The 57671-nt window shown below is 37.2% G+C and carries 54 protein-coding genes, 5 tRNA genes and 1 pseudogene (1 of these 60 running past the window's edge); 22 read left to right on the forward strand and 38 right to left on the reverse strand.

What is annotated here, in order from left to right; translation table 11 throughout:
- Nucleotides 1-6100 (reverse strand): beta strand repeat-containing protein (locus ABN763_RS17240; RefSeq protein ID WP_410486748.1); only part of this gene is annotated, 6100 nt, incomplete at its 3' end.
- A gap of 475 nt (nt 6101-6575) precedes the next feature.
- Here ABN763_RS17240 and ABN763_RS17245 point away from each other — a divergent pair.
- Complete coding sequence (locus ABN763_RS17245) at nt 6576-8177, forward strand: peptide chain release factor 3 (protein ID WP_410486749.1); 1602 nt, start codon at nt 6576-6578, stop codon at nt 8175-8177.
- A 140-nt stretch (nt 8178-8317) separates the two neighbouring features.
- Here ABN763_RS17245 and ABN763_RS17250 read toward each other — a convergent pair whose 3' ends face one another.
- The 25 genes and pseudogenes from ABN763_RS17250 to ABN763_RS17370 all read right to left on the reverse strand — a co-directional run bounded on the left by ABN763_RS17250 (nt 8318) and on the right by ABN763_RS17370 (nt 31174).
- Nucleotides 8318-8935, reverse strand: coding sequence for a hypothetical protein (locus tag ABN763_RS17250; RefSeq protein WP_410486750.1), 618 nt, complete (start codon nt 8933-8935; stop codon nt 8318-8320).
- A gap of 16 nt (nt 8936-8951) precedes the next feature.
- Nucleotides 8952-9263, reverse strand: a complete 312-nt coding sequence (locus ABN763_RS17255; protein WP_410486751.1) for a DUF3467 domain-containing protein — start codon at nt 9261-9263, stop codon at nt 8952-8954.
- A 188-nt stretch (nt 9264-9451) separates the two neighbouring features.
- A complete protein-coding gene (gene rpoC / locus ABN763_RS17260) occupies nt 9452-13750 on the reverse strand; it encodes a DNA-directed RNA polymerase subunit beta' (protein WP_410486752.1) in 4299 nt (1432 codons plus the stop codon).
- A 77-nt stretch (nt 13751-13827) separates the two neighbouring features.
- The gene (gene rpoB / locus ABN763_RS17265) at nt 13828-17637 is read right to left on the reverse strand and encodes a DNA-directed RNA polymerase subunit beta (protein ID WP_410486753.1); all 3810 of its coding nucleotides are present in this window, start codon (nt 17635-17637) and stop codon (nt 13828-13830) included.
- Between the two features lie 133 nt (nt 17638-17770).
- Nucleotides 17771-18148 (reverse strand): 50S ribosomal protein L7/L12, encoded by a 378-nt coding sequence (gene rplL, locus ABN763_RS17270; RefSeq protein WP_410486754.1) that lies wholly within the window; start codon nt 18146-18148, stop codon nt 17771-17773.
- A 56-nt stretch (nt 18149-18204) separates the two neighbouring features.
- Nucleotides 18205-18726 (reverse strand): 50S ribosomal protein L10, encoded by a 522-nt coding sequence (rplJ, locus tag ABN763_RS17275; RefSeq protein WP_410486755.1) that lies wholly within the window; start codon nt 18724-18726, stop codon nt 18205-18207.
- 24 nt (nt 18727-18750) lie between these two features.
- Nucleotides 18751-19440: a 50S ribosomal protein L1 gene (gene rplA / locus ABN763_RS17280; protein WP_410486756.1), complete on the reverse strand. Its 690-nt coding sequence runs from the start codon at nt 19438-19440 to the stop codon at nt 18751-18753.
- A gap of 18 nt (nt 19441-19458) precedes the next feature.
- The gene (rplK, locus tag ABN763_RS17285) at nt 19459-19896 is read right to left on the reverse strand and encodes a 50S ribosomal protein L11 (protein ID WP_410486757.1); all 438 of its coding nucleotides are present in this window, start codon (nt 19894-19896) and stop codon (nt 19459-19461) included.
- A 73-nt stretch (nt 19897-19969) separates the two neighbouring features.
- Complete coding sequence (gene nusG / locus ABN763_RS17290) at nt 19970-20521, reverse strand: transcription termination/antitermination protein NusG (RefSeq protein WP_410486758.1); 552 nt, start codon at nt 20519-20521, stop codon at nt 19970-19972.
- A 130-nt stretch (nt 20522-20651) separates the two neighbouring features.
- Nucleotides 20652-20816: pseudogene (gene secE, locus ABN763_RS17295) on the reverse strand (preprotein translocase subunit SecE); the annotation flags it as partial.
- A gap of 46 nt (nt 20817-20862) precedes the next feature.
- A tRNA-Trp gene (locus ABN763_RS17300) sits at nt 20863-20935 on the reverse strand.
- A 111-nt stretch (nt 20936-21046) separates the two neighbouring features.
- Complete coding sequence (gene tuf / locus ABN763_RS17305) at nt 21047-22234, reverse strand: elongation factor Tu (RefSeq protein ID WP_410486759.1); 1188 nt, start codon at nt 22232-22234, stop codon at nt 21047-21049.
- A 147-nt stretch (nt 22235-22381) separates the two neighbouring features.
- Nucleotides 22382-22453, reverse strand: a tRNA-Thr gene (locus ABN763_RS17310).
- A gap of 63 nt (nt 22454-22516) precedes the next feature.
- Nucleotides 22517-22589: transfer RNA gene (locus ABN763_RS17315), tRNA-Gly, on the reverse strand.
- Nucleotides 22590-22624: 35 nt separating this feature from the next.
- Nucleotides 22625-22710: transfer RNA gene (locus tag ABN763_RS17320), tRNA-Tyr, on the reverse strand.
- 71 nt (nt 22711-22781) lie between these two features.
- Nucleotides 22782-22855: transfer RNA gene (locus ABN763_RS17325), tRNA-Thr, on the reverse strand.
- A gap of 95 nt (nt 22856-22950) precedes the next feature.
- On the reverse strand, nt 22951-23259 hold the full coding sequence (hpf, locus tag ABN763_RS17330; protein ID WP_410486760.1) for a ribosome hibernation-promoting factor, HPF/YfiA family: 309 nt from the start codon (nt 23257-23259) through the stop codon (nt 22951-22953).
- Nucleotides 23260-23298: 39 nt separating this feature from the next.
- The gene (locus tag ABN763_RS17335) at nt 23299-24231 is read right to left on the reverse strand and encodes a tyrosine-type recombinase/integrase (RefSeq protein WP_410486761.1); all 933 of its coding nucleotides are present in this window, start codon (nt 24229-24231) and stop codon (nt 23299-23301) included.
- A gap of 161 nt (nt 24232-24392) precedes the next feature.
- A complete protein-coding gene (rpsU, locus tag ABN763_RS17340; RefSeq protein WP_410486762.1) occupies nt 24393-24587 on the reverse strand; it encodes a 30S ribosomal protein S21 in 195 nt (64 codons plus the stop codon).
- Nucleotides 24588-24704: 117 nt separating this feature from the next.
- Nucleotides 24705-25889, reverse strand: a complete 1185-nt coding sequence (locus ABN763_RS17345) for an acyl-CoA dehydrogenase family protein (RefSeq protein ID WP_410486763.1) — start codon at nt 25887-25889, stop codon at nt 24705-24707.
- 22 nt (nt 25890-25911) lie between these two features.
- Nucleotides 25912-26757: a ComEA family DNA-binding protein gene (locus ABN763_RS17350; protein ID WP_410486764.1), complete on the reverse strand. Its 846-nt coding sequence runs from the start codon at nt 26755-26757 to the stop codon at nt 25912-25914.
- 28 nt (nt 26758-26785) lie between these two features.
- Complete coding sequence (locus tag ABN763_RS17355) at nt 26786-28396, reverse strand: alanine/glycine:cation symporter family protein (protein WP_410486765.1); 1611 nt, start codon at nt 28394-28396, stop codon at nt 26786-26788.
- A 104-nt stretch (nt 28397-28500) separates the two neighbouring features.
- Nucleotides 28501-29514 carry a potassium channel family protein gene (locus ABN763_RS17360; RefSeq protein WP_410486766.1) on the reverse strand — a complete coding sequence of 338 codons (1014 nt, stop codon included), beginning with the start codon at nt 29512-29514 and terminating at the stop codon, nt 28501-28503.
- A gap of 3 nt (nt 29515-29517) precedes the next feature.
- Nucleotides 29518-29745 (reverse strand): PspC domain-containing protein, encoded by a 228-nt coding sequence (locus tag ABN763_RS17365; RefSeq protein ID WP_410486767.1) that lies wholly within the window; start codon nt 29743-29745, stop codon nt 29518-29520.
- A 160-nt stretch (nt 29746-29905) separates the two neighbouring features.
- Complete coding sequence (locus ABN763_RS17370) at nt 29906-31174, reverse strand: DUF2851 family protein (RefSeq protein WP_410486768.1); 1269 nt, start codon at nt 31172-31174, stop codon at nt 29906-29908.
- Between the two features lie 78 nt (nt 31175-31252).
- Here ABN763_RS17370 and ABN763_RS17375 point away from each other — a divergent pair, with 78 nt between their 5' ends.
- Nucleotides 31253-32101 (forward strand): peroxiredoxin family protein, encoded by an 849-nt coding sequence (locus tag ABN763_RS17375; protein WP_410486769.1) that lies wholly within the window; start codon nt 31253-31255, stop codon nt 32099-32101.
- 51 nt (nt 32102-32152) lie between these two features.
- Here ABN763_RS17375 and ABN763_RS17380 read toward each other — a convergent pair whose 3' ends face one another.
- From ABN763_RS17380 to ABN763_RS17405, 6 genes are all read right to left on the reverse strand, one after another.
- Nucleotides 32153-32464 carry a rhodanese-like domain-containing protein gene (locus ABN763_RS17380; RefSeq protein WP_410486770.1) on the reverse strand — a complete coding sequence of 104 codons (312 nt, stop codon included), beginning with the start codon at nt 32462-32464 and terminating at the stop codon, nt 32153-32155.
- A 45-nt stretch (nt 32465-32509) separates the two neighbouring features.
- Complete coding sequence (locus ABN763_RS17385) at nt 32510-32842, reverse strand: hypothetical protein (RefSeq protein WP_410486771.1); 333 nt, start codon at nt 32840-32842, stop codon at nt 32510-32512.
- 5 nt (nt 32843-32847) lie between these two features.
- The gene (locus ABN763_RS17390; protein ID WP_410486772.1) at nt 32848-33465 is read right to left on the reverse strand and encodes a thioredoxin family protein; all 618 of its coding nucleotides are present in this window, start codon (nt 33463-33465) and stop codon (nt 32848-32850) included.
- A gap of 6 nt (nt 33466-33471) precedes the next feature.
- Nucleotides 33472-34017, reverse strand: coding sequence for a TlpA disulfide reductase family protein (locus ABN763_RS17395; protein ID WP_410486773.1), 546 nt, complete (start codon nt 34015-34017; stop codon nt 33472-33474).
- 116 nt (nt 34018-34133) lie between these two features.
- Complete coding sequence (locus ABN763_RS17400; protein ID WP_410486774.1) at nt 34134-35324, reverse strand: DUF1501 domain-containing protein; 1191 nt, start codon at nt 35322-35324, stop codon at nt 34134-34136.
- 11 nt (nt 35325-35335) lie between these two features.
- Nucleotides 35336-36712 carry a DUF1800 family protein gene (locus ABN763_RS17405; RefSeq protein ID WP_410486775.1) on the reverse strand — a complete coding sequence of 459 codons (1377 nt, stop codon included), beginning with the start codon at nt 36710-36712 and terminating at the stop codon, nt 35336-35338.
- Between the two features lie 165 nt (nt 36713-36877).
- On the opposite strand from ABN763_RS17405, the gene ABN763_RS17410 reads away from it, so the two are divergent.
- The 12 genes from ABN763_RS17410 (at nt 36878) to ABN763_RS17465 (ending at nt 46934) form a co-directional block, all read left to right on the forward strand.
- Nucleotides 36878-37330 carry a MarR family winged helix-turn-helix transcriptional regulator gene (locus ABN763_RS17410; protein WP_410486776.1) on the forward strand — a complete coding sequence of 151 codons (453 nt, stop codon included), beginning with the start codon at nt 36878-36880 and terminating at the stop codon, nt 37328-37330.
- 34 nt (nt 37331-37364) lie between these two features.
- On the forward strand, nt 37365-37934 hold the full coding sequence (locus ABN763_RS17415; protein WP_410486777.1) for a YceI family protein: 570 nt from the start codon (nt 37365-37367) through the stop codon (nt 37932-37934).
- A 385-nt stretch (nt 37935-38319) separates the two neighbouring features.
- The gene (locus ABN763_RS17420; protein WP_410486778.1) at nt 38320-39723 is read left to right on the forward strand and encodes an anthranilate synthase component I family protein; all 1404 of its coding nucleotides are present in this window, start codon (nt 38320-38322) and stop codon (nt 39721-39723) included.
- Nucleotides 39724-40290 carry an anthranilate synthase component II gene (locus ABN763_RS17425; protein WP_410486779.1) on the forward strand — a complete coding sequence of 189 codons (567 nt, stop codon included), beginning with the start codon at nt 39724-39726 and terminating at the stop codon, nt 40288-40290. It begins immediately after the preceding gene.
- Between the two features lie 52 nt (nt 40291-40342).
- Nucleotides 40343-41335: an anthranilate phosphoribosyltransferase gene (trpD, locus tag ABN763_RS17430; protein ID WP_410486780.1), complete on the forward strand. Its 993-nt coding sequence runs from the start codon at nt 40343-40345 to the stop codon at nt 41333-41335.
- Nucleotides 41336-41383: 48 nt separating this feature from the next.
- Nucleotides 41384-42163, forward strand: a complete 780-nt coding sequence (gene trpC, locus ABN763_RS17435; RefSeq protein WP_410486781.1) for an indole-3-glycerol phosphate synthase TrpC — start codon at nt 41384-41386, stop codon at nt 42161-42163.
- On the forward strand, nt 42160-42849 hold the full coding sequence (locus ABN763_RS17440) for a phosphoribosylanthranilate isomerase (protein ID WP_410486782.1): 690 nt from the start codon (nt 42160-42162) through the stop codon (nt 42847-42849). The genes trpC and ABN763_RS17440 overlap by 4 nt, the downstream gene beginning before the upstream one ends.
- Before the next feature lie 111 nt (nt 42850-42960).
- Entirely contained in the window at nt 42961-44139 is a 1179-nt protein-coding gene (gene trpB, locus ABN763_RS17445) for a tryptophan synthase subunit beta (protein WP_410486783.1), read from the forward strand.
- Between the two features lies 1 nt (nt 44140).
- On the forward strand, nt 44141-44323 hold the full coding sequence (locus ABN763_RS17450; protein WP_410486784.1) for a hypothetical protein: 183 nt from the start codon (nt 44141-44143) through the stop codon (nt 44321-44323).
- A 4-nt stretch (nt 44324-44327) separates the two neighbouring features.
- Nucleotides 44328-45089: a tryptophan synthase subunit alpha gene (trpA, locus tag ABN763_RS17455; protein WP_410486785.1), complete on the forward strand. Its 762-nt coding sequence runs from the start codon at nt 44328-44330 to the stop codon at nt 45087-45089.
- Nucleotides 45090-45113: 24 nt separating this feature from the next.
- Complete coding sequence (locus ABN763_RS17460; protein ID WP_410486786.1) at nt 45114-46592, forward strand: M20/M25/M40 family metallo-hydrolase; 1479 nt, start codon at nt 45114-45116, stop codon at nt 46590-46592.
- A gap of 39 nt (nt 46593-46631) precedes the next feature.
- Nucleotides 46632-46934 (forward strand): GIY-YIG nuclease family protein, encoded by a 303-nt coding sequence (locus ABN763_RS17465; RefSeq protein ID WP_410486787.1) that lies wholly within the window; start codon nt 46632-46634, stop codon nt 46932-46934.
- Between the two features lie 77 nt (nt 46935-47011).
- Here the strand turns inward: ABN763_RS17465 and ABN763_RS17470 are convergent, their stop codons facing one another.
- Complete coding sequence (locus ABN763_RS17470) at nt 47012-47671, reverse strand: uracil-DNA glycosylase family protein (protein ID WP_410486788.1); 660 nt, start codon at nt 47669-47671, stop codon at nt 47012-47014.
- A 121-nt stretch (nt 47672-47792) separates the two neighbouring features.
- Between ABN763_RS17470 and ABN763_RS17475 the strand changes: the two genes are divergently transcribed.
- Nucleotides 47793-47966 (forward strand): 30S ribosomal protein THX, encoded by a 174-nt coding sequence (locus ABN763_RS17475; RefSeq protein ID WP_410486789.1) that lies wholly within the window; start codon nt 47793-47795, stop codon nt 47964-47966.
- A 13-nt stretch (nt 47967-47979) separates the two neighbouring features.
- Here ABN763_RS17475 and ABN763_RS17480 read toward each other — a convergent pair whose 3' ends face one another.
- Together ABN763_RS17480 and yaaA are read right to left on the reverse strand one after the other, a co-directional pair.
- Nucleotides 47980-48369: a VOC family protein gene (locus ABN763_RS17480; RefSeq protein WP_410486790.1), complete on the reverse strand. Its 390-nt coding sequence runs from the start codon at nt 48367-48369 to the stop codon at nt 47980-47982.
- A gap of 7 nt (nt 48370-48376) precedes the next feature.
- Nucleotides 48377-49138, reverse strand: a complete 762-nt coding sequence (yaaA, locus tag ABN763_RS17485; RefSeq protein WP_410486791.1) for a peroxide stress protein YaaA — start codon at nt 49136-49138, stop codon at nt 48377-48379.
- Nucleotides 49139-49266: 128 nt separating this feature from the next.
- Here yaaA and ABN763_RS17490 point away from each other — a divergent pair, with 128 nt between their 5' ends.
- A complete protein-coding gene (locus tag ABN763_RS17490) occupies nt 49267-49755 on the forward strand; it encodes a hypothetical protein (RefSeq protein WP_410486792.1) in 489 nt (162 codons plus the stop codon).
- Here the strand turns inward: ABN763_RS17490 and ABN763_RS17495 are convergent.
- Entirely contained in the window at nt 49752-50783 is a 1032-nt protein-coding gene (locus tag ABN763_RS17495; RefSeq protein ID WP_410486793.1) for an RluA family pseudouridine synthase, read from the reverse strand. The genes ABN763_RS17490 and ABN763_RS17495 overlap by 4 nt on opposite strands.
- On the reverse strand, nt 50770-51378 hold the full coding sequence (locus tag ABN763_RS17500) for a PASTA domain-containing protein (RefSeq protein WP_410486794.1): 609 nt from the start codon (nt 51376-51378) through the stop codon (nt 50770-50772). Before ABN763_RS17500 ends, ABN763_RS17495 begins: the two co-directional genes overlap by 14 nt.
- Before the next feature lie 137 nt (nt 51379-51515).
- On the opposite strand from ABN763_RS17500, the gene ABN763_RS17505 reads away from it, so the two are divergent.
- Genes ABN763_RS17505 through ABN763_RS17525 form a run of 5 tightly spaced genes read left to right on the forward strand, consistent with a single transcriptional unit; the run spans nt 51516 to nt 54858 of the window.
- Nucleotides 51516-52508: a D-alanine--D-alanine ligase gene (locus tag ABN763_RS17505; RefSeq protein ID WP_410486795.1), complete on the forward strand. Its 993-nt coding sequence runs from the start codon at nt 51516-51518 to the stop codon at nt 52506-52508.
- Nucleotides 52505-52963, forward strand: coding sequence for a pantetheine-phosphate adenylyltransferase (gene coaD, locus ABN763_RS17510; RefSeq protein ID WP_410486796.1), 459 nt, complete (start codon nt 52505-52507; stop codon nt 52961-52963). The genes ABN763_RS17505 and coaD overlap by 4 nt, the downstream gene beginning before the upstream one ends.
- Before the next feature lie 27 nt (nt 52964-52990).
- Complete coding sequence (locus tag ABN763_RS17515) at nt 52991-53380, forward strand: VOC family protein (protein ID WP_410486797.1); 390 nt, start codon at nt 52991-52993, stop codon at nt 53378-53380.
- A gap of 39 nt (nt 53381-53419) precedes the next feature.
- Nucleotides 53420-54112 carry a hypothetical protein gene (locus ABN763_RS17520; RefSeq protein WP_410486798.1) on the forward strand — a complete coding sequence of 231 codons (693 nt, stop codon included), beginning with the start codon at nt 53420-53422 and terminating at the stop codon, nt 54110-54112.
- Complete coding sequence (locus tag ABN763_RS17525) at nt 54109-54858, forward strand: hypothetical protein (RefSeq protein WP_410486799.1); 750 nt, start codon at nt 54109-54111, stop codon at nt 54856-54858. Before ABN763_RS17520 ends, ABN763_RS17525 begins: the two co-directional genes overlap by 4 nt.
- 22 nt (nt 54859-54880) lie before the next feature.
- On the opposite strand, the gene ABN763_RS17530 is transcribed toward ABN763_RS17525, so the two are convergent.
- Complete coding sequence (locus ABN763_RS17530; protein WP_410486800.1) at nt 54881-56566, reverse strand: SulP family inorganic anion transporter; 1686 nt, start codon at nt 56564-56566, stop codon at nt 54881-54883.
- Between the two features lie 113 nt (nt 56567-56679).
- Between ABN763_RS17530 and ABN763_RS17535 the strand changes: the two genes are divergently transcribed.
- Nucleotides 56680-57671, forward strand: the 5' portion of a protein-coding gene (locus ABN763_RS17535) for a M14 family metallopeptidase (protein ID WP_410486801.1). Its footprint extends 760 nt past the window's final position; 992 of the gene's 1752 nt are visible here — the first part of the coding sequence; it begins with the start codon at nt 56680-56682; its stop codon lies off the right edge, out of view.

The following is a 57671-nucleotide window of genomic DNA, read 5'->3' on the forward strand; positions in this document are numbered from 1 at the left end:
GCTGTACTGCCGTGCCATCCGACGTGGCATAGTCGATCGTAAAACCACCCTGGACCGCTGCATTTGATAACGTAACCGTGAAACTCGCAGTGCCCGCTGCCTCATTCACCGTCACATCATCAATCGATACATTCGCTGTATCATTATCCGTGATCGTAATAATTCCTTGATTATCTGAAACAGTGACCAGTGCATTACTTATTCCGCTAAGGTTAACAAAAAGATTTTCACTGGGCTCAAGAACAACATTATCTACAATAGAAACTACGATACTTTCTGTTTCTCCCGTAGTACCAGCAAACGTCAGGGTACCGCTCGTTGTAGTATAGTCTCCTGGCTGAATCGCGGTATTATCTGCAGTATCGTAATCAATAGTAAAGCCACCCTGTACATCGCCCGTTAAAGAAACGGTTAAGGTGGCGGTACCTGCATCTTCAGCAACAGTGATATCATTAATTACTATAGTTGCATTATCATTATCCTCAATAGTACCTATTCCTCTTGTATCAGATATGGTAACCAGCCCACCTGTTACACCAGATAAATCAACAAAATACGTTTCATCAGGTTCAACGAGATTATCATTATTTATAGTAATCGTAATAATTTCTGTTTCGCCATTTGTACCTGTAAAATTTAGTGTTCCCGAATTAGCGATGTAATCCCCAGGAGCAATTGCTGCATTATTTAGTGATCCATAATTAACACTGAAGGCACTATCCACTGCTCCTGTAAGCGTAACGGTAAAAGTTGCCGTACCATCAGCTTCATTAACGGTTATGTCATTAATAGCTATTGAAGAGCTATCATCATCGTTTATAGTAATTGAACCTTGAGCGTCACTTATCGTTACATTAGTATTTGTTATTCCACTTAAATCAACAACAAAATTCTCCGTCGACTCAGTTACACTATCGTCGATAATTGGCACCACAATTTGTTGCGTTTCTGTATCCGTTCCAGCAAAAGTTAATGTTCCAGATGTAGTTGTATAGTCACCTGGCTGTAAGGCAGATGCATTTGCAGTATCAAAATCCACATCAAAACCTCCTTGAACAGAACCACTAAGCGTTACGGTTAGCGTTGCGTTACCCGCAGTTTCATTTACAGTAACATCATCGATTATTATTGAGGCTGTATCATTATCGGTTATAGTTCCTGTTCCTTGAGCGACACTTATGCCAACCAAAGCATTACTTATCGAGCTTAAGTCCACGTTAAATGTTTCATCAGACTCCAATAAACTATCGTCAATTATTGAAACTGTAATCGTTTCTGTTTCGCCATCGGTTCCAGCAAAATTTAACGTCCCAGAATTCGCTGTATAATCTCCGGGAGCATCTGCGGTATTATTAGCCGTATCAAAATCTACGGTAAACGCTCCCTGCACATCGCCGGTTAATGTAACGGTAAATGTAGCAATACCACTACCAATATTTTCGTCTACAGTTACATTATTGATAGCAATACTTGCTGTATCATTATCGGTAATCGTATATGTTGTGGTAGACTGTGTAGTGGTGTCAGTATTAGCGTCACCAATTACAAGACCTGAGGAAGGATTTGCGAGCGAAAAATTAATCGTCTCCGTAGGTTCTACTAAATTGTCATCAACAACATTAAAAACTGAAGTCGGAATTGTATAGGTCGTTACACCAGCTGGTATGGTAACGGTTGTTGTATTTGTATAATCAGCACCAGATGCACTACCTCCAGAAACTGTTAAATCAATTGTACCCGGAACAGCCAAAGCTGTACTCAATTGAAGGACCGGACTATCAGTAGTACTTTCAACACCTGCATAGGTTGACGAAGCAAACTCAATTACTGATGCTACCAGTTCTATTCTATAATCTTCAACCTCCCCTGCTAGTGTGAATCCATCAGGACCGGTAAGTGTTTCTCCACTATAACGTGCTCTTAAAAAGGTTGTTCCAGTGGTGGCTGAAAGTGGAACTGTATAATTTATAGTGTTTGTTCCTATGGATGCGGCCTGATTTGTTACTATTCGCTCGCCAGCATCAATAAAATCGCCGTCAGCATTTAAGTCAATCCAAATATTCAAAAACCCGGTTGTACCATTTCCTGAAGAGGCAAGTACATCAATGACCAGCGCTTCACCCAATTGAAGAGATTGATCTTGAATTGAAGATCCCCCAATAGTAACCCCATCATCTTCAGCGCCATCTCCATTAGCATCAGCAGACTGTAAGCCATCCGATTCTGAATCCGGAGCTATCGCTCCAAGATATAAATCATCGGTCAATCCATGACGTGCACCATCAGAAGCGAACAATGTTGGATAATCTGGATCTGGAGCGTCACCATAATCCACCGGCCGAACCCCAATTGCTGAAGAAAACTCTGAAGTACTATTACCAATGGTAGCGGTAGCTGTAATTAAAGTCCCAGAGGTAACACCGGATGGCAAGGGTATTGAAAATTCAAATTCGTTTGTATTATCCCCATTACCGTCAGCATCAGCATACACTGATGTTCCGGTTGCGAGATCATCACCACTACCTTCAGTCAAGGTCGCTAAGTATGTTTGTCCTTCACCATAATCCTGTGTAAGTCCAAGTTGATTATCTCCAGCACTTGCTGCTCCTGTTGAAATATCCGAGATGAAAAATTCAATTATTGAACCTGGTCGTGCCCAACCTTTTATCTCTAGCGTAGTAGCATCTACCACAACACGCTCAAATACGGGAAAGTTTAATAAATTGTTTGTTCCTGCATCTCCGTCACCTGTATCATTAATTGTGACACCGTCGACATTATCTGTGTCCGCTCCAGGAAATAGGTCAATTCCAAGAGAAGGGGTTAATGTTCCATTTCCGTAAATTGAATTTTGTGTTATCCAATTACCAGTTGTACCAGAAACTTGTACTCCAGCTCCCGCGTTGTCATAAATTACATTACCGCTAACTGTATTATTTGCTCCATTTAATGAAATACCAAAAATTTCTGATGTAGGTGTGCAACTTGCACTTTGACCAGAGTTCTTAACTGTATTCTGATTAATGGTCACCCCTCCAGGAGCGCCTAAGCCAAGATCGATACCGGTGGCGCCAGTATTTTGAATCAGGTTATTTTCAATTGTAATATTAGATCCATTAAAAACTGTAATACCATCAGCAAAACAATTCACACTCGGATTGACAGTATCTAAAAAATTCCTTGCAATATTTGTATTGGCCGAATTATTTATTCGAATACCTCTATCAACAGCAGATATATAGTTATCGCTAATTACTACGGCATTACTTCCATCAAGCAAAATACCATTAGAGGCACCAACAGCATTACCATTCCCATCAAAACCTATTAAGTTTTCGGCAATTGTTACCGGGTTACCGGTACCAATGGTCGCATTCACTTCTATAGCAACTTGACCATTATTAGATGCTACTGCAATGTTCCGTACTACTACGTCATCAGCACTAGGTCTGATAACAGCACCTGTAGCAGTATCTCCTACAACCGCTACTTCAGGCTGCTCATAGGCTGGTAAGGTTGTTCCAGAAACTCCAACGGTCTCACCCGCAGTAATTGTTCCTGTATTTAAATTGGTAGAATAAGCGGTTTGTGTGCGCCCATCAATATGAGTGTCTGTACCCGTTATCGCCGGCAACTGAGTTACTTGATCAATTATGAAAATTCCACTAGTAAAACCAGCATCAGGAGTTCTTCCCTGAGGATCGGAAGTTGGCGGCATCATGAAAATGGAAACGTCCTCTCCCGCAGCTGGATCGAAAATACTATTTGAAACAATGTCTAATCCTGCATTACCTAATGCATTTGCATTTGTAATAAACTGAGATAATGAACCTTGTCCTGCATCATTAGTATTTACAATGGTATTAAAATTAAATCCGAAATTAACATCTACAAGCCCTTCATTGGTAATGGAAACCTGTGTCACTGATTGCGCTCCAGAAATAATACCTGCAGCGGGATCTGCAGCACCCGGATTAGCTCCACCTACTTCCTGATCTACATCCAATAATGTAGTGTTTCCAACATTATACTCACTGCGATATGTTTGTACCGGTATACATGTTAAACAGGTGTCACCTCCCGTTCTATTGGATCGAACTGTACCATTTACAACCCTAACAGAGTAATTACCATTATCCATCCCAGCAAATACATACTCCCCATTAGTATCGGTTGTAGTAGACTCTCTTAGCAAATTACTACTATCATACAATTCAACAATCGCACCTACAACTGGCGTTGATCCCGAAGCAACATAGTCACGCCCGTTTCCTCCACCATAATTAATATCTTCAAACACCCGACCCGTAATCAGATTCCCTGGCACCTTTACAATTACCACATTCGGCATAATAAAGTCTCCACCAGACTCAACATTCACAGTAACTTCCGAATCCCCGGTACTTATAAAAGAAGATATGTTATAGGTATCTAAATCAAGGCCATAGCTAGTAGTAATATTTACAGTAGAACCGCCCGTGTTATCATAAATAGTTGAATTGTAAGCATTATTTCCTGTTTGCCCTCCATCTCCAGTCAAAGTAGTTGTAGTCAAGTCCTCATTTGTAACAGAAAGTCTTTCGGCTGTGCTACTAATATTTGGATCTCCTTCCCATGAAAGAAAAGTTGCTTTAGCCCCCGAAGTTGCATTGGCAAAAAAGCCGTCTAAAGTATAGCTAGACGAAGAGTTTTGTTCTCCTGCAAAACCCTCGTATAGATTGATAGAAGAAGCGGGTAAAGAAGGATCAGAATAAAATACAATAAGAGCCCAACCTCCTAACACTACCGTACTTGAACAATAAGGATCATTATTGTCGATGGTTAAATCAGAAAAATCCCAAACATTGGTACCTGGATTCACGGTAGCTTGAACAATTGCTGTAACATCTGCTCTTAAACTGAAAAAAGGCAGCGAACCAAAACTAGTCGTATATGCCTGATCAGCATTAACAGTGACCCCCTCAAAAGTAACACTTGTATCTGCAGAAGCTCCCGAATGTGCCCAATATAAAAACGCATTGGTAATAGTTCCGCCCGCGGTAATTAAAGAAGTCAATGTATTACTGGATGAAGCAACAATCGTACAATTATTAACCGTATTTGGATCAGCTCTTAAGGTATTTCCGGTCGACACATAATCAGTATACCCATTAAATGTTCCTTCAAGTTGTAATGGTTGATCAGTAATTAAATCATCGTCTACAATGGTTCCAACCCCGGTTGCATCACCAATGGTTACCGTTGCCCCAACAATATTCGATAAAGTGACATTAAACTGTTCATTTGCACCTTCTAAAAGGGCATCGTCTATAATGGGAACATCAAATGTTACGGTTTGATTTGCAGCACCAGAAAAGCTTAAGGTACCTGAACTGGTTGTATAATCACCTGGAGCAACTGCGCTATTATTCGTTGTAGCATAGTCAACTGTAAAAGGTCCGGTTGCAGCCGTCATACCCATATTGACACTAAAAGTTGCGACACCAGCATCTTCATCAACCGTTACATCATCAATTCTTATATTGGGAGGATTAATAGCACTTATTACAAGATTGTCAATATATCCAAAATCATCACCTTCCCAGTTATTGTTATTATTAAGAATTCTAATGGTGGTATTTGCCGAAATGAAGCTACTAATATCAAAATTACTAACGCTACCACTGTTGGTGTCACTAAATGTAAAAATTGTAGTAAAATTTACCCCATCTGATGACATTTGTACGCTCATTTGCTCACCAGAACCTGAATCAACCGAAATAGTTTCCCAATCAAATGAGAGTGTTGCAGAAGTAGCAGCAGATAAGTTTAAACTCCTACTAGCTCCTTCTCCAAAATAAACAAATCTAAGGGTAAAACGATTTCCGGTAATTCCAACAAAATCACCATTAGGACCAGCGTTCCCGAAGGGGTCTACTTCAATCCAATCTGTACTCCAATTAGCAGTACCATCTTGATTCGAATACGAAACGACATCAAAATTATCCTGAAATGTATCTTGACCAAAACTAGAATAGGTTACACCAAAAAACAGCAGCACCATTAAAATCCGTTTAATGGTAATATCATTCATATTATATGTGAATAAACGCCAGATCATTTGACGTCGATGTTTTTTAAAGTCTCCTTATAAAAACCACTCTCACAATAACAGTCAATGAGGTAAATAGCAATGTAACGTAAGGGTATTACAATTCTATGCCAATAAGTAGAAAACAAAGTAGTTTTACTCATAGTTAGGGGTCAAAGCAGGTTTTAGTCTTGGGGACTTGAAACCTGATACTTTAACATAATCTGTTAAAAATATCAGAATTTAAACCTTGTTGTTAACAAATGTAACGTTTTAGTTAACAATTTAATTAACAGTTTGTAGTATTAACAGCGTTTAATCGATAAAATACACTTTGTTTCGACTAACTAATTGTTAATAACTACATACGTATATATAACAATTTAGGTATTAAAACTCCTACCTGTGAACCAAAATAACTGTGCTTATCTTTAAATATCAGCAATAACCTATCTCCTGAAACATCATATTTATGTACTTTTGCATGCCTTAACAAACATGACCCATGGGCTTTATTGAAGAAATAAACAGAAGAAGGACATTTGGAATTGTATCGCATCCTGACGCGGGAAAGACTACCTTAACTGAAAAGTTATTACTTTTCGGAGGCGCTATTCAAGAAGCGGGAGCGGTTAAATCGAATAAAATTAAGAAGGGGGCGACCAGTGACTTCATGGAAATTGAAAGGCAACGAGGAATTTCTGTTGCTACTTCCGTTTTAGCCTTTGAATATCAAGGAACCAAGATCAATATTTTAGATACTCCCGGTCACAAAGATTTTGCTGAAGATACCTTTAGAACGCTTACCGCTGTAGATAGCGTTATTGTTGTTATTGATGTTGCAAAAGGCGTTGAGGAACAAACTGAGAAATTGGTTCAGGTATGCCGAATGCGCAACATCCCGATGCTTGTTTTCATCAATAAATTAGACCGAGAAGGAAAAGATGCGTTTGAACTATTAGATGAAGTTGAACAAAAATTAGGCTTAAAAGTTACCCCATTAAGCTTTCCTATTGGCATGGGATATGATTTTAAAGGCATTTACAATATATGGGAAAACAATATTAATTTATTTAGTGGCGATAGCCGCAAAAATATTGAGGAGACAGTACAAATATCTAATCTTTCCAGCAAAGAATTAGACGAATTAATTGGAGAAACAAGCGCCGAAACACTTAGAGAAGAGCTAGAATTAGTGGAAGGTATTTATCCAAAATTTGAAAAAGAAGCGTATCAAAACGGCACACTACAACCTGTATTTTTCGGCTCTGCCTTAAACAATTTTGGTGTACGTGAATTATTAGACTGTTTTGTTGAAATAGCACCAAAACCTAGACCGAAACAAAGCGAAGAACGCCTTGTAGAACCGGAAGAGAAAAACTTTAGCGGGTTTGTATTTAAAATACATGCGAATATGGACCCAAAACATCGTGATCGACTAGCATTTGTAAAAATCGTTTCAGGAGAATTTAAACGTAATGTACCTTACCTGCATGTACGGCACAACAAGAAATTAAAATTTAGTAGTCCCAACGCATTTTTTGCTGAGAAAAAAGAAATTGTCGATGTCTCTTACCCCGGTGATATTGTGGGTTTGCACGACACCGGCAACTTTAAAATAGGTGATACACTAACCGAAGGTGAGAACATAAATTTTAAAGGAATACCTAGTTTTTCACCCGAACATTTCAGATATATTAATAATGCCGACCCGATGAAATCGAAACAACTTTTTAAGGGAATCGATCAGTTAATGGATGAAGGTGTGGCACAATTATTTACGCTAGAAATGAACGGAAGGAAAGTAATCGGTACCGTTGGAGCACTTCAGTATGAAGTAATACAATACAGACTAGAGCATGAATACGGCGCAAAATGCACTTATGAAAATTTAAATGTTTATAAGGCGTGTTGGGTTGAAGCTGAGGATGAAAAAAACGAAGAATTTGCAGAATTTAAACGAGTTAAATCAAAATTTTTAGCAAAAGACAAGCAAGATCAACTGGTATTCTTGGCGGACTCCCCTTTTTCACTTCAAATGACCCAACAAAAGTATCCAAGTGTAAAATTACATTTCACTTCTGAATTTAGGGAAAAACTAAAATAAGCCGATTTAAGGCATTTTCTAGAAACCAGCTAAGGAATTACACTACTAAAAATTTTTCATTAAAAATATCTAGCTTCTAGAAAGGTACAGTTTTTATTGTTATTATTAAAAACTATTTTGTTTAAGTAATTTAATAGTTTTTAATTATTAACATGCCTTTCAATCTTGATCCCAGTTTTCACTTTTTCTAATCGGGTCCAAACGAGATCTGGTTTGCTCTTTGGAGAGACCAAAGCAATTATATGTGATTTGTTCTCCTTTTTATTAGATATTACTTCAATATCCATTTTAAGCAACAATCGGCGGCCATCATTAAAAGTATCGAAGAAAACGACATTAGCATCATACTTTGTACTAAACTTATTTTTTGATTTTGTGTGCTTTAGATTGACTTCGATTTCTTCATAGTCAATATCAAACTTTTTAGAAGAAGCTACTGCTTTGCAAAGCCCTTTATAATATGCAACCAATAACGCTTTCAAATCCTTCTCTAAGAATTTAGGATTATCTTGTATTTCAATTAGAAAAACATAGGTAAAATAGGTTTCAGCATCAACATTGAACATTCCAGGTGCAAAACGGAGTTCTTCAAAACCCTTATGTGCTATTTGAGAAGCAAATGGTAGGGGTAAATCAATACGTTCAAAACGCCAATTTTCAGGCCCCAATAAATAAGTAGGTTTCTCCTGATCTTGTTGAGACAGAATAGCATTTAAACTAAACAGTAGGAAGATTATTAAAAACAATTGCCTTCTCATGAGATAATGGTTCAATTTACGCCTCACCAGTAGGCCCAAAGTTTAAAGGGATTGGAGGCTGCTCATAATCTTTGATCGAGCCATGAGCCTTTTCAAATCTGCTAACATTGTCACTCAACGCCTTCATTAATCGCTTAGCATGTTGCGGAGTAAGAATGATACGCGACTTTACCTTTGCCTTTGGTGCTCCTGGCATCATACTAATAAAGTCAACCACAAACTCAGAAACCGAGTGATTGATAATCGCCAGGTTACTATATGTACCTTCAGCCATTTTTTCGTCTAATTCTATGTTGATTTGCTGCTCTTTTTTATGTTGATCGCTCATTATGTTTCTTTTTAATGTTCGAAAATACAATTTTTATGAAGGTTATTAAACAGAGATTCCAAGAGAAATTACAAAGGCTCACAGAGGATTCAGCTCTTATCTTCTGATAAAAAAAGGAATAAAAAAATGCCCTGACGTTTCCGACAGGGCACTTACTATATTTCGAAATAAATTGTATTTAGGACTACTTAGAAGTTTAGTTCTTCCTTACGAGCCATAATCTCATCGTATTCCTCTTTCGACCCTACAATGATATTATCATAATCACGCATACCGGTACCGGCTGGTATCTTATGGCCAACAATTACATTTTCTTTCAATCCTTCAAGCGTATCAACCTTACCACTTACCGCTGCCTCATTCAATACCTTAGTAGTTTCCTGGAAGGAAGCTGCTGATATAAACGATTTCGTTTGAAGCGATGCTCTGGTAATACCTTGCAATATTGGTGTAGCAGTCGCAGGTTGCGCATCTCTTGCTACTACCAAGTTCTTATCTTCCCGACGTAAGATCGAATTTTCATCTCTTAGTTCACGAGAAGTAATGATCTGACCTGCTTTCAAGTTTTCTGAATCACCAGCGTCTTCTACAACTTTCTTACCAAAAATGGCATCATTTTCTTCAATAAAGTCATATTTGTGTACTAGTTGATTTTCTAAGAAAATAGTATCTCCCTGATCCTGAATCTTCACTTTACGCATCATTTGACGTACTACAACTTCAAAGTGCTTATCGTTAATTTTTACACCTTGCAGTCGGTACACTTCCTGAACCTCGTTTACTAAGTATTGCTGTACAGCCGATGGCCCCTTGATATTCAAGATATCTTCAGGAGTAATTGATCCATCTGATAACGGCATACCTGCACGTACATAATCATTTTCTTGTACAAGAATTTGATTAGAAAGTTTCACCAAGTACTTCTTAATTTCACCTAGTTTGCTTTCAACAATAATTTCACGGTTACCACGCTTAATTTTACCAAATGACACAACACCATCAATTTCACTTACAACAGCTGGATTTGATGGGTTACGCGCTTCGAAAAGCTCAGTAACTCGAGGAAGACCACCCGTAATATCACCCGCTTTAGCAGACTTACGAGGAATCTTAACCAATACCTTACCTTCTTTAATTTTCTCGCCATCATCAACCATTATGTGCGCACCAACCGGAAGGTTGTACGAACGTAAGGTCTCTCCTTTTGAGTCTTGAATTAATAAAGTTGGTATTAATTTCTTATTTCTAGATTCCGAAATCACCTTTTCTTGGAAACCAGTCTGCTCATCGATCTCGATCTGGTATGTGATACCTTGCTCGATATTTTCGTAAGCAATTTTACCTGGGAATTCTGAGATGATTACCCCGTTATATGGATCCCACTGACAAACAACATCTCCCTTTTTCAAGGTCTGTCCATCTTTTACAAAAATGGTAGAACCATAAGGCACATTGTTTGTACTTAATGTAATTCCTGTTTTCTTATCAATTAATCTTGCCTCAGTTGTACGAGAGATCACTACATCAATCTCATTTCCTTCAGCATCCTGGCTTTTAACTGTTTTCAGTTCGTCAATTTCTAACTTACCATCAAACTTAACAGCCAATTTATTCTCTTCAGAAATGTTACCTGCAATACCACCCACATGGAAGGTACGGAGTGTTAACTGTGTACCAGGCTCACCAATTGACTGAGCCGCTACAACACCTACAGCCTCACCACGTTGTACCATTTTACCGGTAGCCAGGTTACGGCCATAACATTTAGCACAGATACCTTTCTTCGCTTCACATGTTAATGGCGAACGCACTTCAAGGCTTTCAATAGGACTCTCGTTTAATTTTTTAACGACATCCTCTTTGATTTCCTCTCCAGCAGATACTAACAACTCTTCATTAAGCGGATTGTATACATCGTGTAATGAAATACGACCAAGTACACGCTCACCTAGTGATTCAACAACTTCGTCATTTTTCTTTAATGGTTCTACAACAACACCGCGCAGTGTATGACAGTCATCGATATTAATAATAACATCTTGAGATACATCTACCAAACGACGTGTTAGGTAACCCGCATCCGCAGTTTTAAGTGCGGTATCTGCAAGACCTTTACGTGCACCGTGTGTAGAGATAAAGTATTCAAGAATCGATAGTCCTTCTTTAAAGTTAGAAAGAATCGGGTTTTCAATAATTTCACCACCACCGGCAGTCGATTTTTTAGGCTTAGCCATCAAACCACGCATACCTGTAAGCTGGCGAATCTGCTCTTTCGATCCACGTGCTCCTGAATCAAGCATCATGAACACCGAGTTAAATCCTTGCTGATCTTCACTAATACGCTTCATTGACAATTCAGTCAAGTTCGCATTGGTTGAAGTCCAGATATCAATAACCTGATTATATCGTTCGTTATTGGTAATAAGACCCATGTTATAGTTGGTAATAATTCCACCAACCTGATCATTAGCCTCATCGATCATTTTTTGCTTTTCTGGAGGAATAATAATATCACCTAAACTAAATGATAATCCACCTCTAAATGCAAACCCGTACCCTAGTGCTTTTATCTCATCTAAAAACGCAGCGGTTGTAGGAACATCAGTTGCTTTTAAAACATCACCGATGATATCACGAAGTGCCTTTTTAGTCAATACCTTGTTAATGAAACCTGCAGCTTCAGGTACTTTTTCGTTGAAAAGTACACGACCTACAGTCGTTTCAATAATTTGAGGTACTAACTCACCTTCTTCATTAAAATCTTTTGCACGTATTTTAATACCTGCATTCAATTCAACTACACCTTCGTTGTAAGCCATAGTCACCTCTTCATCAGAATAGAAAGTAAGGCCTTCACCTTTCACTTTGTATTCTTTAGTTGACTTTTTAAGTTTGGTCATGTAGTACAGACCTAATACCATATCCTGAGATGGTACCGTAATTGGCGAACCATTTGCTGGGTTTAAGATATTGTGTGATGCAAGCATTAAAAGCTGCGCTTCTAAGATTGCTTCTGGACCTAGTGGCAAGTGCACCGCCATCTGATCACCATCAAAATCCGCATTAAATGCCGTACATACTAATGGATGCAATTGGATTGCTTTACCCTCAATAAGCTTCGGCTGGAATGCCTGGATACCTAAACGGTGAAGCGTAGGAGCACGGTTTAGTAATACTGGATGTCCTTTAAGAACATTCTCCAAGATATCCCAAACTACCGGCTCTTTTCTATCTATAATTTTCTTTGCAGATTTTACAGTTTTTACAATTCCGCGCTCAATTAGTTTTCTAATGATAAACGGCTTGTAAAGCTCTGCTGCCATGTCTTTTGGCAGTCCGCATTCGAATAACTTTAATTCTGGCCCTACAACAATTACAGAACGTGCAGAGTAATCAACACGCTTACCAAGTAAGTTTTGACGAAAACGACCTTGCTTACCTTTTAATGAATCTGATAATGATTTAAGTGGACGGTTAGAATCAGTTTTTACGGCTGATGCTTTGCGCGTATTATCGAATAAAGAATCTACAGATTCTTGAAGCATACGCTTTTCGTTACGCAAAATCACCTCTGGTGCTTTAATCTCTACTAAACGCTTTAAACGATTGTTTCGAATGATCACACGACGATATAAATCGTTCAAATCAGAGGTTGCAAAACGACCACCATCTAACGGCACTAACGGACGTAATTCTGGCGGAATTACAGGCACTACTTTCATGATCATCCACTCTGGGCGGTTCTCACGGTTTAGATTAGCCTCACGTAACGACTCAACAACCTGAAGACGCTTTAAAGCCTCTGTTTTACGTTGCTTAGAAGTTTCTGTGTTTGCTTTATGACGTAATTGGAATGATAACTCATCAAGATCAATACGCTGTAATAATTCAATCAAACATTCAGCACCCATTTTGGCGATGAACTTGTTAGGATCTGAATCTTCTAAATATTGATTCTCCTGAGGAATTGTTTCAAGAATGTTCAAGTATTCTTCCTCAGTTAAGAAATCCATTTTTTGTAATGGCTCTCCTTCTTCATTTTTAGCAATACCTGCTTGAATTACTACATAACGCTCGTAGTAAATGATCATATCTAATTTCTTAGATGGTAATCCTAAAAGGTATCCTATTTTGTTAGGTAACGAACGGAAGTACCAAATGTGTGCCACCGGCACAACAAGGTTAATATGACCTACGCGATCACGACGTACTTTCTTTTCAGTTACTTCTACACCACAACGATCACAAACGATCCCCTTATAACGAATACGCTTATACTTACCACAAGCACATTCGTAATCCTTCACAGGACCGAAAATACGCTCACAGAAAAGTCCGTCACGCTCTGGTTTGTGCGTACGATAGTTAATCGTTTCCGGTTTTAGCACCTCACCTCTCGATTCCGCTAAAATAGCTTCAGGAGATGCTAATCCGATTGAGATCTTGTCAAATCTTTTTGGTGTATTCTTATCTTTATTTCTAGCCATGATATATGGTGATATAAATTTTTAATGTGATTAAACCACACTTCGACTACGCTTAGTGTGATACTCCATGTACGTGCTTACTCTTCTAGTCTGATATCTAAACCAAGACCTTTAAGTTCGTGCATTAGTACGTTAAATGATTCTGGTAAACCAGGTTCTGGCATTGCCTCGCCTTTTACAATACTTTCGTATGTTTTGGCACGACCAATAACATCATCCGATTTAACAGTTAAGATCTCACGTAATGTGCTCGACGCTCCGTAGGCTTCAAGAGCCCAAACTTCCATCTCACCAAAACGCTGACCACCAAACTGTGCTTTACCACCTAATGGTTGTTGCGTAATTAAGGAGTATGGTCCGATAGAACGTGCGTGCATCTTATCATCAACCATGTGACCTAATTTTAACATATAGATCACACCAACTGTTGCAGGTTGGTCAAAACGATCACCAGTACCACCATCATATAAATAGGTGTGACCAAATCGTGGAATACCAGCTTCATCAGTCAATTCGTTGATCTCGTCAAGTGAAGCACCATCAAAAATTGGAGTAGCGAACTTCTTACCAATTTTTTGACCTGCCCAACCTAATACGGTTTCATAAATCTGACCAATGTTCATACGTGATGGTACCCCTAATGGGTTCAACACGATATCAACCGGAGTACCATCTTCTAAGAATGGCATATCTTCCTGACGTACGATACGAGCAACAATACCTTTGTTACCGTGACGACCCGCCATTTTATCTCCTACTTTTAGTTTTCTCTTTTTAGCGATATACACTTTTGCAAGCTTGATGATTCCTGAAGGAAGTTCATCACCCACTGAAATGGTAAACTTGTCGCGACGTAATGCACCTTGAAGATCGTTTTCTTTGATCTTGTAGTTGTGAATTAAATCGGCTACCAATTCGTTTGCATCACTATCAGTAGTCCATACACCACCTGTTAGGTGATTATAGTCGTCTACTGCGTTCAGCATTTTTAAGGTAAATTTCTTTCCTTTCGGAAGAATTTCTTCGCCTAAATCATTTTGAACACCTTGACATGTTTTTCCGTTAACGATGCTAAACAACTTATCAATAAGTGTATTACGTAGCTCGTTAAACTTAGAATTATATGCCATATCAAGCGCTGCAATATCTTCCTTATCTTGAGCTCGCTTGCGCTTGTCTTTAATTGCTCTTTCAAACAATTTTTTATCGATTACAACACCACGTAATGAAGGAGAAGCTTTTAACGAAGCATCTTTTACATCACCAGCTTTATCTCCAAAGATCGCACGAAGTAATTTTTCTTCCGGTGTAGGATCGGATTCACCCTTAGGAGTAATCTTACCTATTAAGATATCACCAGGTTTTACCTCGGCACCAATACGAATCATACCATGCTCATCAAGGTCTTTTGTTGCCTCTTCAGAAACGTTTGGTATGTCATTGGTCAACTCTTCATTACCTAATTTGGTATCTCTAACTTCTAACGAATATTCATCAATATGAATAGAAGTAAAGATGTCATCGCGAACCACTTTTTCAGAGATCACAATCGCATCCTCAAAGTTATATCCTTTCCAAGGCATAAATGCTACTTTCATGTTACGACCCAATGCTAGTTCACCAGCTTGTGTCGCATACCCTTCACATAATACTTGACCTTTTTTCACCTTGTCACCTTTAGCAACAATCGGCTTTAAGTTAATCGAAGTACCTTGGTTTGTTTTTCTAAACTTGATTAAGTTGTAGCTCTTGCTATCGCCATCGAAGCTTACTAACTGCTCACGATCACTACGGTTGTAGTTAATAGTGATCATATTAGCATCTACATACTCAACAACACCATCGCCTTCAGCATTGATCAATACTCTAGAATCTGACGCTACCTGTCTTTCAAGGCCAGTACCTACAATTGGGGAATCAGGACGTAATAACGGAACGGCCTGACGCATCATGTTCGATCCCATCAATGCACGGTTCGCATCATCATGCTCTAAGAACGGAATTAACGAAGCCGAAATAGAAGCGATCTGGTTAGGAGCCACATCTGTATAATGTACTTCAGACGGATCTACCACTGGGAAGTCACCTTCTTCACGTGCAATTACGCGATCAGCATCTATTTTACCTTTTTCATTTAGAGGAATATTCGCTTGCGCGATTCGTTTTCCTTCTTCCTCTTCAGCACTTAAATACTTATATTCCGCAGTATTAACAACACCATCTTTTACTTCGCGATATGGTGTCTCTAAGAATCCCATTGAGTTTACCTTCGCAAACACTCCAAGTGAGGATATCAAACCAATATTTGGACCTTCAGGAGTTTCAATAGGACAAAGTCTACCGTAGTGTGTATAGTGTACGTCACGTACCTCAAAACCAGCACGCTCACGAGATAAACCACCCGGACCAAGAGCCGATAAACGGCGCTTATGAGTAATCTCTGCTAGTGGATTTGTTTGATCCATAAACTGAGATAGCTGGTTGGTACCAAAGAACGAATTGATTACAGACGAAAGTGTCTTCGCATTAATCAAGTCGATTGGAGTAAATACCTCGTTATCGCGAACGTTCATACGCTCACGAATAGTGCGCGCCATACGTGCAAGACCAACACCAAATTGTGATGAAAGTTGCTCACCAACAGTACGTACACGACGGTTAGATAAGTGATCGATATCATCAATCTCCGCTTTAGAGTTGATTAATTCGATCAAATACTTTACGATCGTAATAATATCAAGTTTCGTTAGCACTTGCTTATCCATTCCAATATCAAGTCCTAACTTTTTGTTCATTCTGTATCGACCTACCTCACCTAAATTGTAACGCTGATCAGAGAAGAATAACTTGTCGATTATTCCACGAGCAGTTTCTTCATCTGGTGGTTCAGCATTACGAAGCTGACGGTAAATATGCTCTACCGCTTCTTTTTCAGAGTTGGTAGGATCTTTTTGCAAGGTGTTATAAATAATTGCGTAATCACCTTGTTGTGAGTTTTCTTTATGAAGAAGGATGATCTTAACATCAGCATCGACGATTTCATCAACATGTTCCTTCTCTAAAACAGTATCACGATCAAGAACGATCTCATTACGTTCAATCGATACTACTTCTCCTGTATCTTCATCAACGAAATCTTCATGCCATGTTTTCAATACACGAGCAGCTAATCGTCGACCAAGCACTTTCTTGAGTCCACTTTTTGAAACTTTCACCTCTTCTGCAAGGTCAAAAATTTCAAGAATATCTTTATCGCGCTCGAAACCGATTGCACGGAAAAGTGTTGTTACAGGTAATTTTTTCTTACGATCAATATACGCATACATTACGCTATTGATGTCTGTTGCAAATTCAATCCATGATCCTTTAAATGGGATAACACGGGCAGAATACAACTTGGTTCCATTGGCGTGGAATGACTGACCAAAGAATACACCCGGAGATCGGTGCAACTGAGATACTACCACACGCTCTGCACCATTGATCACAAAGGTACCAGAAGGTGTCATATAAGGTATTACACCAAGATACACATCTTGTACGATCGTCTCAAAATCTTCATGTTCAGGATCAGTACAGTATAATTTTAGGCGTGATTTAAGTGGCACACTATAGGTTAATCCCCTTTCAATACACTCTTGAATAGTATAGCGAGGCGGATCAACAAAATAGTCAATAAATTCGAGGACGAATTGGTTACGGGTGTCCGTAATTGGGAAGTTCTCCATGAAGGTATTATAAAGACCTTCATTACCTCTCTGTTCAGATTTAGTTTCTAATTGGAAGAAATCCTGAAACGATTTGATCTGAATGTCAAGAAAATCCGGGTAAGCCGGCGTGTTCTTGGCTGAGGCGAAGTTTACTCTTTCAGTCTGATTTTTGAACATCAATGGACAATATTTTGATTACAATGAAAAAAATGCCGTACAAGAAACGTTCTTATACGTAAAAGGGTTTAGGCCTTATCCCGATTGTCGTCGAGAAAAGGCCTAAACCAAAATCTATTGGCGTTGGCCGAGCTTACTTAAGCTCAACCTCTGCTCCTGCTTCTTCTAAAGAAGACTTAAGTCCTTCTGCTTCGTCTTTAGCAACACCTTCCTTAATTGGAGATGGAGCATTATCAACTAAACCTTTTGCATCTTTAAGACCTAAACCAGTAAGTTCTTTAACTAGCTTTACTACAGCTAATTTAGAAGCACCAGCGGCTTTAAGGATTACGTCGAATTCAGTTTTCTCTTCAGCAGCTTCACCACCAGCAGCAGCGCCACCAGCAGCAACAGCTACAGCCGCAGCTGCAGGCTCGATACCGTACTCTTCTTTTAAAATATCAGCTAACTCATTAACTTCTTTTACTGTCAAGTTAACTAACTGTTCTGCAAAATCTTTTAAATCTGCCATTTCTATCGTTTTTGTAATTTTTAAAATATAATTTAATCTAAGTGCGTACTATTTTATTAACCCTCTTTTTCAGATAAGGTCTTAAGAATACCTGAAAGCTTGCTACCACTACCTTTAAGTGCAGAGATAACATTTTTAGCAGGCGATTGAAGTAAGGTAATAACTTCTCCAATCAACTCTTCTTTAGACTTAATTTCTACAAGGGTATCAAGTTGGTCGTCACCAACAAAAATTGCTTCTTCTACGAAAGCACCTTTTAATAAAGGCTTTTCTGATTTTTTACGAAATGTTTTAATCACTTTCGCAGGCGCATTACCTACTTCCGATAACATTAAAGAAGTATTTCCTTTTAATGTTTCTGGTAAGTTGCCAAAATCTTTGTCAGAAGCTTCCATTGCTTTTGCAAGCAAGGTGTTTTTAACTACGGCTAACTTTACATTAGCTTTAAAACATGCACGACGTAATTTTGAAGTCGTGTCTGCATCTAATCCTGAAATATCTGCTAAATAGATATTCGCATTATCAGCTAACTGCGCAGTTAAGTCATTAATTACTTGTGATTTTTCTTCTCTTGTCATGATTACTAAATCTTAAACTACCAATTAAACTGTTTTAGGATCAATCGCGATACCTGGACTCATTGTACTAGACATGAATATACTTTTAATGTAAGTACCTTTTGCTGTAGAAGGTTTTAGCTTCACTAAAGTTGATAACAACTCGTGCGCGTTACCTGCAATTTTATCAGCACTAAACGAAGCCTTAGCAATTGAAGCATGTACAATACCAGTTTTATCAACTTTAAAGTCAATTTTACCAGCCTTAACTTCTTTTACTGCTTTAGCCACATCCATAGTAACAGTACCAGTCTTTGGGTTCGGCATTAAACCACGAGGACCTAACACTCTACCTAAAGGACCTAATTTACCCATTACACTAGGCATGGTGATAATTACGTCAACATCTGTCCAACCACCTTTAATTTTAGTTAGATACTCATCAAGGCCAACATAGTCAGCGCCTGCTTCTTTAGCATCTGCTTCTTTATCAGGTGTTACTAATGCAAGTACTTTTACATCCTTACCGGTACCATGTGGTAATGTTACCACACCACGCACCATTTGATTTGCTTTACGCGGATCAACTCCTAAACGCACAGCGACATCAACAGAAGCATCGAACTTTACATTGGTGATTTCTTTAACCAAAGCGGAAGCATCTTCGACAGAATACAACGTATTTTTATCAACTTTTGCTCTGGCTTCTTTTTGTTTCTTTGTTAATCTTGCCATTGTCTTTTCTTTTCTAGATTAAAAAGGTTTAGGACCTGAAACTTTAAGTCCCATTGATCTTGCTGTACCGGCAACCATGCTCATAGCAGACTCGATAGTAAAGGCATTTAAATCTGCCATTTTATCTTCTGCAATTGCTTTCACTTGGTCCCAGCTTACGCTAGCTACCTTTTTTCGGTTTGGTTCGCCAGATCCTTTTTTAATCTTAGCTGCTTCCATTAGCTGAACTGCTGCAGGGGCTGTTTTGATTACAAATTCAAATGATTTGTCTTTGTAAACGGTGATCACAACCGGAAGTACTTTTCCCGGTTTGTCCTGAGTTCTAGCATTGAACTGCTTACAGAACTCCATAATGTTCACACCAGCAGCACCTAAAGCGGGTCCAACCGGTGGCGACGGATTCGCAGCACCTCCCCGAACTTGTAATTTAACTACTTTGTCAACTTCTTTTGCCATTTTACTAAATTTAGATTGGTATGCCCCTCATATTTGGAAGCTAGAGCGACCTACCTATATAACTATGTAACAATTATATTTTTTCTACTTGCATGTAGCTAAGCTCAAGCGGTGTCTTACGACCAAAAATCTTCACCATCACTTCTAACTTGCGCTTCTCTTCATTAATTTTTTCAACCGTACCATTAAATCCATTGAATGGCCCATCAATTACCTTAACAGTTTCGCCCATTACAAATGGTATTGCAACGCTATCAGTTTGTACAGCTAACTCATCAACTTTACCTAACATACGGTTTACCTCTGATTGTCTTAATGGTACAGGATCACCGCCTTTTGTTTCCCCTAAGAAACCAATAACATTAGTAATAGACTTGATAATATGAGGAATTTCACCACTCAAATTAGCCTTAATCATAATGTATCCAGGAAAATAAGTACGCTCCTTATTCACCTTTTTACCATTACGTATTTGCACCACCTTCTCAGTTGGCACTAGCACCTCTTCAACAAAATCACCCAAACCTAAGCGTGTGATTTCATTTTCGATATAACTTTTTATCTTATTTTCTTGCCCGCTAACTGCTCGAACAACATACCATTTTTTAACACCTACCTCTGCCATCTTCTTACTTCTTTTTTGTGGTTTGTGTTGCTATAACAAAAGCAATGATTGCGAGAATGATCACATTTCTAATATGGGATCCTGTAATCTCAACATCTCCGTTAATAAACGCTTCGATCAAACCACCACTAATCAAATCACCAAACGCCATATCTACAATCCAAACGAATAACGAGAAGATGATTGAAAAAACAGCTACAACCACTGTTAAACGTTGCGCCTCAGCCCATGGGGTCCATGTAACATTGTTTTTCAACTCTTCAAACGATTCTTTTATATATGTAATCACGCTCATTAGTTCAATACTATTATTTTGTTATGCTTTGATAGCCTAGCTATAGCACGGGTTGAGAGGCTCGAACTCCCGACACCTGGTTTTGGAGACCAGTGCTCTACCAACTGAGCTAAACCCGTAAATAAGGTTGGAATCTAAAGAGAAACCAACCCAACTTTATTTACTTAGAAAGGCATCCCGATTTTACATCGGGACACCTTACTTTATACACTCAATCTCTTAACGAGATATTAGTCTAGAATTTCAGTTACCTGACCAGCACCTACAGTTCTACCACCTTCACGGATAGCAAAACGTAGACCAACATTCATTGCAATTGGCTGTATAAGCTCAACAGTAATTGTTAAGTTATCACCAGGCATTACCATTTCAACACCGCTTGGAAGCGCAATGTTTCCAGTCACGTCAGTAGTACGTACGTAGAACTGAGGACGGTAGTTGTTATGGAATGGAGTGTGACGTCCACCTTCTTCTTTTTTAAGGATATAAACCTCTGCTTTAAACTTAGCATGAGGAGTTACAGAACCGGGCTTAGTGATTACCATACCACGAGAGATATCAGTTTTTTCAATACCTCTTAATAAGATACCAACGTTATCTCCAGCCTCACCTCTATCAAGAATCTTACGGAACATCTCAACACCAGTAATAGTAGAAGTTAACTTCTCAGCACCCATACCGATAATCTCAACAGGGTCACCTGTGTTAGCTACACCAGTCTCGATACGACCAGTTGCTACTGTACCACGACCTGTAATAGAGAATACGTCTTCAATTGGCATTAAGAAATCTTTATCAACATCACGCTTAGGAAGCTCGATCCAAGTATCTACAGCATCCATAAGTTCTTTTACAGTATCAACCCACTTTCCTTCACCATTTAAAGCACCAAGCGCAGAACCAGAAATAACAGGACCGTTGTCTCCGTCATATTCGTAGAAGCTTAAAAGCTCACGAACTTCCATTTCCACAAGCTCTAAAAGCTCTTCATCATCAACCATGTCAACTTTGTTCAAGAAAACAACGATACGTGGAATACCTACCTGACGACCAAGAAGGATGTGCTCACGTGTTTGTGGCATAGGACCATCAGTAGCAGCAACTACTAAGATAGCACCATCCATTTGAGCAGCACCAGTTACCATGTTCTTTACGTAATCCGCGTGACCTGGACAGTCAACGTGCGCGTAGTGACGGTTCGCAGTTTGATACTCAACGTGAGACGTATTAATAGTAATACCTCTTTCTTTTTCTTCAGGAGCGTTATCAATCTGATCGAAGTCTCTCACCTCAGATAGACCAGCATCTGCTAATACCTTAGTAATAGCGGCAGTTAAAGTAGTTTTACCGTGATCTACGTGTCCAATAGTACCAATATTAAGGTGCGGTTTGGAACGATCAAAAGTTTCCTTTGCCATGATTTTAAATTATTTAATCTTAGTTAAAATATATTAGTGTTCTTAATTTACTAATCGTTGTTGCCAGACTAAGCAATTATCAGAAACGACAATTGAGGGTAGCCTGAACCCTCGTCACCCGCAATAAAACAGGCTTACTTTTTTTTGAGCCAACGACGGGATTTGAACCCGTGGCCTCTTCCTTACCAAGGAAACGCTCTACCCCTGAGCTACGTCGGCGTAAAGTGTTTACTTTCTCAACCAGCAAACTGGCATGAGATTCCTGCCTTCGCAGGAATTTAGAGCGGGAGACCGGGTTCGAACCGGCGACATTCAGCTTGGAAGGCTGACGCTCTACCAACTGAGCTACTCCCGCATTTTTAAATCAGAATTCTTCATCCTGAATTTAAGTGGTGGGGAGAGCAGGATTCGAACCTGCGAAGGTAAAAACCAACAGATTTACAGTCTGTCCTCGTTGGCCGCTTGAGTATCTCCCCGTTTGGTATTTTCAATAAACAAATGAACCCTTTTTGATCAAAAAAATGATCTAAAAATTTCAATTTTTTAGAGCCGATGGAGGGACTCGAACCCACGACCTGCTGATTACAAATCAGCTGCTCTAGCCAGCTGAGCTACATCGGCTTTTTGTTACTTTTTAGCCATAAAAAAGTCCGCTATTTCTAACGGACTGCAAATGTAGATAAATTTTATTTTAAACAAAACAAAATTGAAAAAAATTATTGCCTAATGTAAGCTCTTAATTTTCCTTTTCGTTTTAATAACACTCTACCCAATGAACTTGTTGCCATATCGATACCTTCTTCAAATGATTTACAGGTTTTTTTAACCATAAATTCATCACCAGGAACCGCAACTTTAACTTCGACAATTTTATTCGCTTTTTCACTAGTATTTTCAACTTTAAGATACACATCAGAATTAATGACTTGGTCATAAAAACTTTCTAGCTTGTCCATTCGCTTTTGGATGAAAGCAACTAATTTTCTGTCTACGGTAAAATTTACTGAATGAGTGTTTACTTGCATATGAAGCATTTTTAGTGGTTAGACAAAAACTGATAAGAATTACCCCTTCTTATTTCTTGGGTGCGAAGCGAAGTATGTTTTTTTTAGCTCTTCCATACTATTATGCGTGTACACCTGTGTAGAAGCGAGGCTTGCATGCCCCAATAATTCTTTAACAGCATTTAAATCCGCACCTTGGTTTAGCATATGAGTCGCAAATGTATGTCTCAAGATATGAGGACTCTTCTTTGCTTTGGTAGATGCCTTACTAAAATAGGTATTTATTACCCGATAAACAAGCGTGTCGTATAATTTTAACCCCTTATTAGTAAGTAACAAATAATTACCTGAATTGGTTGTGGATATTTCATTTCGCTTGCTTAAATAATTGTCAATCAATATTATAAGACTTTCTAACATTGGAATAAAACGCTCTTTATTACGCTTGCCGAGCACTTTTAACCGACGGTTACTCTGGTCAATATCATTAAGGGTGAGATTTACCAATTCTGCCCGACGCATTCCCGTGCCATACAGCAATTCAATAATCAGCCTATCACGAAGTCCACTAAAATCATCACTGAAAAAACTAACATCAATCACGTTCATTTCTTGTTTAGAAAAAGGAACCTGTACTTTTTTTGGCGTTTTTAAAGCCTTATGTTTTGCAAGCGGATTAACATCAATCTGCTTAATTTTTAATAAAAACTTATAATACGCCTTTAGCGATGCTATTTTTCTATTAATACTATTGTTTGATATCCCCTGATCTACTAATGCAACGATCCAACTTCGGATTTGTACATAGTGAACCTCACTAATATCAGCAATCTCAAATTCTTCTATACAGTACTGAGAAAAAGCTTCAAGATCCTTTAAATAGGCCTTTAGAGTATGTGTCGAATAGTTTTTTTCGAGTTGAAGATAATCTTGAAATGAATTTAAAAGCTTTGACATTTGTTCTAAAGCTATTCGTTTTTTATCAAACGACATTGAAACTGGGTTTAACGAATAGTATGCTGTGATTATAAAGGTACATTTTAAAAATGAAAAGAGCTTACACAAAAAAATCCGCCAGCAAATGCTGGCGGATTATATATGTTGTGATCCTAATAAGAGAAGGATCGAACTTTAAAATTAAGAACCGTACTAGACTAAATGTCTTCTTGGTCTCTTAAACCCTGAATGTACTGGGCTTTTTGAATCTGGGCTCTTCTTACTACAGAAGGCTTTGTGAACTGCTTTCTTGAGCGTAGTTGACGCATAGTTCCTGTACGATCAAATTTTCTTTTGAAACGCTTTAGCGCTCTATCGATGTTTTCTCCTTCTTTTATTGGTATTATTAACATAAGATAACCACCTCCTTTCTTTAATATTAGGCGGCAAAGATACACTTATAATTAAAAACCAATAACTAAAAACGAATAATTTTTAAAAAAGTTTGACCTCCTTTTATTTCTAAACACTCATTTACTTGCCAACTCCTTTTTATCAACCACCGGTGGCTTATACTCTTTCTTATCAATAATCATCTTAGCAATGATCTCGCGAAGTATTTCAGAAGTGCCTCCACCGATAGGGCCTAATCGGCTATCACGAAGTAATCGAGCCATAGGATATTCTTCCATATATCCATATCCTCCTAAAAACTGCAGGCAATCATATGCTATTTTATCAGCTACCTTAGTTGATATTAGTTTAGACATCGTTGCTTCTTTAACCGCATAAACACCTTCATCTAACTTTTTGGCTGTGGCATAATTAAACTCTTTACACACAGCAACCTCTGCAGCATGTTCAGCAATGGTATGCCTTAATGCCTGAAATTTATCGATAGTAGTACCAAAAGCAGTACGTTGTGACATATAATCTAGTGTATACTCAATAGCCCACTCAGATCGCGCATGGGCATTTATACCCATAATTAATCGCTCTGAAGCAAAGTGCTGCATGATATACGAAAAGCCTTTATTCTCCTCACCCATCAAATTCGCTAAAGGAACCTTTACATTATCGAATGCAATTTCTCCGGTATCTGAAGCACGCCATCCTAATTTATCTAGTTTAGTTGCAGACAAACCTTTGCTTTCCCTGTCAACCACAAAAATGCTTATCCCTTTATTACCCAATTCAGGAGCCGTCTTAGCCGCTACAACCAAATAATCACTATAAACACCATTGGTAATAAAGGTTTTCGATCCGTTTAAAAGGTAGTGATCTCCTTGCTTAACCGCTGTTGATCGCATTCCTGCAACGTCCGACCCGCCAAAAGGTTCAGTTACGCAAAGACAACCGATTTTTGTTCCCTCTATACTTGGCGCTAAATACTTTTGCTTTATATGATGATCTCCTTCGGCCTTTAAATGTGTCATTGCTAAATAGGCATGTGCCCAAATAGCAGCTGCAAAACCTCCAGAATTTATTTTTTGAAGTTCTTCTAACAAAATTACCGTGTAGAAAAAATCAAGATCCAAGCCGCCATATTCCTCAGGATATGCAAGACCAAAATAGCCCATCTCCCCAAATTTCTCCCAGATAAAACGGTCTATACTTCCCGTCTCTTCCCATTTTTCAATATGCGGAACGACCTCTCGTTTTAAAAAGTCTTTTAAACTATCACGAAATGCATTATGCTCTTCAGTAAAGTACATGGGCGATCTATTTTAAATCAATTTAATTGATTAACAAATATAACCCAATTCTATTGATCTTTTTTACCGGAAATCCTTGAATTTTTGTTAATTCATCAATCGATTGAAAGCCTCCTACCGAATCCCGATATGCTATTATTTGTTTAGCAAGAGGATAATTAATATAGGTAAGTGATGACAAGTCATAAGCCGATACTTCATTGATATTTAGCTTTTCTATGGTCGGTTTTGTCAATACCGCATACCGTTCTTTTAATTTATTGACAATCTCTGGTTTTAACCCGTACACATCATACAACTGATCTTCAATTAAAAAACCTCCCAATGCGGTCCTAAACTTTATGATACGTGCAGCCAGCACATCTCCTATTCCGGATATTTGTTTTAATTCTTCTTCTGAAACGGCATTCATGTCTTTTACCACAATGGGTACTTTAGATTTTTTAGAAACTGACGTTGATTTTTTCTTGGTATTTTTAAAATCAGGAAAACGAAAATCTTGTTTTATTGCTTCTAAAACAGCATCTGAAACAAGCGTTACTTGCTGAAACTCTTTTGCCGAATTCACATAATTTCCTTCCAATCTATATTGCAATAATCTGTTGATTTCATCAAGAGAAAGCCCTATTTGATATCCTTTGTCTTGATCAATATAATTGGGATTATAGGTATATCTTTTTTTAGGCGGAGTCAACTTAGCCAGTGAATCGATTTGTTGATTTAGTCGATTGACCTCTTCACTTGCGGTTATTGGTTCATTCGAAGAAAAATCAACAAACCAGGAAATTAAACCTAGAATAGTGATAATAAGAATCAAAAAGAAAATCCCACTTCGTTCGTTTTTATTGAACTGGAAGTGGGATTTCATAATGAACTATTTGAATTAGTAGTTTGCCTTACATGCCTTTTATAGCCGACAAATATCGTTGAAGCTGCTTTTTAACAACCGGGAACAAGAAATATAACCCAACCATATTAGGAAATACCATTGCGAAAATCATCGCATCTGAGAAACTCCAGATAGACCCCATACTTGCAGCAGCACCAATTATAACAAATGTTAAGAATAATAATTTATACACTAAATCCGCAGTCTTTCCTCTTCCAAATAAAAACTTCCAAGACTGTAACCCGTAGTATGACCATGAGATCATGGTAGAAACCGCGAATAAAACAACTGCAACGGTTAAGAAAATATTTGAATAAGGAATGTACTGTGCAAAAGCCTTTGAAGTAATACCAGCACCTTGAACAATTTCATTTCCAATCATTACAGCACCACTACCATCAGTGCTTACATCGGCGCCATATTCAAAGAAACCGCCAAAGTTGAAAATAATGATCACTAAGGCAGTCATAGTACAAATAACAACGGTATCAATAAATGGCTCTAGCAAAGCGACCAAACCTTCTGAAGCCGAGTATTTAGTTTTTACTGCCGAGTGCGCAATAGAAGCTGAACCTGCACCTGCTTCATTCGAGAAAGCCGCACGCTTAAAGCCTACTAACAACACTCCTATAAAACCACCTACTCCTATTGCTTTAGGATTGAAAGCTTCGGTTACAATTAAACTAACCGCATCATCGATCAAACCGAAATTGCTAAAAATGATATACAGACAAGCAATTATATACATCACTGCCATAAATGGCACTACTTTTTCAGTAACTGAAGCAATACGCTTAATACCACCTATGATGATGATTCCGACCAATATCGCTAAAACAACACCAATCCAGAAACCAGCACCAGTACTTTCTAAACCTAAAAGTTCTTTCAACACAACTGTAGCTTGATTCGATTGCGCTGCGTTACCACCACCAAAAGAACCGCCAATACAGAAAATCGCAAATATTACCGCTGCAATTTTACCAAACATGGCAAAGCCTCGTTCTTTAAGCCCCTTACTTATATAGTACATAGGTCCTCCGTAAACAGTACCATCTTCACCTACATCTCTGTACTGAACACCAAGGGTACACTCAACAAATTTGGTAGACATCCCTAGTAAACCACAAATAATCATCCAAAATGTTGCACCAGGACCACCTAATGCAATCGCCAATGCCACACCTGCAATATTACCATTACCTACAGTACCTGAAACTGCGGTCGCCAGTGCCTGAAAATGCGAAACTTCTCCTTCTTTACTTTCATCTCTTATGGTTTCAATGGCATCGCCACCTGGTGTAGAATCGCCATACATTGGCTCAGAAACAGGATGATCCAATTCATCGTACTTACCTCGTACGACATTGATGGCTTTACCAAAAAATCTAATATTTGGAAAACCAAAATATATTGTGAAAAAAGCGGCACTTGCAACGAGAAGAATCAGTACAAACGGTGTTCCAAAAACTTCAAAGAAAATCACATCCGAGAAGAAATCTGATACTGGTTTAAAGCCTTCGTCGATGCGTTGATCGAGACCTTTTTCTTCGGTTTCTTGTGCAAAAGTTAATAAGGGTAAAAGCAAAGAAAATAGTGCTAGAAGCTGCTTCTTCATAATTTGATGTTTGTGTTAAGTTTTTGTTAGTTTAATTAAAACTGCGTGCCAATATCCTAAAAATAACAGCATACTTCCAAATTTTGGCAGTTAAATATACAATGCTATAATTGGTACATTTTGTTCAACGCTTTTATTTGCTCAGGCCTACCGAGTACAATTATACTGCTATCGGGTTCCAAAATAGTATCCGCTTCTGGATTCACGATGTAAGAACCATCTTGTTTTTTAAAACCAATAATGGTGCAACCTGTACGCTTACGAAGATCAATATCCCGAATAGTCGAATTTCCATTGTTTTTTTCAAAAATGTCTGCAACGGCTACTTCCTCAATATTGGTAAGATCGCCATGGTCCATCATGGTTAGGTTATCAATAAATTCAACCAAACCGGGTTCAACCACTAAAGAAGCCATATGATCACCTCCTATTCGGTCTGGCATAATCACATTATTAGCACCTGCTAGTTTTAATTTTTTATAAGAGGTGTCTTCAGATGCTCTGCTTATAATCGTTAAGTCTTTATTGAGTTGTCGTGCAGAAAGTACGACAAAAAGATTATCAGCATCTTTAGGCAAAGCAGTGATCATGCAATGTGCGCGTTCAATACCTGCTTCTAATAAAATTTCATCTTCATTAGCATTCCCGTTTACAAAAAGAATATTATCATCCTCAAATCGCTCTACCAGACCTTTATCCATTTCGACAACAACAAAGTCCTTACCGTAAGACATTAGTTTGTGTACGGCTTGTTTCCCATTTCGGCCATAACCACATACGATTACATGACCTCGTAATTGATCAATTTGTCTTTTCATTTTTTTCTTTTTTATAAGAATGGAATTGGTCCTACTAAAAATATACTCGGTAATTACAGTAATCGCATAACCGAAGATAAAAACGCTTGTTACAATTAGGCAAATTGTAAATATTTTTGACGCAGGGTCCAGCTCTTTCACGGTAGAAAATCCTACGGTAGTAACCGTTATCATGGTCATGAACATAGAATCTATCCACCCAAATCCGGATATATATCGATACCCTATAACCCCAATTAAATAAATGGTAATTAAGAGTGATATTGCTATGGTAAATTTTGACCTAAAGAGCTTAAACATACATTAAAGATCGAACACTGAAGTTCGTTTTGAATAAACAAGGTCTTTTATACGCATCCAAAAAGCAATAAATAAATACAATGCGAAACCAAAACCTAAAGTAACAAAAGTGACATATATAAACGATATACGAACCACCTTGGCACGCATTCCTAACCGGTCTGCAATACGTTGGCATACCTCATAGCCATGCTTTTGAAAAAAATACAGAAGGTTATAAAATAATTGCATAGAAACAAAAATATAAAAAAGGGATTAGTGCGCGACTTAAGGACAAGCCCATAAGGCATTATATTTATAAATAATTGGATTTTAAGCCGAGCCTTAGCATATTTAATGTGCTTTCTGGAGTGAATTATCTAACTGATTTTTGATTCACCTTAAACTTTGACTACTCAAGCAAACTGGCACCAACGGCGCACTGTAAACAGTGGTTACGATTACAATATTCTTTTTTAAGCTGAATCAGTGCTTGCGAGTGCAATGCATTTTCAGCGGGAACTTTTAATGATTTATAGCGATCGACAATGGCATTTTTTTCTACCGCAATTTCTTGTATCAAACTCAAAATTACATCAGTTGATTGTTTTGCCTGAAATTTAGCATAGCAAAATTGAAGTGGAATTATGGTATTGATCAATAGCAAATCAATGAAAGACTTGCTTAGTTTTTTGGACCTCCCCTTTGTTTCCTTATTAAAGGTATAATGTGAATTCCAATAAGAAGAGGCAGGAACTGATAAGAGTCTATAAAAATCTTCTTTAGTTTCGATGTCAATAATTTTTGAGAATAGGGAGTCATTGTTGACATATAAACTTGCCAATTGCGATAACCGAATAGTGGGAAAATTATTAGGTCTTAAACGAAAAAATTGCACAGGCAATACCCCCTGATTGTTAAGTTTGAACTTATTCTTTAAAAATTTATATCGTTCCTTCAATCGATAATGGTAATGGTCTTCAATATCTTCATCAAGTAAACTTGCCTGACCAAACAACAACGCTTCTAATGCAATTGGATTAGACCTTACTTTGCGTATCATACCAAAATCAACCGAGCTAGCAATGCTTAAGAAAGCCTCCCCATTAACATTAGAACCGAAGCTTTTGGCAAGCATTTTAAATAAAACAGCCTCCCAATCATTATTTGATGATTTTAATAGATTGAAAATAACCTCCGCCTTGGTCTCCAATCGTTCGATATATAATCGCTCCTGCCAATTTCGTATTAAAAAAGAATCAGTTTGAGAAATTTCGTTTTCACAATTAATCCATTGCTTCGATGAATCTAACAATATACGGTAGCTGATAAGCAATGATTCATCTACATAATTAGATAACTCCAAAACGGGAATGGTAGTATTATCTTTTCTGTAAACATCAGTATCATGTGTCCATACCACATGCAAAATTACGTTATCATAGGCTGGATCATTTTCATGATGATGCGCATACCAATCGGACGATTTTAGATGAATTTCAACATTACCGGCCCAAAGCTGATTATCAATTCTAATTACTGCATTAAAAAAATCCGGACCGCTAAGAAGATTATGTTCCCCAACCGCTTTAATTGCTACCACTAAATCATCTGTAGTTTTTAAGCTTTTTAGATCAAATTTCTTATGTTTCCATAAATAGTGAAGAAAATCTTCTTTCATAATCACCAATTAAAGTGCAACTTGTAAACTTACTTAAAAAGTAAAGACTAAGAAACCCATTTCATCTTAATCAAAAATATGGAAGGTAAATTAAAGTCGGTTTTTATTAGTGTTTTCCCATTAATCGCTCTTGCGCTTTTAGTATATACCATTTATCAGGGAATTGTTGATTTTTCCTTTGTTCTACTAGGACAGGCGATCATTGCCGGCGCAATTGTTAGATTTTTTAGCGGATTATTCATCACCAAAAGACCCAGGACCGATTCCATTGTTCTACCATATACCCTTCCAATAATTATTGGATATTTTATAGCAGTAGCAGGCGCTTTTTATGAAGGTGTAGAAAATCAAAATTTAATCTTACCGAGCTTACTTTCAGTCCTATGGATCGCCTATTTGCGGTGGTATTCAGTTTTCAATAATCGCCAAAAAGGCAGCATTATTAAGGTAGGCGAAAAATTAAAAAAGTTCTCCTTAGAAAACACCGATAAACAGGTGGTGCACTCAGATTCGTATTTGGGTAAGGCTACCATTTTTATATTCTATAGAGGAAACTGGTGCCCACTTTGTATGGCGCAGATAAAAGAAGTTGCTGGACAATACAAAGAGTTGGAGTCTAGAAATATACGAATGGTGCTGGTGAGTCCTCAACCTCATCAATACACCCAAAAATTAGCTAAGAAATTTAACGTAGGTTTTGAATTTATGGTTGATGCTAGAAATAAAGCCGCTAAACAACTCGGTATTCTTTCAGAAAATGGGATCCCTGCAGGATTTCAAGCACTAGGATATGATAGTGATACTGTAATGCCAACCGTTATTATAACAGACACTAAAAACAAGATAATTTTTGCTGATTTAACGGATAATTATCGGGTACGACCAGAGCCAGAAACTTTTCTAAGGGTAATCGACGAACTGGATTAGCGCATTAACACTCCAATCATAAATTTCAAAAAAAAATAAAGTGCCGTGGTATTATGGGGTAACGGTCTCCCCTTCCCATTCTAAAATACCACCTAGTAAATTGTAAGTTGTATTAAAGCCCATTTGATTCATGATCTGACAAGCCTGAGCACTGCGTGCCCCACTACGGCAATACACATAATAGTTTTTACTATTATCTAACTCGTTTAGACCATCAATAAAACCTTGTCCTTGACGAATATCAATATTTTGAGCATTGGGTATATAACCTTCTGCGACTTCTTCTTCGCTTCTTACATCTAAAATTACTGCATTTGTATCTGCTCCTAATTTGCTCGACCAATCGTCTTGTGTTAAATCCATTGTATACAATTCTATTTATACAGTAAAAATAAAAAACCGCAGTGATTACTTTACTTTAATAATCCTTAAATAATAGTTCTTAGTACTGTCTACTTCAAAAACTCTGAACTTAAAGTGCCCTTGGGGTTCATGGACTGGCATATTGTCCTTCGGTATATTTTGTTCTACATCAGTTTCCTGCAAAACAAAATCGCTATTCGGGTTTTTCTTAATTTCATCCAAGAGGAAATCCAGGTTTTTCCAATGCAGTAAGTTGAATTGCCTTTTAGATGCTCTATCAATTATTGCCGAAGTATCTATTTTAAAAGTTGGTTTCTGCTGTGCTATTGCAAAACTTGTGCCTATTAAAAGAAATAGTACTAAACGAACAATTATCATTTGTTTTAAACTTTTATCGTACAGCCAATAGCTTTTGTAGTTGCCAATGGCACCTCTTTCCCTTCCAACAAGGCATTAACAGCATCTTCGACAAATTTTTCTTCTACATTATTAGCATTTCTTGAGCTGTCATCAATAGCGCCTATATAACGTACTCTGTTCCCTTTATTTGTTTTTTGTAAAACGAAAACATGTGGTGTTCTGGTAGCACCGTATTTAGGATAAATTTTCTGTCCTTCATCTAATAGATAAGGAAACGTAAAGCCTTTTTCTTTTGCTCGCACCTTCATAGCGGCAAAATCATCTCCCGGTTTTACCTCAGGGTTATTGGGGTTAATCGCAATCACAGGATATCCTAGCTCTTTATACTTCTTATCAAGTGCGATAATACGGTCTTCATAGGCCACCGAATATGGACAAGTATTACAGGTAAATATGACTATGTATCCCTTTGCGTCAGGAAAATCAGCAAGAGACACCATCTTACCATCGACATTTTTCAGTTCAAAATCTGTGGCGTAATCACCAATCTTATAACCATTAACTAAGGGTTTGGTGTTAATCGCAAATGCGCTAACAGCAGCAATAACTACTACAGCAAAAAAGAGTTTAAAGAATTTCATAGGTTTTTAATTTAAGAATTGTTGGACTTCGGCTTCTAGCTCTTCATAAGTAAACGAACGCTCATAGAACTTTCGCACATTTTTATTATATATTACGGTGGCGGGTATGGCTCCGGACCACGCTTCGTCAATTTTTGGTATCCATTTATGACTTTTGGCATCATCTAATACCACCACTTCTGACTGTATATCGTATTTATCAATAAAGGGAATCAGCTTTGTTTCTATATGCTGCAAAAAATCCATACTCACCAATAGTACTTCTACATTTTTGTCTTTATAAGCTGCATTCAAGTTTTCAAAATATGGGAGTTCTTTTACACAAGGTTTACACCAGGTAGCCCAAAAATTAATGACATAGGTTTTATCATCTTGCTGACCCAGTCTCGCTTCAAATTCTTCAAATGAATAAAATGGAATTGTCTGGTTTTTGCTATCATGCACTGATGCAGTAGATGAAATCTCCTCACTGCTTTCCGATACTTCTTTTTCTGTTTTGTTAGCGCAACTGTAAACAAGCACAAGTACTAAAAGGTACAAATAGGTTTTCATCGTCCCTAAATATACGTCACTCAAAACACAACGGAAACTTGTTTAACAAACATTTAAATGAAAAATCATCGACCTCATTTACATCTGGTATCCGAGAATTACATCAATCAACTTAACTAAATAATCGATAGGGGCTTGAAGTCTTCTGAAATGATCTTGGAAGATGCTACGCCTAACCAGTTTTCTAGAATGGTAGCATAAATTTCCCGAAAGTCTATTTCGTATTTAATGTCTCCATTTTTATCTAAGTCAAGTAGGTTAGCAGGAGTATTAAACAACCCTGGATTTTTTAAGCTTTCGCCAGTTAAAAATACAAGATTAGCAGCCCCATGGTCGGTACCTCTAGCTGCATTTTGTTTTACCCTTCTACCAAACTCAGAAAACGTTAAGATCAACGTATTTTTAAATGCGCCCTTGCTTTTCAAATCATTAACAAAGGTTGATAGTCCTTCGGAATACTGCGTTAATAAACGAGCCTGTCGATTTGGCTGATTGGCATGTGTATCGAAGCCACCAAGGGATGCATAATAAATTTGAGTAGTTAAGCCCGAATTGATGAAATTTGATATTGTTTTTAATTGTTTGCCAAATACATTTGCAGGATATTCCTGATTGGTTTTATTGGTTTTTGTCTTTTCATAAATATAAGATGCGGAAGATTTTGCACTAATCATTGTTTTATATAAATAGCCAAGATTATGTTCGCTTAAATGTGGATCGGTTTGATATTTAAGTGCATTACCAAAATACGTATTACGAGTTACCTTATAAAACAAACGCGCGTCTTTAGTCGCAAGACCATTGACATTTTCTCCTTTTAGCAATAATGATAACGTATCATCCACCTCAATAGCACCTAGAGGTGACTTACTTACCTCATCCAAATAACGACCAACCCAACCCGTTTGTAGGTAGTCATTTGCATTGCTCGCGGTTTGCCAAATGTCGGTTGAACGAAAATGTGATCGGTTTGGGTTTGGGTATCCTACATTTTGTATAATAGAAATATAGCCAGCATCATACAAAGCATTAAAAGCTTTCATGCTACTATGCAATCCAAGTTCATCATTAATTGGAATTATGTTGTTTTTGACTAGCGCTATTGATTTTCTGTTTTTATAGTAAATATCGTTAGTATATGGCACCAAAGTGTTTAATCCGTCGTTACCGCCAGACAATTGAATAATGACAAGTTTTTTATCACTGCTAGCGCCCTTTAAAAAAACATCACTTGATTTTAGAAAGCTGGGAATAAATAATGTACCGCTTGCTAATCCACTATTTCGTATGAATGTTCTCCTTTTCATGACACATTTATTTAACAAAGTTGATATTCCGGCAGTGACATTAGTTGGACACAAAAGTTCTTTTTTGATTCATCTTCTAACGAATTTAAAAATTGCCTAGTTTCTTCATTTAGTGAATTTCCAATTAAAAAAAGGACCAGCTCTTCTTTGGAAAAAGCCCTAAAGTGCTTTTGAAACGTATCCCAGTTTTTATTGATTGACAGCTTTCGGTTAAAATTTTTATTTTTTTCAAACTGTTCTGCCTTGTCTTCAAATTCTCCTTTTACATCAAAGGCAATACTACCATTGTTTAACAACACCGACGGTAACATTAACCGTGTCATTAATGTATTTGCATCTATCCAATTTTTTCCTCCGGGCCAACCAGCAACATTGGGTGGCAGAAATAGTATTTGCCCCAATAGCTTTTGCACATAAATAAGTTGTTTTGGGTTGTTAAAAGAATAAGGAACTACCCTCGCTATTCCCACCAAAAAATCCAATGGTGATTTAATTTTAGACCCGATATTTTTACCATCATAAAACCACTCTATGGTAAACATGTAGTTCAGCACTTCTTCTATCTCGTATCGTTTTCTAAATACCTCTGAGAGCTCTTTCACATGAACCTCGTTAACATGTTCATTTACAAAATAACGGTAAAGCTTGGTACAGATAAACCGAGCACAAGCAGGATGCGCAAGAATCATATCAATAATATCCTCTCCAACGAAGTATCCGGTTTTCCCAAAGAACGTCTTTTGACCTATGTCATGTTGCCTTTTTGCAAATTTAAACTCTCCTTTAGCATTATGTCTCCATCCGGTAAAAGCTCTTGCAGCTTCCTTAACATCATTTTCGGTATAATTTCCCTGACCTAAGGTGAATAGTTCCATAAGCTCTCTAGCGAAATTCTCATTTGGGCTCCACTTTCTATTCTGCTGATTATTTAAGTAATTAAGCATTGCAGGCTCCTTGGAAACGGCAATAAGAAAATCCCTAAAATTTCCAAGTGCATGTTTTCTCAAAGTATTATTATACTGTTGAATAAACAAGATATTATTGTCTCGGCAAACAAAATGGTTGGTCCAAAACAAAACCATACGCTCTCTGAGGATTGTTTTGGTAGATGTCATTTTCATGAACCATTCATGATTCAATTCTATTTGTTTCATCCTACTTTTTTTAATCAATACAGGTAAACGCTTTAACTTTCTAGTTTTCAACATTTCATCTACTAACGAATTGATTTTTGGAGTGGGAATATGTAATGGATTATAGGTCTTTGATGCACTGAATAGGTCACGAACCACAATATCTTGTGGTGTATTGCGCAATCTAATGAAGTCCTCAGGTGAAATGCCAAACGCTGCTCTATTATAAAGATGATGTAAATGACGCTGTTCCAAAATTTGCGTTTTTATAAATAGACTGAAAGAGAAGGAAATGGTTTAATCCTTTAATAGATATACGGCAAAAATCCAAGTCGAAGACTTTTAACAAAATTTTAAATCGCTAGTAACCAGAGCTATATTAAATAATCATACATTTGTATATACAATTGTTGTAAGTACATGAACGTAGAAGCTTGTCTAAAAACCGAAAAAGAAATTCCACTACCGAAACGTACCTTAATTCATTTGCAACTAGTGGCTAGCCGGCTTCATGAGGATCTGACTGAAACTCTTAAACCTTTTGACGTATCCCTTCAACAGTTTAATGTATTGAGAATATTAAGAGGCCAAAAAGGAAAACCGGCAACCTTAAGTACCATAAGTGATCGTATGGTTAATAAAATGAGTAACACTACACGATTGGTAGATAAGTTAATTGCTAAGGATTTAGTTCGGCGTGATATTTGCCCTACGAATAGAAGAAAAGTTGATATTACTATTACGCAAAAGGGTCTTGACGTCTTGCAAAATATGGATAAGGCAATGGATACTACCGAGACTAAGATGGTTAACGACTTTTCTCAAACAGAATTAAAGGAAATTAATCGTCTTTTTGACAAATTATATCAGTAAGTAAGCCAAACACATCTAATATTAAATTTAAATCATGAAAAAAAACATTTTAACCAGTGCCCTAGCAGTAACGCTTTTAATTGCTATGTCAGCGTTCACGACTTTAAAAGATAAGAAAGTCGTTATAAAAAACAGTACAATTTCTTGGGTCGGCAAAAAAGTTACCGGTCAACACTCAGGCAACATTTCATTAAAAGAAGGATTTTTAATGATGAAAGGAAAAGAGTTACGAGGAGGAGAGTTTGTAATTGACATGACCAGCATTAACGTCACCGATTTAAGCGGAGACTCTAAAGGAAAATTAGAAGGTCATTTAAAGTCTGATGACTTTTTTGGTGTTGCTAATCACCCTACCGCTACCTTAAAATTCACTGGTTTTTCGGGTGAAGACGGAATGTATACAGTAATTGGTGATCTAACCATTAAAGGAAAAACAAATCCGGTCAGATTTGATCTTAAGATTGACAGCAATAAAGCAACTACTTCATTTAAAGTAGATAGAACTAAGTATGATATTAAATATGGCTCAGGAAGCTTTTTTGACAATTTAGGTGACAAAGCTATCAATGACGAGTTTGAACTAAACGTGTCATTGGAATTTTAAATACAAATTATCTCGGTCTCACAATAACTATGTGTCGGAATCAGAATCCGTTTTAGTTGTAACGCAGATTGTCGAGAAACCAGAACCAACCTTCTCGTCCGCCATAGCGCATGCGAAGGAGGATTCAAATCCAAACACCCTAAACAAGTTGGATCCCGCATAGTGTTAAACACTATGCGGGTTTTTAATTTATAAAGTTTTTATTTGATGCTATACTTTTCATTTATATATTTGAACCATCAAAATAAAATAATGAAACAAATTTTAAATACTTGGTGGTGGTCTAATTTACGTCAACAGTCGTGAACTAGCTCCTATTGTATTTAAACAACATATAAAGGCTTGTCATCACGACAGGCCTTTTTTTATTTAGAAGAAATACCAAATGAGTTACCATCTAAAAACATCATATACCAAAATACTAGCAGACACCATAACACCTGTTAGCGTTTATTTAAAGATTAGGGACAAATTTCCCAACAGCTTATTGCTTGAGAGTAGTGATTATCATGCCAATGACAATAGCTTTTCGTATATATGTTGCAATCCTATTGCCAGCATTCAAGTAAAAGATGGGATTCTAGATTATTCCTATCCTGACGGCTCAAACACGAAGCTAACGCTACAAAAAGATCATGATGTTCCTGCTTTGATCACGCAGTTCAGCAATGAATTTATAGCAGAAAAAAACGAATTTAAATTCATCAATAATGGGCTTTTTGGTTATATCGCTTATGATGCTGTTCAATATTTTGAAGATGTAGCTATCGCTAAAAAGGATGACACTTTAAATATTCCTGACATTTACTATGCGGTTTATCAAAATATCATTGCGATAAACCATTTTAAAAATGAAGCCTATATTTTTCATCACGGTCTTGACGAAAATGATAATAATCTTGAGGATATTGAACAACTTATTCGTGTTCGCAATTTCGCCACTTATAATTTTAAGCGGGAAGGAGCATCTGCATCAAACTTAAAGGATGAAGAATACAAACAGCACGTAGAATTTGCCAAAAAACATTGTTATAGAGGCGATGTTTTTCAATTAGTATTATCAAGAAGATTTTCGCAAAGCTTTAAAGGTGATGAGTTTAATGTTTACCGTGCCTTGCGCTCAATAAATCCGAGTCCATATTTGTTTTATTTCGATTATGGTGGATTCAAAATATTTGGTTCTTCTCCAGAAGCGCAATTAGTGGTGAAGAATCGTCAAGCGGAAATACATCCTATAGCCGGAACGTTTAAACGCACCGGTAACGATTTAAGGGACGCTGAACTTGCCAAAGAGCTCGTTAAGGATGAAAAAGAAAATGCCGAGCACGTGATGTTAGTAGACCTTGCTCGAAACGACTTAAGCCGACATGGAAGTATGGTCAACGTTGAGACCTATCGGGAAGTGCAATTTTTTAGTCATGTCATTCATCTCGTATCAAAAGTAACAGGTAAAATGCATGATAACGTAACCACCATGCAAGTTGTGGCAGACACCTTTCCTGCAGGAACGTTAAGTGGCGCACCAAAACATAGAGCCATGCAGCTAATCGAACAATATGAAAAATGTAATCGTGATTTTTACGGTGGTGCAATTGGCGTTATGGATTTTGAAGGTAATTTCAACCATGCCATTATGATACGCACCTTTTTAAGTAAGGATCATCAGCTACATTACCAGGCCGGTGCGGGTATCGTATCAGAATCGAATGCTGATCATGAGCTACAGGAAACATACAATAAGCTAGGCGCACTAAATAAGGCCTTAGAAATTGCAGAAAGAATAAAATAAATGAAAAAAGTATTAGTAATAGATAACTACGACAGTTTCACCTACAACCTAGTTCATTATTTGGAAGATCTTAATTGTAAGGTCACAGTTTGGAGAAACGACAAGTTCAATCTCGATCAGGTTGCCGATTTTGATAAAATTATTCTGTCTCCAGGCCCTGGAATTCCTGATGAAGCCGGATTGCTAAAAGCAGTAATTAAAGAATATGCACCTACAAAAAGTATTCTTGGCGTATGTTTAGGTCAGCAAGCTATTGGCGAAGTATTTGGAGCTTCATTAATCAATTTAGATAAAGTTTATCACGGTGTTTCAACAGATGTAGAGGTGGTGGTAAATGATGAGTCCTTATTCGAAGGAATGAACAAAAAATTCGAGGTAGGCCGGTATCATTCATGGGTAGTAGACCCTGAATTATCAAGCGCATTAGAAGCCACTTCTTTTGATGAAAATGGTCAGGTTATGTCCCTAAGACATGTTGAATATGACGTAAAAGGAGTACAATATCATCCGGAATCAGTATTAACTCCTGACGGAAAGAAAATTTTAGAAAACTGGATAAACGGTTAGAAGAAATAACTAATAAAGAAAAAGGAAAGTTCTATTAAAGTGAAATTGCAAAATGAAAAAACTACTCAATAGACTCATCAACCACGAAACCATCTCAAAAGAGGAGGCCAAAAATGTATTAGTCAATATCTCGAAAGGAGATTATAACACAAGTCAAATTGCCGCTTTTCTCACCGTATATATGATGCGTAGTATTACATTAGATGAACTAGAGGGATTTCGTGATGCTTTGCTGGACTTATGTTTGGCAATAAATTTAGAAGAGTACAATCCAATAGATCTCTGTGGTACTGGTGGCGATGGTAAAGACACGTTTAACATATCAACACTTTCATCATTTGTAACCGCAGGTGCTGGTGTACATGTAACCAAACATGGTAATTATGGCGTTTCCTCTAAATGCGGATCAAGTAATGTGATGGAGTATTTAGGAATCAAGTTCAGTAATGAGACAGATTTCCTTAAAAAATCGATTGAAAAAGCAGGAATTTGTGTCTTACACGCTCCGCTATTTCATCCGGCAATGAAAAATGTAGCTCCGATACGAAGAGAACTTGGCGTAAAGACTTTTTTTAATATGCTAGGGCCTATGGTAAACCCAGCATTCCCCAAAAATCAATTGGTAGGTGTTTTCAATTTAGAACTGGCAAGAATGTATGGATATCTATATCAAAAAACAGATAAAAAATTTACTGTTTTACATGCATTAGATGGTTATGATGAAATATCGTTAACGGGAAATACGAAAACTATATCAAATAATACAGAATCAATGCTTACACCTGAAGACTTTGGAGTTAAAGCGTTAAAACAAGAGGAAATTTATGGAGGTGATACTGTTGAAGATTCTGCTAAAATATTCTTGAATGTATTAAGCGGAAAAGGTACCGAGGCACAGAATAATGTAGTTTGCGCCAACGCCGGAATGGCTATAGCCACAGCCCAACAATTAGAACCTAAAGAAGGGTTTGAATTAGCAAAAGAATCTTTATTATCAGGAAAAGGATTGAACGCCTTACACAAGTTACAGGAATTAAGTAAATAAAATCACTTTGTCAGGTCGAGCGCAGTCAAGACCTAATCGAAAAAATAAATGAACATCCTAGATAAAATAATAGCAGATAAACGATTGGAAGTCGACTTAAAAAAAGACCTCATTCCAATTAAACAACTTGAATCCTCGGTATTGTTTAACGGCGAGACAATTTCAATGGCACAATCGATCAAGTCTGGTTCTGGTATTATAGCAGAGCATAAACGACGATCTCCTTCTAAATCAGTCATTAATCAAAAAGCAAGTGTGCAACAGGTTGCAATCGGCTATGAAAATGCTGGGGTAAGTGCTATGTCAGTGTTGACAGACGGAAAATATTTTGGGGGTTCTTTGGATGATTTATTATTAGCACGAGCATCGGCAAAAATACCCTTATTACGCAAGGAATTCGTTATCGATGAATATCAAATAATAGAAGCAAAAGCCTATGGCGCGGATGCCATTTTGTTGATTGCAGCGGTATTAGACCAAAATAATATAAAGTCACTATCAGAAACCGCAAAAAGTATTGGTTTAGATGTCCTTTTAGAAGTCCATAATGAAGAAGAACTGCATAAATCGATCATGCCAAGTCTTGACATGTTAGGTGTCAACAATCGGAATCTAAAAACGTTTGAAGTTAGTCTAGATACTAGCAAAAAACTGTCAAGTTTGATTCCTGATGATTTTGTAAAAGTTTCAGAAAGTGGTATCAGTAGCATCGAAGCAATCAAGGAATTAAAACCATATGGTTTTGAAGGTTTTCTAATTGGAGAAAATTTCATGAAAACCGACAATCCCGGAGCAAGTGCAAGTGAATTTATTAATAGACTAAAATGAAAAATGTAAAGCTCAAAATCTGCGGCATGAGGCATCCTGAAAATATTCAGGAAGTGGCATCGTTACACCCGGATTATTTGGGTTTCATTTTTTATGAAAAATCTCCAAGAAATTTTGAAGGAATCATTCCAAAAATCCCTCAATCTATTAAAAAAGTCGGAGTTTTTGTAGATGCCAATATTGATTTTATCAAAAAGAAAATAAATCAATACAATCTAGATATTATTCAATTACATGGAGATGAAAGTGTTGATTATATAAAAGAGCTTAAAACCAATTGTCTGGTCGAGCACAGTCGAGACCTCGAGGCAGGCTTCAGTCAAGAACTTATCATCTGGAAAGTATTTTCAATTAAAGATGAGTTTGATTTTGAACTCCTAAAACTATATGATGGCGTGGTCGACGCTTTCTTGTTTGACACAAAAGGAAAGCAAAAAGGTGGTAATGGCTACACATTCAATTGGAATGTACTTAAAGAATATAATTCTAAAACCCCAATTGTATTGAGTGGAGGAATTGGGTTAGACGAACTAACGGAACTTGAAAGAATTTTAAAAACTAATTTACCTATTCAAGTCATTGATGTCAATAGTAAGTTGGAAGAGTCACCTGGATTAAAAAGCATCAAAAAAGTAAAAGAATTTGTAACAAGAATAAAGAACATAGAAAAGAGAAAAGAGATATAATCAATTGACTGTTCGAGCTCGTTCGAGAACCATGTAGGTTCCGACTGCGCTCAACCAGACAACAATAAATCTAATATCTCACATCTCATATCTAAAATCTAACATTAAAAAATGTATAACGCTAACGAAAAGGGGTATTACGGTCAGTTTGGAGGAGCATTCATACCAGAAATGTTATATCCAAATGTTGAAGAACTTCGCCAAAACTACCTAAAAGTAATGGCCAAAGCCGACTTTAAAAAAGAGTTTGACCAGCTACTAAAAGATTATGTTGGAAGACCAACACCATTGTATTTTGCTGAGCGGCTTTCCGCAAAATATAATACAAAAGTCTATTTGAAACGAGAAGACCTGTGCCATACTGGTGCCCATAAAGTGAACAACACCATCGGTCAGATATTAATGGCGAAGCACCTAGGTAAAAATCGGATAATTGCCGAAACCGGAGCCGGACAACATGGTGTAGCAACAGCTACAGTCTGTGCTTTAATGGGAATTGAGTGTGTGGTATATATGGGAGAAGTCGACATTGCAAGACAAGCACCAAACGTTGCCCGAATGAAAATGCTAGGTGCCGAGGTACGTCCTGCCTTATCTGGCAGCCGTACTTTAAAAGATGCTACCAATGAAGCTATTCGAGATTGGATTAACAACCCGGTCGATACACACTATATAATTGGTTCTGTGGTTGGTCCACACCCATATCCGGATATGGTAGCACGTTTTCAATCAGTTATTTCAGAAGAAATCAAATGGCAACTTCAAGAAAAAGAGGGTCGCAAACTTCCAGACTATGTAGTTGCCTGCGTTGGTGGCGGTAGTAATGCAGCAGGAGCCTATTATCATTTTTTAGATGAAACTGATGTCAAGATCATTGCTGTCGAAGCCGCTGGAAAAGGCATTCATACCGGAGAAAGCGCCGCAACTTCAGCTTTAGGAAAGGTAGGCATTATACACGGTAGTAAAACCTTATTAATGCAAACGCAAGATGGTCAAATAACCGAGCCATATTCCATTTCAGCCGGATTAGATTATCCGGGAGTAGGTCCTATGCATGCGCATTTATTTGACAGTGGGCGTGCAGAATTTGTTTCGGTCACCGATGATGATGCCATGACTTTCGGATTAGAAGTTTCGCAATTAGAAGGAATCATCCCCGCTATCGAAACCTCTCATGCATTTGCAGTGCTGGACCAAAAGAAGTTTAGTAGGGAAGACGTTGTGGTCATCAATTTGTCAGGTAGAGGTGATAAGGACCTCAACACTTATATTGACTACTTCAAATTATAAAATGATTAATAGAATTCAGTACCCTTATCCGCAGAATAGATTGAAAAAGCTTCGAGATTCAGGAGTTCAAAGAACGACGCGAAGTTTTTCAATCGGTTCCGCAGGAAATTCCTTGGATAAGGTGTCCTTTCTTTTGGTTCGTTTTCTTTGGACAAGCAAAGAAAATGAACATGATAAAATATAAAGACATGAACAGGATACATACAAAATTACAAGAAGACAAAAAGCTTCTCTCTATATACTTTACCGCCGGTTACCCAAACTTAAATGATACGGTAACTATCATTGAAAAACTGCAAGAAAGCGACGTGGATATGATCGAAATCGGCTTACCGTTTTCTGATCCGTTAGCCGATGGCCCGACCATTCAAACAAGTTCTACCGAAGCCTTAAAAAATGGTATGACCACCGATGTCTTATTCGATCAAATAAAAGACATTAGAAAAACGGTCGATATTCCCCTAATAGTAATGGGATATTTTAATCCGATGTTTCAATACGGCGTGGAAAAATTCTGTGCTAAATGTGCTGAAATTGGCATTGATGGTATCATAATGCCCGACCTTCCGCTAGCCGAGTATCAGGAAGAATACGAAGCTATTTTCAAAAAATACAATTTGAGCAATATCTTTTTAATTACCCCGCAAACTTCAGACGAACGAATTAAGCAAATTGACGAAGCAAGTGATGCCTTTATCTATATGGTTAGTTCAGCAAGCACAACAGGCGCAAAAAGCGGATTTGGACAAGACCAAGAAGCTTATTTTAATCGCATTGCTTCTATGAACCTTAAAAATCCTCAAATTGTAGGATTTGGAATCAGTAATTCCGATACATTCAATGCAGCTACTGTAACATCTAAAGGGGCCATTATTGGTTCAGCTTTTATTAAAACATTAACCAATAATGGTGTCGATTCTATTAACACTTTTATAAAATCGATTCGCTAACTTTAGCCTTACCAAAACCAATTGATGAAAAAAATATTTCTCACTTTCTTTTTGGCAATCACCTGTCTAAGTTATAGCCAAAAAGCTCTTAAAAAACAGATCGTACCAACCATAAACGAGCTTAAAGAATTTATTGCCATCCCTAACGATGCATTAGAACATAGTGATATTATGCGAAATATCTTCTGGCTTGAAAAACAGTTTAAAGAAAGAGGATTTAATACTGCACAATTGCCCACTGAAGGCGAACCCTTGTTTTTTGCGAACCTTCCTATGAAAGAGGGTTTACCAACCCTCCTATTCTACATGCATTTTGATGGTCAAGCGGTCGATCCTTCTAAATGGAACCAAAGTAATCCCTATGAACTCGTTTTGAGAGATGGCGATACTAATCTTGACTGGTCAACATTGGAAAACGGTATTGACAACGAATGGAGATTGTATGGTCGATCTGCTTCCGATGATAAAGGACCTATAGTGATGTTTTTAAATGCTATTGATGTTTTAAAAGCAGAGGGAAAAGAAATACCATTCAATATAAAAGTGATTCTTGATAGCGAAGAAGAAAAAGGAAGCAAACCTTTACCAAAGGCAGTAAAACAATACAAAAGCCTATTAAAATCAGATTATTTGTTAATTAGTGACGGACCTATTCATCCTTCAGGCAAACCGACCTTGGCATACGGTTGCCGCGGAATTACAACTGTTACCCTAACCACCTATGGTCCTGTAAAACCTCAACATAGTGGTCATTTTGGTAATTATGCACCCAATCCTTCGTTTAGAATGGCATCATTACTTTCAAGTATGAAAGATGAGCGTGGTATGGTTTTAATTCCTGGATATTACGACGGCATTACATTAGACGAGTTAACAAAAGAACTATTGTCATCGGTTCCTGACGATCAGTCTGCTATTTTAAGCAGACTTAGTATCAAAACCGCTGAAACTGTTGGAGCAAATTACCAAGAATCACTACAATATCCTTCTTTAAATGTTAGAGGAATAAATTCTGGTTGGACAGGTAGTAAAGCGCGGACGATTGTTCCTGATCGTACCATTGCTGAAATTGATATTCGTTTAGTTCCTGAAAGTGATGGCGACCGATTAAAAGAACTAGTAAAAAAACACATAAAGAGTAAAGGGTATTTTATTGTTGATAAAGATCCTACGCAGCAAGAACGAGCTTCACATGATAAAATCTTAAAATTCGAATCACGGGGTGTTACAAAACCGTTTAGAACAGACATTGATAGTCCATTTTCTAACTGGCTACAAGGAGTCATGAAAAATACCCATGGAGATGAACTTGTCAGAATTCGAATTATGGGAGGTACCGTGCCTATTTCTCCATTTATTAATGAGCTAGATATCCCAGCTATTCTGGTACCCATTGTAAATGCAGACAATAACCAACACAGCCCGAATGAAAATATCAAAGTCGGCATGATCGAGTATGGATTGAAGACTTTTTATGGGATCTTGACTACGCCGATGAACTAGTTATGTCATTCCTGCGGAAGCAGGAATCCACTAAATAAGATGTATAAAACGATTCATCAATATTATGTTTATATCATAACTAATAAGAAAAACGGCACATTATATATTGGAGTTACAAATAACCTAGAAAGGAGAATGTTCGAACATAAAAACAAAATCGTTGAAGGTTTTTCCAAGCGATATGAGCTTACCAAATTAGTATACTTCCAATCTTTCCAATACATCAACGATGCTATTTTAAGGGAAAAAAGAATGAAAAAATGGAAGCGTGCTTGGAAGATTGAGTTAATTGAAAACGACAATCCCGCATGGAATGATCTTGCACAGGAGTGGTATGAATAGTGGTTCCCTGCTTTCCCAGGGAAGACAACTTCTTTATAAACACTATGTCATTCCTGCGAAAGCAGGAATCTCAAAACTTAACGTTCAAAAAACTCCCGGTACTGCATTACCCGAAAATCGAATGTATTGAATTCCGGATTCTTCACTTTTAGCTGTTTGTAAAGTGGATTCGAACCCACGGCAATATTTGCTGTACCCGTAGGTGCAGTAAGTGATACTGTTTTTACAGTTCTTCCATCAATTTCAACTTGGTGAATTTTTGGGGTGGATTTCTCCACCAATTTCAGACTCAATTTGTACTCCCGAAGATGTCTCCTAAAAAAATACTCCGGTCCGTTTTTACTATTACCACCGGTAAACAACAAGGTGTCAACCTTTGGGTATTTTTTTAAATAGCCAACCAAATCACGTAATTTGATATTCCTCATTCCCAGATCAGATGCATCAATCTTTTCGCGTTCCGCACTATCAACAATATCACAAATTCCTATTCTTTGTTTTACCAAAAAGTCTTTACGCTGTTTTATGGGAAAATCGGTATTATCAAAAACCAAGTTTAATTCAAAGATTCGATCTAATATTCGCCACAACATCCCATCGCGACTACCGTAACAAAAGTTCACATCATCCGGTTTTAAATCACCGGTTGTAAATCTGGGCGGAGGCAATGTACCTACTATCAGCTTGGTTGCATTATCTGGAATAAAAGGTGGATACGGATGTGTATGTATAAACAAAACTAGAATTTACGGACTACGAATATCGGAAAATGCGATCTCCTAACAGTGCATAATTACTTGATTTTAAATACAAAATGATTAACTTTAAACTTCAACCACAATAAAACCAGCTAAAACCATGGGAAAAGGTGATAAAAAAACCAGAAGAGGTAAGATAAGGCTTGGCACCTTCGGTGCTCGAAGAAAACGTAAAAAAGCAAAATCATATGCTCCGGCTCCTGTAAAGAAAACCACAACCGCTAAAAAGAAAACTGCAACTAAAAAAAAGGAAGAAGCTGAAACTGAAGAATAGTCATTCTCTATGTTTAGTTTTGATTCGTTTGAATCCTCCAAGGCGGGTATAATCTGTTTTCACCCCCATAATACAATATCAACTGATTCCCATCGGGGTCTTTAAGTCTAGCTTCCCTCCACAACCAATTTTCATTTTTCGGCAATTGATCAAAATGGATACCGATTGATTGTAATTCTCCAACTTTTTCATCGAGGTTATTGAGCTCGAAATACACATAAATTCCGTTTCCAGTTGGTAATTCTTCTACCAAGTGAATTGAAAATGTTGACGCTCCCGCTGGGCATTCAAATCGAACATAATTAGGCCGTGCATCTACAATTAACTGCAAACCTAATTTTCGATAAAACGAAACGGATACTTTAAGATCTTTAGAAGGTACAGTTATTTGGTTTAGATTCATTTTCTATTCATCGTATAAAAACCAATTCGTTCTTTTTGGTAGAATGCTCTTCACTAAAACCGTAGCCATCGTAATTAAACCCTTTGATATCGTCGATCGTTTGCGCATCGGTATCGATAATATAGCGTGTCATTAATCCTCTCGCCTTTTTAGCGAAGAAACTGATCATTTTTAGCTGACCATTTTTCCAATCTTTGAAAACCGGAGTGATTACGGGAACTTTTAAAACTTTCGTATCAACAGCACTAAAATATTCTGTACTCGCGAGGTTCAAGAACAATTCGTCATCAACCAATTCATCATTTATCTGCTGAGTCACCTTCTTTTTCCAAAATTCATATAAATTTTTATTCTTACCTACAGGAAGTTTAGTTCCCATTTCCAGGCGATATGGTTGTATAAGATCTAAAGGTTTCAATACTCCGTAAAGACCAGAAAGAATTCGTAAGGTACTTTGTAAAGCTTCCAGCTTTTCCTCAGGAATGGTGTAAGCATCTAAGCCGGTATATACGTCACCATTGAATGCATAAGCGGCCGGTCTTGCGTTATCTTTTGTGAACGGAAGGGTCCAATTCTGATTACGATCATAATTTAGTTGTCCCAAGTTATCGCTAATACCCATTAACTTCGATAAGCTTTTAGCCGATTTCTTTTTCAAAACTCTATTTAGGCGTTCAGCTTCATTCAAAAAACAAGGTTCCGTATATTTTGTTGTTGGTAATTCTGACTCAAAGTTCAGTGATTTAGCCGGAGATACAACAATTTTCATGCGCTTTCATCTTTTTATTTACTACTCAAATTTAAGGAGCAAGAAGCACTTCACCTAAAAAATAAAAACGATGCTGCTTATACAACTATAATTGTTTCTAATGCTATCATTTTTATATTTGTCTAGCTATGATAATTCGATTTAAAAAAAGTAAGGACAAAAGTACATTGCACTGCATTCGGAATGATGGATCTACCACTTGGACCACCATTCACAAGGGAATGGAAATTCATGATCTAGCACATTTTGCAGTTGAAATAACACTAGGTTACAAAAATGCCTTTTATGGATTATTGAATGAAGGTTTTACTATTCAAGATTTTGGACTATCGAGAGAAAAGCGCCCCAAAAAACTGCTCCCTAAAAATTTACCTAAAGAAGCTTTACAAACGGAGCATATTGTGAATCTTTTACAGATTCAATATCAAAATAAACCAATTGATTTTGACATTATCTCGGCGTTAAAACCAATTCTTACCGAAAATCAGCTGCCATTCCCCAGTAATTTAGACCAATTGAATGCTAAAGTAATTTCTAAAAAGTTAGACGATTTAATGAATAGATGGGAAAACTTGGAGCAGAATGGAATTTTAGCACTAGAATTTGATATAACTTAATCCTCCATATGCTTGGCATATCCTCTCCATTTTTCAATGCATTCCTGCATATCTTCGGGAAGATCAGTATTAAATTCTATCCATTTTCCCGTAGTGGGATGCTCAAAACCCAGTGTTTTAGCATGCAAGGCTTGTCTAGGTAATATCTTAAAACAATTATCTACAAATTGTTTGTATTTGGTAAAGGTAGTTCCCTTTAAAATCTTCTCACCACCATAACGTTCATCATTGAATAAGGTATGACCAATATGTTTCATGTGCACTCTTATTTGATGTGTACGACCTGTTTCCAACTTACAAGAAACTAAGGTAACATAACCCAATCGCTCAAGCACCTTAAAATGGGTAACAGCTGGTTTACCTTGACTACCATCTTCATAGACCGTATTTTGCATTCTGTTTTTAGGATGCCTACCTATATGTCCTTCAACTGTACCTTCCTCTTCCTCGATATTTCCCCAAACCAAGGCTATATATTCTCGTGAGCTGGTTTTATCAAAAAACTGCTTTGCTAAATGCGTCATCGCATGTTCCGTTTTGGCCACAACTAAAAGTCCGCTGGTATCCTTATCAATGCGGTGTATCAAACCAGGGCGGTCATTGCTATTTTTAGGTAAATTTTCAAAATGGAATGTCAAGGCATTGATCAACGTACCTGAATAATTACCATGACCAGGATGCACAACCATTCCCGCTGGTTTATTCACTACCAGCAGTTCATCATCTTCATATACGATATCAATAGGAATGTCTTCAGCAACCAGTAAAAACTCATAAGGTGGATGTTCAAATAACACTTTAACGACATCGCCTCCTTTCACTTTGTAGTTTTGCTTTACTGGAACATCGTTCACATAAATATTACCAGACTTAGCCGCATTTTGAACCTTATTTCTGGTAACATTTTCAATAAGATTCATGAGGTATTTATCGACCCGAAGTGGATTTTGCCCTTTATCTGCTACAAAACGGTAATGTTCAAAAAGCTCTTGCTCCTGCCCTTCTAAAGCGCTATCATTGTCCTTCATCCGTATCCCCTTCTGCTTCTTCTTCAGGATCGTCAGGAACTACCAAACGCCCTTTTCCATCACCGACAATAAGGTCGATCTTTGAGGTTTGTGGTAACATTTCACCAGGTTTTATGATACGACCATCGTGTCGCATTTCCAAAACCTCCTGAGAAATATGATTTCTTAAAGTGATCTTTCCTATGTTAAATCCCATTGCTTTTAAAACCGGCTCTGCATTTCTTCTTGTTTTTTGACGAACATCGGGCACACTAACTTTACGATATCCTGATGGATTTAAGGTAAGATAAATCTTTCTATTTTCCTTTACCTGTGTACCTGCTTCCGGTTGCTGCTCTATTACAGAATGTTTTGGGAAATTGGGATTATAATTTGCTGAATCACGAACTTCAAAACGTAGCTTAGCATCGTTCAACTTCATTTCTACAATATCTAAGGTTTGCTTTTCTAACTGAGGCACTTCAATAAAATCACCATGATTTGTTGTAACATTTAGGTATTGTAGTATTAGCCAACCTACCACAATAAGTGCTACAACAGCAAGACCAAGTTGTTTTAAAAACAGCTTACTCCAAATAAACTTTAATAATCCCATTTAGCATTTGTTAGTTGGGCAAATATAATAAACCCAATCATTAACCCATTGTAGCATTAACGACTTTGCATGTCATTTGTTTTACTATCATTTAAAATAAGATTAACTTCGTTTATACTAATGATAGTGATCACAACATGAAAAAAAACATTGCCATCATCATGGGCGGGTACTCGTCTGAATATCAAATTTCCTTAAAAAGTGGCGAAGTTGTTTATAAACATTTGGACAAAAATAAGTACAATGCCTATCGGGTACATATTTTTAAAGATAAGTGGTGTTTCGTTGATAATGAGGGTGCCGAGCACCCCATAGATAGGAATGATTTTTCAGTAAACATCAGCGGACAGCACATTAATTTTGATTGTGTTTTTAACGCCATTCATGGTAGTCCTGGAGAAGATGGATTAGTACAGGCCTATTTTCAACTGATTGGGATTCCGCAGACAAGTTGTGATTTCTACCAATCGGCCTTAACCTTCAATAAACGAGATTTATTGTCAACATTAAAACCGTACGCCATTAAAACCGCTCAATCCTATTTTTTAAATGAAGGCGACACTGTAAATACCAAGGCCATTGTCAACGCTGTTGGCTTGCCCTGTTTTGTAAAAGCTAATAAAGCAGGCAGTAGCTTTGGCGTAAGTAAGGTTTATAAAGAAGATGAATTACATACTGCTATAGAAAACAGTTTTAAAGAAGATGATGAAATAATTATTGAAGAATTTCTTGATGGTACTGAGGTATCTATTGGTGTCATTACATTTCATGGAAAAACCAAAGTTTTAGGGATTACCGAGATTGTAAGTGAAAATGATTTTTTCGATTATGAAGCCAAATATGAAGGAAAATCACAAGAAATTACCCCGGCCAGAATTTCATCGGAAATGGAGCGAAAGGTTACTGAAACAGCTGTTAAGATTTATAATATTCTAAAAATGAAGGGATATAGTCGAAGTGAGTTTATTTTTAAAAACAATGAACCTTACTTACTAGAAATGAATACAGTTCCTGGATTGACCGAAGCGAGCATTTTACCAATGCAGGCTAAGTTTTCAGGCATTTCGTTGACTCAACTTTTTGAAAGTGCCATAGACGAAGCCTTAACCAACAACTACATTAAAAAATGAGACGAGCTATTTTTCCGGGGTCTTTTGATCCCTTGACCCTTGGACATTATGATATTATTAAAAGAGGAGTACAGCTTTTTGATGAAGTGGTTGTTGCTATTGGGATCAATGCAAACAAAAAGTATATGTTTTCCTTAGAAGAGCGAAAGCAGTTTATTGAAGACGCATTTAAAAACTCCCCTAAGGTAAAAGTAGTCACTTACCAAGGCCTAACAGTTGATTTCTGTAAAGAAATTGACGCACAGTTTATTTTGAGAGGGCTTCGCAATCCAGCTGATTTTGAATTTGAAAAAGCCATTGCTCACACGAATCGCAAACTTTCTAAAATCGAAACTGTATTCTTACTTACTGCAGCGAAAACCTCGTTTATAAGTTCGAGCATTGTACGCGATGTAATACGCAACAACGGCGATTATACCATTTTGGTGCCAGAAAGTGTAAGAGTAAGTTCATAGCACATTTTTATAAGTTAACAAGAAACAATGAACCAACATATTGCTTCCGTCGCTATAGTGGTTGATGATTATGATAAAGCAATCGACTTTTATGTAAACAAAATGGGGTTTGAACTTAGTGAAGATACTCCGCTTTCAGCTAAGAAACGGTGGGTTCTGGTAACACCTAAAGGAGACAACAACACCTCTTTGCTATTAGCTAAAGCCGATGGGGCAAAGCAGGAAGCCGCCATTGGAAACCAAAGCGGCGGTCGTGTTTTTCTTTTTCTAAAAACGGATAATTTCAAAAGAGATTATCAAAAAATGACCGCAAACGGAATAACCTTTTTAGAAAAACCTAGAAATGAAGTCTATGGTACCGTTGCAGTTTTTCAGGATTTATATGGTAATAAATGGGATTTAATTGAACAACAGTAACCGTCTTAACCTTAATTTGATTTAAAAATATTCATCAACATGAATGAAATTATTTTCGGAATATTTTTTATTCTCATTTACTTCTCTCCAGTCTTTTATCAGCTATACAAAATATCCAAAGAAAATCCCGAAAGAAGGAAAATAAAGCTTAAAGGTTTATTCAAAATTCTAAAGTACAGTTTAATTACTTTCTCATTTATACTAGCTTTTTTTATGATTCTTCAGCATACAAATTATTTAGATTACGAAAAACCAATCCCTTATAAGGAATACAGCCGTATTTCTTTTAAAAATTTCAGAGGTCTTGAGTTCTTCAAAAAAACATTATATGGTTCAAAGCGTTTTGCATACATCTCGACCGAGATTAAATCAAATATCACTGATGAGTCCATTTATGTGGAAGCCTTTTTCCATCCTTCAAAGTCCTTCGTTTATTCGAAAAACAGTAATGATAAATATTTGTTACAACATGAATTGTATCATTTTAAAATAACTGAGTTGTTTGCTAGAAAAATTAAACAACAAATAGATGTTTCAACTTCAAAAAATAAGAGTACAATTCATACGATAATTAGGAAAACTAAAGACTCTATGAGAAGTTTTCAAATACGATATGATTACGATACGTTTCATAGTTATGTATTAAAAGAACAACGAAAATATGAGAAAGAAGTTGATAGTTTATTATTATTGCTGAATAAATACAACAAAGCAAACCTTTCGATCAAATGAGAATAATTAGCTTTTTATTATTACTTCTAATAGTTACCTCTTGCGAAAAAAAAAGTAAATATCCAATAGACAAGCGATATTGGACTCCTGAAGATTACCATTCTGTCCTATTAAACAGTCTGTACAAGAACAGTGACGAAGATAAAACCCCTTCTTACGCTGATCCCGAAACCCGTATGGTGGTCCAAAAACTAATGGATCATCAAAACTATTTGATTGTTTTGGATGATAACGAACTTGGACTAAAATATAGAAGTGAAGTAGCTCAAAAATTCTTTGATGAATGGAAAGACCTTGAAAAATTATATAATGTAACAGATAGAAAAGATCAATATACTTATGAAAAGGAATATTTGGATGCTGTTGATTTTGGTTTAGGTCTTCAAATAAAGTATTTCAAAATTGGAAACGACAATATAATCAAAAACTCAAGTAACCCGAACGAGCAAAGAATATCTAATATCCTAAGAGAAAATGAGCAAACAATAATCGATAACTTCACTTATAAATTAGAATTAATTAATCAAGAAAGTGCATTTTCTAAGGAGGGATTGGACAAACTAAACTCTATTTACAAAGAACATTTCACAAGTCTGCATAATACCTTTCCAAAAGCTAGATATTCGAACTTAATAGATAAAATGAACCTTCTTAAAACGAAAAGCAACTCGGAAAAAATTAAGAGTACATTTCAAGAGTTAATCAGTCTAATGGAGAAAAAGAATGGGGTTATACCAAATTCTTAACCAGATAGACGCCAGTAGCTAATCATAACTTATACTCCGACAAACTTTTAGGAAACGCCTCCGGATTTGCCGCTAGATGATAACGAGGGTCATCTACATCTTCAACGATAACCGACCTAAAAATAGGACTTGCCCTATATAACAATGCCTTACAGTCTGTACTTAAATGATGTAGCTTAATATCCTTATTGGCCGCTTTGTATTTCTCCACTAAATTGAAAATAGCTTCTAAAGCTGAATGATCACTAACACGTGACTCTACAAAATCAATGATCACTTTATCTGGATCATTTTTTACATCGAACTTCCCGTTAAACTCTTGAATGGATCCAAAGAATAAAGGACCCCATATTTCATATACTTTGGTCCCATCTTCACGCATACGTTTGCGCGCACGTATACGCTTTGCATTTTCCCAAGAGAACACTAAAGCCGATATGATAACTCCTGCCACAACCGCCACCGCTAAATCTTTGAATACAGTAATAACAGAAACTGCAATTAATACCAAGGCGTCAGAAACTGGAATTTTTCTAATAATTCTAAAACTACTCCATGCAAAAGTTCCGATTACGACCATAAACATGACTCCTACCAAAGCAGCGATTGGAACTTGCTCTATTAAACCGCTAGCAAACAAGATAAAACATAATAATGAAAGTGCCGCCACAATGCCCGAAAGTCGTGTACGTCCACCACTTTTTATATTAATAATCGACTGACCGATCATAGCACAACCACCCATACCACCAAAAAGACCGGTGATGATATTGGCTCCGCCTTGAGCCAAGCACTCACGATTGGCATTTCCCCGAGTTTCGGTAAGCTCGTCAATTAGGTTTAAAGTCATTAAAGATTCAATCAAACCAATCGCAGCTAAAATAAATGCATAAGGAGTAATAAACTTAAATGTTTCCAGATTTAGCGGCACCAACTCAAAAATCTTTGTTTGAAACGCTGGAAGTCCCCCTGCCAAACCAGCTGTTGGATCTTCTGCACGAATAAAACTTCCAACTGTCGAAACTTCAAGATTCCCTAAAATCACAATGGCGGATACCACAACGATAGCGACCAAACCTTCAGGTATTTTCTTAGAAATCTTAGGTAAGCCCCACATCAATAACATTGTTAGTGCTACTAAGACTATCATCAAAAATGGCAAATCACTTATCCACGCGCCTAATTCGTTAAACCAGTCGCCAAGATACTGACCTAGTGATTCGTAACGTACAGATTTCATTGCTCTTGTTTCAAACATTCCTAACTGGGATAAGAAAATCACAATTGCTAATCCATTTACAAATCCCATCATTACAGGGTGCGGAATCAATCGCACGAATTTTCCTAGCTTAAAAAAACCTGCTAACATTTGAATAACTCCCATCATGATTACGGTAAGAAAGAGGTAGTACAACCCTAAATCTTCTACCGGTTGCTCCATTGCAATTCCCATTGAATTCCCTTCCGCTACCAAATGAACCATAACAACAGCCAGCGCTCCGGTTGCTCCTGAAATCATTCCCGGTCGTCCACCAAAAACTGCGGTGATCAAACCAATCATGAATGCAGCATAAAGTCCCACTAACGGATCAACCCCTGCTACGAAAGCAAAGGCTACCGCTTCCGGCACTAATGCTAATGCAACAGTTAATCCTGATAAAATATCGTTCTTGGCATTGGCTACTCGTTTGCGTACAAACTCCGTCATGACGTAAAATTTAAGAAGCGGCAAAGATATGGCTATTCTAACGTTTGGCAAGATATTATGCCACTTCATTACATTATTTTAAATTTGAAGAACCAACCAATAATTCTTATTTCTTGAAACATCTGTTTTTATTTCTCGCTTTAACGTTTCTTTTTCAATCATGCAAAATTGAAAAGGAAGCTAGCGAATTCGACTTTACCACCACCTTTGAGAAAAGCGCAGGCAGGCAAACGGCTACTTATGACGAGGTAATTACCTTTTATGAAAATCTTGCGGAGGCCTATCCATCCGTTAAAATGAGAAACTCAAGCAGAACTGATATTGGTGAGCGATTACGTATGGTTACCATCAACCCAAGTCCGGAAACTAATTTTGACAACATTAAAGAGGATAAAGTCATTATTCTAATCAATAACGGAATTCATCCTGGCGAATCTGATGGAATTGATGCCACCATGATGCTGTTTCGTGATATCGCTAAAGGAACTATAGATATGCCAAAAAACACCGTTATTGCAACAATACCGGTCTACAATATTGGGGGTGCTTTAAACAGAAATAGCGGATCGAGAACAAATCAAAATGGACCAGAGGAATATGGGTTTAGAGGAAATGCCCGTAACTACGACCTCAATCGTGATTTTATAAAATCGGATACAAGAAATGCTTCAGGTTTTGCCAGAATATTTCATTTGTTAGAGCCCGATATTTTTATTGATAATCATGTTAGCAATGGGGCCGATTATCAATACACACTAACGCATTTATTCACCCAACACAACAAACTGGGTGGAAACCTAGGCACTTATTTACATACTGAATTAATGCCATCTTTAGAAAATGACTTAGCAAGTAAAAATTGGGATATTACACCCTATGTAAACGTTTTTAACAGAACACCTGAAGCCGGTTTTTCGCAATTTATGGATTCGCCCAGATATTCCACCGGTTACACAGCTCTATGGAATACGCTAGGAATGATGGTGGAAACCCATATGCTAAAACCCTACAAGCAACGGGTTGAAGGCACCTATGAGTTAATGCGGTCTATGATTAACATTGCGGAGCGCGACCATGAAAAAATAAAGACTCTTAGAAAGAATGC

Origin of the sequence: Spongiivirga sp. MCCC 1A20706 (assembly GCF_046524175.1) — a bacterium.
GTDB lineage: Bacteria > Bacteroidota > Bacteroidia > Flavobacteriales > Flavobacteriaceae > Spongiivirga.

Excerpts from the sequence above, each read along its gene's own strand:
- ABN763_RS17245 (WP_410486749.1), top strand. The coding sequence starts at position 6,576 with ATGGGCTTTATTGAAGAAATAAACAGAAGAAGGACATTTGGAATTGTA.
- ABN763_RS17250 (WP_410486750.1), bottom strand. The coding sequence starts at position 8,935 with ATGAGAAGGCAATTGTTTTTAATAATCTTCCTACTGTTTAGTTTAAAT.
- ABN763_RS17255 (WP_410486751.1), bottom strand. The coding sequence starts at position 9,263 with ATGAGCGATCAACATAAAAAAGAGCAGCAAATCAACATAGAATTAGAC.
- rpoC (WP_410486752.1), bottom strand. The coding sequence starts at position 13,750 with ATGGCTAGAAATAAAGATAAGAATACACCAAAAAGATTTGACAAGATC.
- rpoB (WP_410486753.1), bottom strand. The coding sequence starts at position 17,637 with ATGTTCAAAAATCAGACTGAAAGAGTAAACTTCGCCTCAGCCAAGAAC.
- rplL (WP_410486754.1), bottom strand. The coding sequence starts at position 18,148 with ATGGCAGATTTAAAAGATTTTGCAGAACAGTTAGTTAACTTGACAGTA.
- rplJ (WP_410486755.1), bottom strand. The coding sequence starts at position 18,726 with ATGACAAGAGAAGAAAAATCACAAGTAATTAATGACTTAACTGCGCAG.
- rplA (WP_410486756.1), bottom strand. The coding sequence starts at position 19,440 with ATGGCAAGATTAACAAAGAAACAAAAAGAAGCCAGAGCAAAAGTTGAT.
- rplK (WP_410486757.1), bottom strand. The coding sequence starts at position 19,896 with ATGGCAAAAGAAGTTGACAAAGTAGTTAAATTACAAGTTCGGGGAGGT.
- nusG (WP_410486758.1), bottom strand. The coding sequence starts at position 20,521 with ATGGCAGAGGTAGGTGTTAAAAAATGGTATGTTGTTCGAGCAGTTAGC.
- tuf (WP_410486759.1), bottom strand. The coding sequence starts at position 22,234 with ATGGCAAAGGAAACTTTTGATCGTTCCAAACCGCACCTTAATATTGGT.
- hpf (WP_410486760.1), bottom strand. The coding sequence starts at position 23,259 with ATGCAAGTAAACACTCATTCAGTAAATTTTACCGTAGACAGAAAATTA.
- ABN763_RS17335 (WP_410486761.1), bottom strand. The coding sequence starts at position 24,231 with ATGTCGTTTGATAAAAAACGAATAGCTTTAGAACAAATGTCAAAGCTT.
- rpsU (WP_410486762.1), bottom strand. The coding sequence starts at position 24,587 with ATGTTAATAATACCAATAAAAGAAGGAGAAAACATCGATAGAGCGCTA.
- ABN763_RS17345 (WP_410486763.1), bottom strand. The coding sequence starts at position 25,889 with ATGTACTTTACTGAAGAGCATAATGCATTTCGTGATAGTTTAAAAGAC.
- ABN763_RS17350 (WP_410486764.1), bottom strand. The coding sequence starts at position 26,757 with ATGAAATCCCACTTCCAGTTCAATAAAAACGAACGAAGTGGGATTTTC.
- ABN763_RS17355 (WP_410486765.1), bottom strand. The coding sequence starts at position 28,396 with ATGAAGAAGCAGCTTCTAGCACTATTTTCTTTGCTTTTACCCTTATTA.
- ABN763_RS17360 (WP_410486766.1), bottom strand. The coding sequence starts at position 29,514 with ATGTTTAAGCTCTTTAGGTCAAAATTTACCATAGCAATATCACTCTTA.
- ABN763_RS17365 (WP_410486767.1), bottom strand. The coding sequence starts at position 29,745 with ATGCAATTATTTTATAACCTTCTGTATTTTTTTCAAAAGCATGGCTAT.
- ABN763_RS17370 (WP_410486768.1), bottom strand. The coding sequence starts at position 31,174 with ATGAAAGAAGATTTTCTTCACTATTTATGGAAACATAAGAAATTTGAT.
- ABN763_RS17375 (WP_410486769.1), top strand. The coding sequence starts at position 31,253 with ATGGAAGGTAAATTAAAGTCGGTTTTTATTAGTGTTTTCCCATTAATC.
- ABN763_RS17380 (WP_410486770.1), bottom strand. The coding sequence starts at position 32,464 with ATGGATTTAACACAAGACGATTGGTCGAGCAAATTAGGAGCAGATACA.
- ABN763_RS17385 (WP_410486771.1), bottom strand. The coding sequence starts at position 32,842 with ATGATAATTGTTCGTTTAGTACTATTTCTTTTAATAGGCACAAGTTTT.
- ABN763_RS17390 (WP_410486772.1), bottom strand. The coding sequence starts at position 33,465 with ATGAAATTCTTTAAACTCTTTTTTGCTGTAGTAGTTATTGCTGCTGTT.
- ABN763_RS17395 (WP_410486773.1), bottom strand. The coding sequence starts at position 34,017 with ATGAAAACCTATTTGTACCTTTTAGTACTTGTGCTTGTTTACAGTTGC.
- ABN763_RS17400 (WP_410486774.1), bottom strand. The coding sequence starts at position 35,324 with ATGAAAAGGAGAACATTCATACGAAATAGTGGATTAGCAAGCGGTACA.
- ABN763_RS17410 (WP_410486776.1), top strand. The coding sequence starts at position 36,878 with ATGAACGTAGAAGCTTGTCTAAAAACCGAAAAAGAAATTCCACTACCG.
- ABN763_RS17415 (WP_410486777.1), top strand. The coding sequence starts at position 37,365 with ATGAAAAAAAACATTTTAACCAGTGCCCTAGCAGTAACGCTTTTAATT.
- ABN763_RS17420 (WP_410486778.1), top strand. The coding sequence starts at position 38,320 with ATGAGTTACCATCTAAAAACATCATATACCAAAATACTAGCAGACACC.
- ABN763_RS17425 (WP_410486779.1), top strand. The coding sequence starts at position 39,724 with ATGAAAAAAGTATTAGTAATAGATAACTACGACAGTTTCACCTACAAC.
- trpD (WP_410486780.1), top strand. The coding sequence starts at position 40,343 with ATGAAAAAACTACTCAATAGACTCATCAACCACGAAACCATCTCAAAA.
- trpC (WP_410486781.1), top strand. The coding sequence starts at position 41,384 with ATGAACATCCTAGATAAAATAATAGCAGATAAACGATTGGAAGTCGAC.
- ABN763_RS17440 (WP_410486782.1), top strand. The coding sequence starts at position 42,160 with ATGAAAAATGTAAAGCTCAAAATCTGCGGCATGAGGCATCCTGAAAAT.
- trpB (WP_410486783.1), top strand. The coding sequence starts at position 42,961 with ATGTATAACGCTAACGAAAAGGGGTATTACGGTCAGTTTGGAGGAGCA.
- ABN763_RS17450 (WP_410486784.1), top strand. The coding sequence starts at position 44,141 with ATGATTAATAGAATTCAGTACCCTTATCCGCAGAATAGATTGAAAAAG.
- trpA (WP_410486785.1), top strand. The coding sequence starts at position 44,328 with ATGAACAGGATACATACAAAATTACAAGAAGACAAAAAGCTTCTCTCT.
- ABN763_RS17460 (WP_410486786.1), top strand. The coding sequence starts at position 45,114 with ATGAAAAAAATATTTCTCACTTTCTTTTTGGCAATCACCTGTCTAAGT.
- ABN763_RS17465 (WP_410486787.1), top strand. The coding sequence starts at position 46,632 with ATGTATAAAACGATTCATCAATATTATGTTTATATCATAACTAATAAG.
- ABN763_RS17475 (WP_410486789.1), top strand. The coding sequence starts at position 47,793 with ATGGGAAAAGGTGATAAAAAAACCAGAAGAGGTAAGATAAGGCTTGGC.
- ABN763_RS17480 (WP_410486790.1), bottom strand. The coding sequence starts at position 48,369 with ATGAATCTAAACCAAATAACTGTACCTTCTAAAGATCTTAAAGTATCC.
- yaaA (WP_410486791.1), bottom strand. The coding sequence starts at position 49,138 with ATGAAAATTGTTGTATCTCCGGCTAAATCACTGAACTTTGAGTCAGAA.
- ABN763_RS17490 (WP_410486792.1), top strand. The coding sequence starts at position 49,267 with ATGATAATTCGATTTAAAAAAAGTAAGGACAAAAGTACATTGCACTGC.
- ABN763_RS17495 (WP_410486793.1), bottom strand. The coding sequence starts at position 50,783 with ATGAAGGACAATGATAGCGCTTTAGAAGGGCAGGAGCAAGAGCTTTTT.
- ABN763_RS17500 (WP_410486794.1), bottom strand. The coding sequence starts at position 51,378 with ATGGGATTATTAAAGTTTATTTGGAGTAAGCTGTTTTTAAAACAACTT.
- ABN763_RS17505 (WP_410486795.1), top strand. The coding sequence starts at position 51,516 with ATGAAAAAAAACATTGCCATCATCATGGGCGGGTACTCGTCTGAATAT.
- coaD (WP_410486796.1), top strand. The coding sequence starts at position 52,505 with ATGAGACGAGCTATTTTTCCGGGGTCTTTTGATCCCTTGACCCTTGGA.
- ABN763_RS17515 (WP_410486797.1), top strand. The coding sequence starts at position 52,991 with ATGAACCAACATATTGCTTCCGTCGCTATAGTGGTTGATGATTATGAT.
- ABN763_RS17520 (WP_410486798.1), top strand. The coding sequence starts at position 53,420 with ATGAATGAAATTATTTTCGGAATATTTTTTATTCTCATTTACTTCTCT.
- ABN763_RS17525 (WP_410486799.1), top strand. The coding sequence starts at position 54,109 with ATGAGAATAATTAGCTTTTTATTATTACTTCTAATAGTTACCTCTTGC.
- ABN763_RS17530 (WP_410486800.1), bottom strand. The coding sequence starts at position 56,566 with ATGACGGAGTTTGTACGCAAACGAGTAGCCAATGCCAAGAACGATATT.